Origin of the sequence: Rubrivirga marina (assembly GCF_002283365.1) — a bacterium.
In the GTDB taxonomy this organism is placed as follows: Bacteria; Bacteroidota; Rhodothermia; order Rhodothermales; family Rubricoccaceae; genus Rubrivirga; species Rubrivirga marina.
On sequence record NZ_MQWD01000001.1, the window covers coordinates 1,216,595 to 1,274,148 of the forward strand.

General features: G+C 72.2%; 49 protein-coding genes and 1 tRNA gene (2 of these 50 running past the window's edge). 31 read left to right on the top strand and 19 right to left on the bottom strand.

The features are described from left to right. Both BSZ37_RS05045 and BSZ37_RS05050 read right to left on the bottom strand, forming a co-directional pair. On the bottom strand, positions 1–1,249 hold the 5' portion of the coding sequence (locus tag BSZ37_RS05045; RefSeq protein ID WP_095509497.1) for a hypothetical protein. The gene continues 515 nt to the left of window position 1, outside the view; 1,249 of the gene's 1,764 nt are visible here — the first part of the coding sequence; the start codon lies at positions 1,247–1,249; its stop codon lies beyond the left edge, outside the window. Positions 1,250–1,322: 73 nt separating this feature from the next. Beyond that, entirely contained in the window at positions 1,323–2,231 is a 909-nt protein-coding gene (locus BSZ37_RS05050) for a hypothetical protein (protein WP_095509498.1), read from the bottom strand. A gap of 178 nt (positions 2,232–2,409) precedes the next feature. Between BSZ37_RS05050 and BSZ37_RS05055 the strand changes: the two genes are divergently transcribed. The 4 genes from BSZ37_RS05055 to BSZ37_RS05070 all read left to right on the top strand — a co-directional run bounded on the left by BSZ37_RS05055 (position 2,410) and on the right by BSZ37_RS05070 (position 6,455). Next, the gene (locus BSZ37_RS05055; protein WP_095509499.1) at positions 2,410–2,664 is read left to right on the top strand and encodes a PID-CTERM protein-sorting domain-containing protein; all 255 of its coding nucleotides are present in this window, start codon (positions 2,410–2,412) and stop codon (positions 2,662–2,664) included. Positions 2,665–3,175: 511 nt separating this feature from the next. Then, the gene (locus BSZ37_RS05060) at positions 3,176–4,702 is read left to right on the top strand and encodes a T9SS type A sorting domain-containing protein (protein ID WP_143537560.1); all 1,527 of its coding nucleotides are present in this window, start codon (positions 3,176–3,178) and stop codon (positions 4,700–4,702) included. 220 nt (positions 4,703–4,922) lie between these two features. Next, a complete protein-coding gene (locus tag BSZ37_RS05065; RefSeq protein ID WP_095509501.1) occupies positions 4,923–5,117 on the top strand; it encodes a hypothetical protein in 195 nt (64 codons plus the stop codon). 99 nt (positions 5,118–5,216) lie between these two features. Further along, positions 5,217–6,455 carry a nucleotidyltransferase family protein gene (locus BSZ37_RS05070; RefSeq protein ID WP_095509502.1) on the top strand — a complete coding sequence of 413 codons (1,239 nt, stop codon included), beginning with the start codon at positions 5,217–5,219 and terminating at the stop codon, positions 6,453–6,455. A 6-nt stretch (positions 6,456–6,461) separates the two neighbouring features. Here the strand turns inward: BSZ37_RS05070 and BSZ37_RS21855 are convergent, their stop codons facing one another. The 6 genes from BSZ37_RS21855 to BSZ37_RS05095 form a co-directional block, all read right to left on the bottom strand. Then, entirely contained in the window at positions 6,462–6,626 is a 165-nt protein-coding gene (locus BSZ37_RS21855; RefSeq protein WP_179299479.1) for a hypothetical protein, read from the bottom strand. A 150-nt stretch (positions 6,627–6,776) separates the two neighbouring features. After that, complete coding sequence (locus tag BSZ37_RS05075; protein WP_179299480.1) at positions 6,777–8,507, bottom strand: asparagine synthase-related protein; 1,731 nt, start codon at positions 8,505–8,507, stop codon at positions 6,777–6,779. Continuing rightward, entirely contained in the window at positions 8,507–11,710 is a 3,204-nt protein-coding gene (locus BSZ37_RS05080) for an FG-GAP-like repeat-containing protein (protein ID WP_095509504.1), read from the bottom strand. The genes BSZ37_RS05075 and BSZ37_RS05080 overlap by 1 nt, the downstream gene beginning before the upstream one ends. Before the next feature lie 130 nt (positions 11,711–11,840). Next, positions 11,841–12,713, bottom strand: a complete 873-nt coding sequence (locus BSZ37_RS05085) for a sulfotransferase domain-containing protein (protein WP_179299481.1) — start codon at positions 12,711–12,713, stop codon at positions 11,841–11,843. A gap of 1 nt (position 12,714) precedes the next feature. Continuing rightward, positions 12,715–13,662, bottom strand: coding sequence for a phosphoenolpyruvate carboxykinase (ATP) (locus BSZ37_RS05090; protein WP_095509506.1), 948 nt, complete (start codon positions 13,660–13,662; stop codon positions 12,715–12,717). Beyond that, complete coding sequence (locus tag BSZ37_RS05095) at positions 13,659–13,943, bottom strand: PqqD family protein (protein ID WP_095509507.1); 285 nt, start codon at positions 13,941–13,943, stop codon at positions 13,659–13,661. Before BSZ37_RS05095 ends, BSZ37_RS05090 begins: the two co-directional genes overlap by 4 nt. A 182-nt stretch (positions 13,944–14,125) precedes the next feature. Between BSZ37_RS05095 and BSZ37_RS05100 the strand changes: the two genes are divergently transcribed. After that, positions 14,126–14,590, top strand: a complete 465-nt coding sequence (locus BSZ37_RS05100; protein ID WP_179299482.1) for a lasso peptide biosynthesis B2 protein — start codon at positions 14,126–14,128, stop codon at positions 14,588–14,590. On the opposite strand, the gene BSZ37_RS05105 is transcribed toward BSZ37_RS05100, so the two are convergent. Then, a complete protein-coding gene (locus BSZ37_RS05105) occupies positions 14,587–15,915 on the bottom strand; it encodes an MFS transporter (protein ID WP_179299483.1) in 1,329 nt (442 codons plus the stop codon). The two genes, BSZ37_RS05100 and BSZ37_RS05105, sit on opposite strands and share 4 nt — an antisense overlap. A 127-nt stretch (positions 15,916–16,042) precedes the next feature. On the opposite strand from BSZ37_RS05105, the gene BSZ37_RS05110 reads away from it, so the two are divergent. From BSZ37_RS05110 to BSZ37_RS05120, 3 genes are all read left to right on the top strand, one after another. Continuing rightward, the gene (locus tag BSZ37_RS05110; protein ID WP_095509509.1) at positions 16,043–17,275 is read left to right on the top strand and encodes a cysteine desulfurase; all 1,233 of its coding nucleotides are present in this window, start codon (positions 16,043–16,045) and stop codon (positions 17,273–17,275) included. A gap of 85 nt (positions 17,276–17,360) precedes the next feature. Then, positions 17,361–17,774, top strand: coding sequence for a SufE family protein (locus tag BSZ37_RS05115; protein WP_095509510.1), 414 nt, complete (start codon positions 17,361–17,363; stop codon positions 17,772–17,774). Between the two features lie 74 nt (positions 17,775–17,848). Beyond that, a complete protein-coding gene (locus BSZ37_RS05120) occupies positions 17,849–18,205 on the top strand; it encodes a thermonuclease family protein (RefSeq protein ID WP_095509511.1) in 357 nt (118 codons plus the stop codon). A gap of 3 nt (positions 18,206–18,208) precedes the next feature. Here the strand turns inward: BSZ37_RS05120 and BSZ37_RS22760 are convergent, their stop codons facing one another. From BSZ37_RS22760 to BSZ37_RS05135, 4 genes are all read right to left on the bottom strand, one after another. Further along, on the bottom strand, positions 18,209–18,382 hold the full coding sequence (locus tag BSZ37_RS22760; RefSeq protein WP_342761179.1) for a methylated-DNA--[protein]-cysteine S-methyltransferase: 174 nt from the start codon (positions 18,380–18,382) through the stop codon (positions 18,209–18,211). Then, positions 18,325–18,690 carry an MGMT family protein gene (locus BSZ37_RS22620; RefSeq protein WP_281253012.1) on the bottom strand — a complete coding sequence of 122 codons (366 nt, stop codon included), beginning with the start codon at positions 18,688–18,690 and terminating at the stop codon, positions 18,325–18,327. Before BSZ37_RS22620 ends, BSZ37_RS22760 begins: the two co-directional genes overlap by 58 nt. 159 nt (positions 18,691–18,849) lie before the next feature. Continuing rightward, complete coding sequence (locus tag BSZ37_RS05130) at positions 18,850–21,006, bottom strand: glutamine synthetase III family protein (protein WP_095509512.1); 2,157 nt, start codon at positions 21,004–21,006, stop codon at positions 18,850–18,852. Positions 21,007–21,074: 68 nt separating this feature from the next. Next, positions 21,075–21,557, bottom strand: a complete 483-nt coding sequence (locus BSZ37_RS05135; RefSeq protein WP_218830402.1) for an Lrp/AsnC family transcriptional regulator — start codon at positions 21,555–21,557, stop codon at positions 21,075–21,077. A gap of 190 nt (positions 21,558–21,747) precedes the next feature. Here BSZ37_RS05135 and BSZ37_RS05140 point away from each other — a divergent pair, with 190 nt between their 5' ends. The 10 genes from BSZ37_RS05140 (at position 21,748) to BSZ37_RS05185 (ending at position 35,281) form a co-directional block, all read left to right on the top strand. Beyond that, the gene (locus BSZ37_RS05140; protein ID WP_095509514.1) at positions 21,748–21,957 is read left to right on the top strand and encodes a DUF5683 domain-containing protein; all 210 of its coding nucleotides are present in this window, start codon (positions 21,748–21,750) and stop codon (positions 21,955–21,957) included. 61 nt (positions 21,958–22,018) lie between these two features. Continuing rightward, a tRNA-Ile gene (locus BSZ37_RS05145) sits at positions 22,019–22,091 on the top strand. A gap of 527 nt (positions 22,092–22,618) precedes the next feature. Next, positions 22,619–25,492 carry a TonB-dependent receptor gene (locus tag BSZ37_RS05150; RefSeq protein ID WP_179299484.1) on the top strand — a complete coding sequence of 958 codons (2,874 nt, stop codon included), beginning with the start codon at positions 22,619–22,621 and terminating at the stop codon, positions 25,490–25,492. A gap of 1 nt (position 25,493) precedes the next feature. Further along, positions 25,494–27,854 carry a T9SS type A sorting domain-containing protein gene (locus tag BSZ37_RS05155; RefSeq protein ID WP_095509516.1) on the top strand — a complete coding sequence of 787 codons (2,361 nt, stop codon included), beginning with the start codon at positions 25,494–25,496 and terminating at the stop codon, positions 27,852–27,854. Between the two features lie 4 nt (positions 27,855–27,858). Beyond that, positions 27,859–28,872 carry a PorV/PorQ family protein gene (locus BSZ37_RS05160; protein WP_095509517.1) on the top strand — a complete coding sequence of 338 codons (1,014 nt, stop codon included), beginning with the start codon at positions 27,859–27,861 and terminating at the stop codon, positions 28,870–28,872. An 18-nt stretch (positions 28,873–28,890) separates the two neighbouring features. After that, positions 28,891–30,303, top strand: coding sequence for a hypothetical protein (locus BSZ37_RS05165; RefSeq protein WP_095509518.1), 1,413 nt, complete (start codon positions 28,891–28,893; stop codon positions 30,301–30,303). Further along, on the top strand, positions 30,304–32,031 hold the full coding sequence (locus BSZ37_RS05170; RefSeq protein ID WP_095509519.1) for a chondroitinase-B domain-containing protein: 1,728 nt from the start codon (positions 30,304–30,306) through the stop codon (positions 32,029–32,031). It begins immediately after the preceding gene. Next, positions 32,028–33,611 (top strand): hypothetical protein, encoded by a 1,584-nt coding sequence (locus tag BSZ37_RS05175; RefSeq protein WP_095509520.1) that lies wholly within the window; start codon positions 32,028–32,030, stop codon positions 33,609–33,611. Before BSZ37_RS05170 ends, BSZ37_RS05175 begins: the two co-directional genes overlap by 4 nt. Before the next feature lie 3 nt (positions 33,612–33,614). Further along, positions 33,615–34,388, top strand: coding sequence for a 2-dehydro-3-deoxy-D-gluconate 5-dehydrogenase KduD (gene kduD / locus BSZ37_RS05180; protein ID WP_245838601.1), 774 nt, complete (start codon positions 33,615–33,617; stop codon positions 34,386–34,388). 20 nt (positions 34,389–34,408) lie between these two features. Next, entirely contained in the window at positions 34,409–35,281 is an 873-nt protein-coding gene (locus BSZ37_RS05185) for a 5-deoxy-glucuronate isomerase (RefSeq protein ID WP_095509521.1), read from the top strand. A gap of 110 nt (positions 35,282–35,391) precedes the next feature. Here BSZ37_RS05185 and BSZ37_RS05190 read toward each other — a convergent pair whose 3' ends face one another. From BSZ37_RS05190 to BSZ37_RS05205, 4 genes are read right to left on the bottom strand one after another with little or no spacing between them, the layout of a single operon-like run. Continuing rightward, positions 35,392–36,192: a metallophosphoesterase family protein gene (locus tag BSZ37_RS05190; RefSeq protein ID WP_095509522.1), complete on the bottom strand. Its 801-nt coding sequence runs from the start codon at positions 36,190–36,192 to the stop codon at positions 35,392–35,394. A gap of 7 nt (positions 36,193–36,199) precedes the next feature. After that, positions 36,200–37,336: an ArsO family NAD(P)H-dependent flavin-containing monooxygenase gene (locus BSZ37_RS05195; RefSeq protein ID WP_095509523.1), complete on the bottom strand. Its 1,137-nt coding sequence runs from the start codon at positions 37,334–37,336 to the stop codon at positions 36,200–36,202. Continuing rightward, a complete protein-coding gene (locus BSZ37_RS05200) occupies positions 37,333–38,073 on the bottom strand; it encodes an MIP/aquaporin family protein (RefSeq protein ID WP_218830403.1) in 741 nt (246 codons plus the stop codon). Before BSZ37_RS05200 ends, BSZ37_RS05195 begins: the two co-directional genes overlap by 4 nt. After that, on the bottom strand, positions 38,030–38,377 hold the full coding sequence (locus tag BSZ37_RS05205) for an ArsR/SmtB family transcription factor (protein WP_095509525.1): 348 nt from the start codon (positions 38,375–38,377) through the stop codon (positions 38,030–38,032). Before BSZ37_RS05205 ends, BSZ37_RS05200 begins: the two co-directional genes overlap by 44 nt. Before the next feature lie 165 nt (positions 38,378–38,542). On the opposite strand from BSZ37_RS05205, the gene BSZ37_RS05210 reads away from it, so the two are divergent. Next, positions 38,543–40,297, top strand: a complete 1,755-nt coding sequence (locus tag BSZ37_RS05210; RefSeq protein WP_218830404.1) for a potassium/proton antiporter — start codon at positions 38,543–38,545, stop codon at positions 40,295–40,297. An 80-nt stretch (positions 40,298–40,377) separates the two neighbouring features. Here BSZ37_RS05210 and BSZ37_RS05215 read toward each other — a convergent pair whose 3' ends face one another. Beyond that, entirely contained in the window at positions 40,378–42,699 is a 2,322-nt protein-coding gene (locus BSZ37_RS05215; protein ID WP_095509527.1) for a chondroitinase-B domain-containing protein, read from the bottom strand. Between the two features lie 168 nt (positions 42,700–42,867). Here BSZ37_RS05215 and BSZ37_RS05220 point away from each other — a divergent pair, with 168 nt between their 5' ends. The 12 genes from BSZ37_RS05220 (at position 42,868) to BSZ37_RS05275 (ending at position 57,270) form a co-directional block, all read left to right on the top strand. Further along, entirely contained in the window at positions 42,868–45,087 is a 2,220-nt protein-coding gene (locus BSZ37_RS05220; protein WP_179299485.1) for a heparinase II/III domain-containing protein, read from the top strand. A gap of 57 nt (positions 45,088–45,144) precedes the next feature. Continuing rightward, positions 45,145–45,900 carry an SDR family NAD(P)-dependent oxidoreductase gene (locus tag BSZ37_RS05225; RefSeq protein WP_218830405.1) on the top strand — a complete coding sequence of 252 codons (756 nt, stop codon included), beginning with the start codon at positions 45,145–45,147 and terminating at the stop codon, positions 45,898–45,900. Positions 45,901–45,904: 4 nt separating this feature from the next. Continuing rightward, the gene (locus BSZ37_RS05230; protein ID WP_095509529.1) at positions 45,905–46,264 is read left to right on the top strand and encodes a cupin domain-containing protein; all 360 of its coding nucleotides are present in this window, start codon (positions 45,905–45,907) and stop codon (positions 46,262–46,264) included. A gap of 75 nt (positions 46,265–46,339) precedes the next feature. After that, a complete protein-coding gene (locus BSZ37_RS05235; RefSeq protein ID WP_095509530.1) occupies positions 46,340–48,940 on the top strand; it encodes a heparinase II/III domain-containing protein in 2,601 nt (866 codons plus the stop codon). Next, the gene (locus BSZ37_RS05240) at positions 48,940–49,959 is read left to right on the top strand and encodes a TRAP transporter substrate-binding protein (RefSeq protein WP_095509531.1); all 1,020 of its coding nucleotides are present in this window, start codon (positions 48,940–48,942) and stop codon (positions 49,957–49,959) included. The genes BSZ37_RS05235 and BSZ37_RS05240 overlap by 1 nt, the downstream gene beginning before the upstream one ends. Further along, positions 49,956–50,504 carry a TRAP transporter small permease gene (locus BSZ37_RS05245; protein WP_095509532.1) on the top strand — a complete coding sequence of 183 codons (549 nt, stop codon included), beginning with the start codon at positions 49,956–49,958 and terminating at the stop codon, positions 50,502–50,504. Before BSZ37_RS05240 ends, BSZ37_RS05245 begins: the two co-directional genes overlap by 4 nt. Before the next feature lie 13 nt (positions 50,505–50,517). Then, on the top strand, positions 50,518–51,813 hold the full coding sequence (locus BSZ37_RS05250) for a TRAP transporter large permease (RefSeq protein WP_095509533.1): 1,296 nt from the start codon (positions 50,518–50,520) through the stop codon (positions 51,811–51,813). A gap of 44 nt (positions 51,814–51,857) precedes the next feature. Beyond that, positions 51,858–52,592 carry a FadR/GntR family transcriptional regulator gene (locus BSZ37_RS05255; protein ID WP_095509534.1) on the top strand — a complete coding sequence of 245 codons (735 nt, stop codon included), beginning with the start codon at positions 51,858–51,860 and terminating at the stop codon, positions 52,590–52,592. 144 nt (positions 52,593–52,736) lie between these two features. Further along, positions 52,737–54,290, top strand: a complete 1,554-nt coding sequence (locus BSZ37_RS22330) for a T9SS type A sorting domain-containing protein (RefSeq protein ID WP_095509535.1) — start codon at positions 52,737–52,739, stop codon at positions 54,288–54,290. Positions 54,291–54,368: 78 nt separating this feature from the next. Continuing rightward, on the top strand, positions 54,369–55,040 hold the full coding sequence (locus BSZ37_RS05265; protein ID WP_095509536.1) for a bifunctional 4-hydroxy-2-oxoglutarate aldolase/2-dehydro-3-deoxy-phosphogluconate aldolase: 672 nt from the start codon (positions 54,369–54,371) through the stop codon (positions 55,038–55,040). Positions 55,041–55,399: 359 nt separating this feature from the next. Beyond that, a complete protein-coding gene (locus BSZ37_RS05270; RefSeq protein WP_095509537.1) occupies positions 55,400–56,464 on the top strand; it encodes a sugar kinase in 1,065 nt (354 codons plus the stop codon). A gap of 212 nt (positions 56,465–56,676) precedes the next feature. Beyond that, complete coding sequence (locus BSZ37_RS05275) at positions 56,677–57,270, top strand: Y-family DNA polymerase (protein ID WP_095509538.1); 594 nt, start codon at positions 56,677–56,679, stop codon at positions 57,268–57,270. A gap of 233 nt (positions 57,271–57,503) precedes the next feature. Here the strand turns inward: BSZ37_RS05275 and BSZ37_RS05280 are convergent, their stop codons facing one another. Continuing rightward, positions 57,504–57,554 carry the 3' portion of a CHRD domain-containing protein gene (locus BSZ37_RS05280; RefSeq protein WP_179299486.1) on the bottom strand. Its footprint extends 3,315 nt past the window's final position, so only the last 51 of its 3,366 coding nucleotides appear in the window; the start codon falls outside the window, past its right edge; the stop codon is at positions 57,504–57,506.

Sequence of the window (57,554 nt, forward strand, 5' to 3'; positions counted from 1 at the left end):
CGCCCGTGCCGTCCTGCGACACCCGGAGAGGGACGGCGTCGCTGCCGCTCGCAGCGTGCGCCCACGTCCCGACGGCGAGCGTGCCCGATCCGCTCGTCGTCCCGTGGAGGGCCACGCCGGGGCCGATCGTCCGTGCGTAGAGGCCCGTCCCGATCCCCGCCGTGCTCGTGATCTCGAACCGGCCGGCCGTCCCGCGGCCCCCGTGCTCGACGAGGAGCGCCGGCACGGCCGTCGTCTGCGTCTCAGCGGTGATGACCACGGCCGCCTCGGCGTTGTCGTCGGTTGGGTCGACGAACTCGGCGACGTGTCCGCTCCCGGAGGTCGTGGCCCGCTGCGCGACGAGCCCGGTGCCGCCCTCGTTCGCGAAGGCCCCGACGGCGGGCCCGTCGCCGCCCGAGACGGCGAGGACCGAGGCGCTCTCGGCGTTGCTCTGCGCGTAGAGCGGGGACCCGACGAAGTCTGGGTCGTCGATGATGAACGCGCCCGCGAACCCGGCCTCGCCGTCGTGGCGGGCCTCGAACCCGATCGCCCCGTTCCCGGCCGTGCGGACCGTGAGGGCTGGCTCGACCGTGCCGGTGTTCGTGGTCGCGACAGACAGGGCGGGACCGGTCCCCTCGGTCGACGCGACGAGCGCGGCTTCGTCGCTTGACGCGCCGCTCACGCGGAACACGCCGGCCGGCCCGTTGCCCATGTTGACGGCCGAGACCGCCGCGCCCGTCCCAGCCGCCGTCGCCAGCAGGCCGATCGACTCGGCGCCGGCGCCCGCCGCCGTCACCGCGCCGACGCCGTCGCCGGATACGGCGATTCCGAAGCCGGACCCTGTGTTGCTGATCTGGAGGGCCGGCGCGTTCGTCGCGTTCGTCCCGGCCACGGGGAACCGGAGGCCGAGCGCCGTCCCGGCCGCGCCGAGCGGGATGCGCGGCAGCTCGTCGCCCCCGTCGACCGAGACGCCGAGGTAGAGGGGGCGGTCGAACTCGTCGGGGTCGAACGAGTCCTCCGCGCCGAGCTGGACCGAAAACACGCCGTCGTCGAGCGTCACGGTCTGCGTCTCGCCCCACGTCGGCGTGCCGCCGGTGGGCGCGTCCCAGAGCATGAACGTCAGCTCGACGGAGCCCGTGAGGGGCGCGCCGTCGGTGTCGGTGAGGACGCCCTGGTAGGGGATCGCGGACTGTGCGGAGACGGTCGCTCCGAGCAGGCTGGCGGCCAGGACCAGGAGGCAGGGCGCGAGGGGGCGAGGGAGTCGGGTCATGGGATCCTCTTGGGGGATGAGCGGATAGGGGCGGGTGTCAGGGGGGAGGGGCATGGGGCCGGAGTCCGGGTGGTCACTGGCAGCGCGGGCCGACGGAGAGGGAGGCGTCGCACGTGCGCAGCCAGCGCTGGCCGTCGAGGAACGTCTTCCCGTCGTCGTAGCCGAGCGTGAGCGTCCGCGAGCGGCCGTCGTGGAAGCGGAGCTGGAGAACCGAGTCGCCGCCCCGCCGCCCGACGCTCCAGGCGCCGGCCCCGCGCGCGTCGCGGTGCACCGAGGGCGAGTCGCCGCTGACGGGGTCCATCTCGCCGAACACCGTCGTGCTCTGGTCCGAGAGGGTGAAGTAGCCGGGGCAGAGGTCGATCGTGGCCTCGTCGATGTAGCCCGAGCCGTCGCCGCTGTCGTAGCTCGACGAGCGGAACAGGCGGCAGCCGTGGAGGAACTGGCGCCACTCCTCTTCTTCAGATCCAGCGGGCAGCGCCCCGGCCGACCGCGCCGCCGAGGCGGGCGGAGCCGAGAACACGATGCTCCGGGCGACGGCCTCGGCTCTGTCCGCGAGAGCGGTCTCGTCCGCCTCGAGGCCGCCGGCGGCCAGGACGGTCGCGCCGCCTCCGCTGGGAGCGACGCGCCCGACGACGCGGGCCCGGGCGGGCGAGCCCTCGATCCACCCCGCGAAGTCGGCCGCGAGACCGTCGGTGCCGAACGGCTCGAGCGGTCCCGCCAGCGTCAGCTGCGTGCCGAGGCCGTCGGCGAGACCGCGTTGGGCCTCGGTGCGGAGGGCGTCGAGGGTCGGCGCGTCGTGGGGGAGGACGAGGAGGACCGCGTCTTGCCCCGGGGCGACGAAGAGGTAGCCCTCGGCCGTCGGCTGCGGCGCCCACCCGGCGGGCGGTTCGAAGCGGATGCCCCAGTCGGCGTCGGAAACCGTCTGGGCCGTGCCGGTCGTCGCGGCGAACAGCAGGAGGACGGCGAGGAGCGGGTGGGGCATGGCGCAGCCGGCGGGGTCGAGACCACGCTAGGCCTCGCGCCCAACCGTCCGCACGGCGCGAACACGTCGTTCTCCATTCGCGCCTCTTAACCACCACGGACAGCTGTGTTCGTTGACCCATTGTCAGAAACGTCGAGTCTGCTATACTCGGGATTCGTAGTCACTTGCTACTGACTCTATGCGGCTCATTACGATCGCGCTTGCGCTTGCATTCGCTGTCGACTTCGCCTCGGCCCAGAGCGTCCCCGACTGGGCCGCCCCCATCCCACCGGACGAGCGGACGACCGACCCGGGCGGGTCCAGCTCCGCCGGTACGCCGCCTGCCAACCCGTTCACGCCGGCGCCTGTGCCCCTCGACGGCGGTCTCGCTCTGCTAGCGCTCGCCGGCGCCGGCCTCGCCGCCCGCATGCTCCACCAGCGCCACGAGGATTGAACTCATGACCCGATCGCTACAGCTTGCGACCGTTACGTTTCTCCTGGTGGCGGGCGCCTCCGCGCAGACCACAGCGTGGATCAATGAGATTCACTACGATAATGCCGGTACAGACGCCGACGAGTTTGTCGAGGTGGCTCTGCCCGCCTCGGCCTCTCCGGCTGACTACACACTCACACTGTACAACGGTAACGGCGGGGCTCCCTACGACAACACGACGATCAGCGCGTGCACGCCAGGCGCGTCGGTTGATAGTGACGGCGACAGTGATGTGGACTTCGTGCTGTACAACTGCTCGGTTTCCGGAATCCAAAATGGAGGCTTCGGCGCACCGTCTGATGGTGTCGCCCTGACGGGACCAATGGACCCGCTGAACCCATCGTACCCGCTGATCCACTTCCTCTCATATGAAGGGGACTTCGTAGCGGATGGGGGTCCTGCCGACGACCAGGCGAGTCTTGACATCGGCGTCGACGAAGACCCCGCGCCCGCGGCTGGCTTCTCCCTACAGTTGACGGGAACCGGAGTCGCGTACGAGAGCTTCGCATGGCAGGAGCCTGCCGTCAGCACGCCGGGCCTGCCCAACGCCACGCTGACGACCACCCAGACGTTCGCCACGCCGAGCGGGACCTCGACGGCCTACTCGTTCGGTTCCGGCGACGACGACGTGGCCGGCTTCCGCCAGCTCGGCGCCGCGCTGGCCGGGATTCGCGTCGACGACCTTGCCAGCAGGAACCTCGTCCAGGGCATCCCGGGCGCCAACGGCTACCCCGCCCAGTACCCCGACGCCGACGGGACGACCGAGGGCTCGCAGGGTCCTAACCTCTACACGGCCTACGACGGGGGCGGCTACACGGTCGCGCCGACCACGGCGTCGGTCCTCCAACTCGGCCGCGGGCTCCTGTGGTACCTCTTCGACCAGCGGATCGACCCCGACGATGGCTTGTTCGGCGGCGGGACGAGCGAGAGCTTCCCGTTGCCGCAATCGCAGACCTACGTGGGCTATGGGCTCACCAGTGGGACCTATGTCCTCGCTTTCGATCGTGTCAACGGGCAGACGTTCTACCTCTTAGCCAACCCGAGGGCCTCGGATTACGACCTGTCGGGCATCGCGATGCGGACCGCGGGCGCGACGATCTCGACCACCTTCCAAGTCTACGACCCGGGAACGAACGGCTACGCCGCGCTCACACAGGGGGCCGACGCGCTCGCCAAGGGTCAGGGCGTGTGGGCCGAGGTCACGGGCGTGACGGCCGACGCGGTCACGTTCGGCTTCGACCTCGACGCGACCACGACCGGCGGCGTGTTCCAGGGCCGGCGGGCGCTCGGGGCGGCCCTCGACCTCCGCCTCGACGGCGTCACGGCCGGAGGCACCACGACCGTCGACGGCGCGGCGCGGATCTCGCTCCTCGACGACGCCACCGACGGCTGGGACCGGCACGACGCCTCGAAGCTGACGCCGCTGGTGGCTCCGTACGCGCTCGTCGCGCCGGTGGGGACCCGCGACGGTGAGCCCCGCCGCCAGGCCGTCCGCTCAGCGCCTGTCGGCCCCGTCACGACCGACCTCGCCTTTACGGCCACCGAGGCCGGCACCTACACGCTCTCGGCCGATGTCCCGACAGGGTGGGCCGCGGACCTCCTCGACCGGGCGACCGGCGCGACGACGGACCTCGCCACGGCGTCCTACACGTTCGACGCCGGGGCGACCGAGTGGACCGACCGCTTCGAACTAGCGGTATCGCCCGCGACGACGGCCGCCGAGCAGGCGGACGCGCCCATCGCCGAGGTGGGCCGGCCCTTCCCGAACCCGGCGGCCGCTGGGGCCCAGCTCCGCGTCCGGGTCGGCACGACGGAGCGGGTGCGGGTGGTCGTCTGTGACGCGCTGGGCCGCGAGGCGGCGGTCGCGTTCGACGGCCCGCTCTCGGGCGGCGCGGACGCGGTCGTGTCGCTGCCGGCCGGGCTGCGGCCCGGCGTCTACGTCGTCCGCGTGACGGGTGAGACGTTCGCGCAGAGCCGCCCGCTGGTGGTCGTTCGCTAGTGCGCCGAGCGTCCCCGGCTGGGCCGTGTCGCTCGCCTCGGGGCGGTCCAGTCTCGGGCGCGGGCCCCATCCTGGGTGGGTGAGGCGAACCCGTCGAACCGCCGTCGATCTAAAGGGAGAAGGCGGGGTCGGCCGCTTTCTCTGCAACAATTGGTGGCGATAGCCGTTATATTTGTCTACGCAGGCCCTACAACGACGGCGCTGGAGAGCGCACCCACCGATGGCGACCCCGAAGATGAACCGCGACTGGCGACGGATTCGAGACCGCATCAAGGCGATGTGGTCGGACGTCGAGTTCGACGACAAGCGGATGAAGAAGACCCGCGGCAGCCTCCGCCAGATGGTCACCCTCGTGCAGCAACGGACGGACGAGCCGCGCGCCGAGGTCCGGAAGAAGATCGTCGCCGTCATGTAGCGGTCCGTCTTGGATCCCGCCGACGCGCCCCGTGCTGGACCGCCAGCACGGGGCGCCGTCGTTTCGAGGCCCGCCGCGCTCTATTCTGGCGCCCGCCCCATGGACAGCCCCACGTTCGAAACCGCCGTGCGTCTCGGCCCGCCGTCGGCGGTCGAGCGGGACCTGATGGAGCGTTTGGAGACGCGGCTGCTCCTGCTGGCGGCCCGGCCCGCTCCGCCGGCCGACCTCGGTGAGCGCGTCGCCCGGTTGGCGCCGGCTGTGGACGCGGAGGCGTTCGTCGGGCTCGCCGCCGCGCACCGCGTCGTCCCGCACGCGGCGCGGTCGCTCGTCGGCCTCGACGCGGTGCCGGGCGACCTCCGAGATCGGCTCCGGCGGCGCGCGGCGGAGAACGCCCGCCGCCAGCTCGCGATGGCCGCCGCGCTCGGCCGCGTGCTCGGCGCGCTGGGCCGGGCCGGCGTCCCCGCGCTCCCCCTCAAGGGGCCGGCCCTCGCCGCAGCCCTCTTCGGCGACCCGGGCCAGCGGACGAGCATCGACCTCGACGTCCTGGTCGACCCCGGTTCGCTGTTCGAGTCGTTCGCCGCGGTCGAGGGCGAGGGGTTCGTGGCGAGCGGGAAGGTCCGGGAGCTCACGGCGGCCCAGGCCGCGGTCGTCGCCGCCGAGTTCCGCGTCCACGACGCGGCGTTCTGGCACCCGGGTCTCCGTGTCAGCCTCGAACTCCACTGGCGCCCGTTCCGCGACCGACGGCTGACGACGTTGGCGGATGCCCTGACGATGGAGCTCGCCCTCAACCCGACTGGGCTCGCGTGGCGCGACCGCGCGCTCTCCGCCGCCGAAGCGGCCTACGTCCTCGTCCACGGCGCCGCCCACGGGTACCGCCGCCTCGGATGGCTCGTCGACGCGGCCGGGCTGGCGGAGCGGCTCAACGAGGCGGCGTGGCGGGAGGTCCACGCGCTCGCCGCGGCCGACGGGGTCGAAGCCGCCGTGCTCCTCGGGCCGGCGCTCGCACACCGATGGCTGGGCGCGCCGCTGCCGGATGCCCTCCGCCCCCGCGTCGATTCCGAGGCCGACCGCCTCGGTCGCCTCGCGGGGTGGTGCCTCACGCGCACGCCGGACCGCCCGCGCACGCTGCACCCCGCCACGGTCGCCCTCGGGGCCGCCCTCTACGACCGGTCCGCCGACCGGCTCCGCCACGTGTGGCGCCTCCTCACGAGCCCCGCCAGCGGCGAGCTGGCCGAGGTCGACCTCCGGCCCGGCGCCGTGGGCCGCGCGCGGCGTTTGGCCGCCCGCCCCGCCCGGCTCGTCCGAAACGGCGCGCGGTGGTTCACCGGGAGCCGCTAGCGCTGGCTAAGACGCGTAGGACTCTGAGGACGGGAAGGTCGTCTCGTCGGCGAAGGGGAGCCCGCCCGCCTTCGTCTGGTCGAGCTCGATGACGGTGACGGCCGGCGGCGTCCAGGGACGGCGCTCGTCGGTCGGATGCGCGTCGGCGGGAGGAGTCGTGAGGTCGGTCATGGAATCCGGGATGACGTTCGGTGTCCGCCAGGAGGACGGTCAGCGAGAGCGAAGGATACGGCGCGGTGGGGAGAGATTCAGCGTTAGGGTCGACAAACTCTCGGTTTTGTGGAGTCCCACGAGCCGCAGGCGAGGGGTTCAGTTGATCCCCTAGGACATGGGAGCGGGTGAGAATCCGTCCTCGAGCGGCAGATAGGCGAGGGCGTGGAAGCCCCTCGGTTCGATCGGCCCCGGCGCGTTCAGCCAGTCTCGGAGAGCCGTCCGGAGGGCGTCGAGCTCGACCCACTCGGCGCGGTCGCCGACGACCTCGGGGACGAGGCGGGGCACGAGCGCGGCGAGGGCGGGGGTCCGCTCGCGGCGGCTATCGGCGAGCCAGTGGGGCTCGGCCTTGCTCGCGTGGAGGCGGACGGCGTCGGGGACGAGGTCGGCGCCGGCCGCGCGGAGCGGCCAGCGGCGGAGCCCGTCGCGGGTGAGCCACGCCTCCGCCGGGAGCCCGCCGACGAGGTCGAGGACGCGGCGGTCGAGGAGCGGGTACCGGTACCGCACGCCGAACGGGAGACCGGCCAGGGCCCATGCCCCCGTGCGGTCGCCGAGGTGGCCGCGTCGCATCAGCCAGCCGAGGAGCGCGTGCGGGTCGGCGGGCATCGGCTCGACCTCCGGGAGCGTGGCCCGGCGGAGGAGGTCCGGGCGGGCGAACGTCGCGTGCTCGCCTCGGAGCGCGGCGTCGCGGAGGTCGTCGAGCGTCGGGGCGAGTCCGAGGCGGGCGCGCTTCGTGCGCTGGGCGCGGAGGCGGCGGAGCGCGCGGACCGGGTCGCGGGCGATCATCGCGACGACCGCTCGCCATTGTCCCTGGCGGAGGAGCGCTCCAGGAATCGTGCCTCGGCCGGAGAAGCTGGCGGCCTCGTCGCCGCCCCACCCGGAGAGAAGCAGGCGGACGCCCCGTCGTCGGGCCTCGCGCCGCACCGGCGCCTCCGGCGCCCACATCACGTGGGGCTCCCGCGTCGCGTCGAGTGCGAGGCCGGCCGCGAAGTCGGCCTCCGCTGCCGGGCACCACGACACGTCGAGGCCCCAGCACTCGGCGACGGCGGCGATCCGGTCGTGCTCGGGCGAGCCGTCGGCCCCAGGCGCCGGCTGCCACGAGAACGCCGCGGGCGCCCTGCCCGCCTCGGCGAGCGCGTGGGCAGCGAACGCCGCGACCGTGCTCGAGTCGAGCCCCGCGGAAAGATGGACGCCGACGGTGCCCGGGTCCGCGACGGCCTCGGCCGTGACCTCGCGAAGGACGGCCGCCAGCGCCTCGCCGATCTCCTCCACGCGGCGGAGCCCGAGCCGCGGCGCGTCCTCGATCCGCCAATACGCGGAGACCTGAGTCCCTCGCTCACTCGCCGTCAAGCGGTGTCCGCCCGGCAGGAGGTCGATGGCGCGGACGCACGTCCGCCCGACGGACGACGGCCGGAACTGGCTCGTGAGGAAGACGGCCGCCATCACGTCCTCGTCGAGGGCGTCCGGGACGCCGGCCGCGAGCACCTCGCGGACGTCGCCGCCGACAACGAGGCGGTCGCCGCGATCCGCGTAGACGAGCGGGCAGATCCCAGCCGGGTCGCGCGCGGCGACGACCGCCTGGCGGTCTCCGAGCCACGCCGCGAACGCGAACGCGCCGCCGAGGTGGGCCGGCGCGTCGGCGCCCCACTGGCGGAGCGCGGCGACGAGGAGCGCGGCGTCGGGCTCAGTCGCGGGGAGGCCGAGCGCGTGACCGAGGCGAGCGCGGTCGGCGAGGTCGAGGTCGGCGTAAAGGACGTGGACGCCGGCCACGCCCCGCCAGTCGCCGAGGCGGACGTCGGCGTCGGCGGCCGGGCCGACGACGGGTGCGTCGCCAGGGCGCACTAGCGCTCTCGCCGGATGGTGTGGCGCGCGCCGGCCGCCAGGTTTTCTACCCGCGTCGTCCTGCCCGTCGGCCAGCGGACCTCGACCTCGGCGGCCTCGGCCTCCGCGCCCAGCCCGAAGTGCGCGATCGGCTCGTCGAACGAGAGGAACCCGCCGCTCGCCTGGACCTCGCGCATCATCGTCCGCCCCGACGGCGTGCGGACCGTCACGACCGCGCCGACGCCGAACGGGTTCTGGCCGGTCTCGTCGCGGAGCGCGATCTGGAGCGCGTGCCCGCGCGCCTCGTTGCGGTACACGTCGACCGGGCCGAGCGCGGTCGGGACCACGAGGTCGAGGTCGCCGTCGCGGTCGAGGTCGACGCGGCTGGCGGCGAAGGTTGGGAGCCACGAGCCGAGGCCAACCGCCTCGGTCACGTCCTCGAACCGGCCGTCGCCGAGGTTGCGGAAGAGGCTGTTGCGGTGGCTCCGGCGGCTTAGCGGCGAGCCGGCGACCGAGAACAGGTCGAGCCAGCCGTCCTGGTCGAAGTCGTTGAAGCGGGCGTCCCATGTCCAGGCGGTCCGGTCGAGCCCGACCGTCTCGGCGATGTCGGCGTAGCCGTCGCCGTCACGCCGGAGGAGGACGTTGTGGAGGCCGCGCTTGTCGGGGATGGCCTCGGCCGCCTCGGCGTCGGTCACGGGCGCGACGGGCTCGTCGTAGGCCGCGCAGAGGCGCCGGTGGAGCGGCCACCGCGGGCCGACCTCGCGGCACGCGCTCGCGTCGTCGCGGGCCGAGCGGCGCTTGAACACGAGGTACGTCGCCACGCAGCCCTGCCGCGCGACGGCGTCCGCCAGCTCGAGGCACATCGCCGGGTTCTTGTCCACCTGCGCGTCGAACGTCGTCGTCGCGGTCCGGTGTGCGGCCTCGCAGGCGGCCCGCTGCAAATCGGGCCGGTCGGCGCAGGCGTCGGCCGGCGAGAGGATCGGCGAGAGCGTCTGCGACGGCGAGATCTGGGCGACGAACACCTCGGGCACGAGGTCGTTGTCGAGGTCTGCCGAGGCGAGGCTCATCGTCGTGATCGTCGAGTGCGGGACGACGCCCTCGGAGTGGAGGAGCTGGCGGAAGCCGCCCCGGCCGTCGCCCTCGTACAGCACGTCCGGCGCGTTGAAGTCGTTGCCGACGAACAGGTCGAGGTCGCCGTCGCCGTCGAGGTCGGAGAGGAGCGTCGAGAGCGTCTCGCCGGGCGTGGCCGGGAGCGGGCGGAGCGCGAAGGCCCCGCGCCCGCCCTCGTTCGTGAGGATCGCGTCCCGCGCGCTCTCGAACGACGACCGGACCTCCGGGTGGCCGGGCCGGCGGGCGTTGAGCGCGGCCGTGTTGCCGAGGACCACGTCGAGGTCGCCGTCGCGGTCTAGGTCGCCGAAGGCGAGCGACGTCGTCCAGTAGGCGCCCTCGACGTTGAGGAGCACCGCATGGCCCGCCTCGGTGAACGCGCCGCCGTCGTTGTAGACGACGTGGTTGCCGCCGCCGATGGTCGCAACGACGAGGTCGAGCGCGCCGTCGCCGTCGAGGTCCACGAGCGCGGCGTTGCCCACGCGCGCCGAGTCGAGCGCCGGCACGGCCACATCTTGCCGCACGTACCGCTCGCCGCCGACGTTGGCGTAGAGCCCGACGCCGGCCTCCGACGTGAACACGAGGTCCGCCCACCCGTCGCCGTGGACGTCGCCCGAGGCCGCGGCGCGGTTCATCATTACGCCCGTGAGGTAGCGGTTCGGGCTCTCGTTGCTCGGCTCGTCGATCCCGAGGTCCGGCCCGAACAGGTGGGTGAACGCGGGGGCGACGGCCTCGCCGCCGACGGCCGCCAACGCAAGCGTCTCGACCGATCCGCCCTCGGCCGACCGTCGCTCGCCGGGCCCGGTGGCGAAGGGCGCGATCAGCGCCGCGACGCGGTCGGCGGAGAGCGCCTCCGTGGGGAATGCCGGGCGCGCGACCGGCTGGTCGCCGGCGTCCGCGAAGGCCTCGACCACGGCCGCCTCGGTGCGGGCGTCGAGGCGGGGCTGGACGAGCGCCGTCGTCCACCCGGCCGCGAGCCCCAGCGCGGCCACGCCGAGGTAGAGGCCGATGGCGGTCGGCCGCGACATCGTCCGCCAGATCTGGAGGAGCGGGTACGCGCTGAACAGCCCGAGCGTCACGAACATCACGGCCACGTAGGGCAGCGGGACGCCGGCCGCGCCGAGGATCGCGCAGATGATGACGTCGAAGGCAATGGGGCACGGGAGGAACGCGCCGAGGAGCGCCACGCCGCCCAGCGCGAGGAGCGCCCGCGTCGTCGCCCGGCCGACGTCGAGCGCCGGCAGGCCCTCCGACAGCGACTCCCACGGGACGAGCGTCACGGCGATCGCGCCGAGCAGGCCCGCCAGCGCCATCAGCGGGACCGTGGTCTTGACGATGTACCACAGGTTGCGGGCGAGCGCGCGGACGGTCCAGCCCGCGGCGTCGAGCCACGAGGCGGGCTCCGGGTCGGGGCCGGTCGCCTCGGCGAGGGCGGGTGCCGCGGGGAGCTCGGGGCCGAGCGTCGGGCCGGCCGGCGCCAGCTCCGCGGCGGTCGGTGCGAGGGCGTCGGAGGGCCACAGCACGCGGACGAGCAGCGGGACGGCGAACACGATGAACGCGAGCGTCATCCCCAGCTTCAGCCCGGCCAGCCACACGGGGAAGAGGGCGAACGTCATCGACAGGACGACGACGTTGAGCGTGGGCGACGACAGCATCGCCGCGAGCGTCGTCTCGCCGCGCGCGCCGCCCTTGTGCAATCCCTCCGCGATGGGCACGGCGCAATTGACGCACACGCCGAGCGGGGCGCCCATCGCCACGCCGAGGAGCGTCCCCGTCATCCGCCCGCGCGGCCGGATCCGCGTCACGAGCGGCAGGATGGTGAGGACGATCCCCGCGAACAGGACGCCGAACGTCATGCCCTGGCGGTTCGTCGCGGCCCAGTTGAGGGCGTTCGCCCCGATCCGCTCCAGCGCCGAGCCCGCCGGGTCCACCTCGACGACGCGCGTGAACGCGAGGCCCTCCACGTCGGCGTCGCCGCCCATCATCGCCTTCTCGTTGAGCGACGGGTACCGCGAGCCGGTCCAGAACGCGAACGCCGTGACGAGGAGCAGGAGCGCCGTCAGTACCAGCCGCTTGTCGATGCGCCGGGGCTGTGGGAGGGCGAGGACGGAGGACATACGCGGAGCCGAGCGTTCCGGGCGAGATCACGCCCCGACGGACCACGGGGCGGCCGAAGATAGGCCGGTCTTTCTGCACCTTTGTTATCGTGGGGATGCAGGGTTTCGGGCGCCCGCCCGCGCCCGCGATCTACCGTGCGAGTCCGTCCACCTCGGCGACGAGGCGGGCGTAGCCGAGGCGCTCCATCGCCGCGCGGTGGTCGGCCACGACGCGGCGGGCCTGGGCCGGCGTGAGCTCGTCGCGCCACGAGCCCGACGTGCCGCGGCGGAAGAACGGGGCCTCCGCGAAGTCCGGCCGCTCGCGGAAGCCCTCCTCGGCCTCGCGCTTCCGGAGCCGCTCGAACCGCGCCGCCTCGACCGACCGGCGGACGCGGTCGGGGTCCGGCTCGACGCCGCAGAAGCGGAGGGCCTCGGCGAACGTCCCGGCCGTGTCGACGAGGAGGTCCTCGTAGCGGACGACGTGGGCCGGCACGCCGGGCGCGTCGAGCCACGACCGGACGTGCCCGCTCCACGAGCGGAGCGGCTCGGGCAGGACGCCTAGGAACCGGCCGCGCAGGCGGTTCAGCACGTACGCCTCGTCGGCCAGCACCTCGATGGCCCGGTCCACGGTCCACCCGAAGAACGGGGCCGTCGAGGCCGCCACGTCGAGCGGGTTGCGGACGACGTAGAGCGCGCGGCCGGCGCCGGCCGGGAAGACTCGGTCGCCCCCGGCGGTCTCGACGTTCGCGCTGTGGACCTTCCCGAAGGTCGGGAGGTCGCGGGGGGCCACGTCGCGGGCGAGGAGCCGTGAGGCGGCCGGCCGGAAGGCCAGGATCTCGTCCTTGAGGAGCAGCGACGTGTCGACGCCGAGGAGGTCGTCGAGCGAGCGGAGGCCGGTGATCTGGACGCTCTTCCCGAGGTTGTTGAGGTCGAAGACGCCCTCGCCGAAGTAGCCCGCCAGGAGCGCCCGCGTCCACGTGTTGCCGGACTTCGGGTACGACGCGAGCCAGACGACCTCGGCCACGTCAGCCCTCGGCCACGGCCGCCAGCTGGCGCTCGATGGCGTCGGCGACGGCCTCGACCGTCTCGCCGGGCGTCGGCCGGTCGAGCTGAACGATCGGGACAGCCCCCGCCAGCCGCGCGGTCCACGCGAAGTGCTCGGCCTGGAGCCCGGCCCCGTTCACCATCCGGCGGCGGTACGTCTGGAGGAGGAGGGCCTGCACGGCGTCGTGCGCCCCCAGCCGCTCGGCCCGAATGGCCGGGGCGTCGCCGCTAGAGGCCGTTGATCGGTAGGCGTTCAGGACCACGACGAGCCGGAGGGGCGCGGGCTCCGACCGGAACGCGGGCGCGCGGTAGAGATACTTCCGCCGGCCCTCCCGGAGCGGCGCGAGGTCGTCCGGCGCTTCGCCGAGGCGGACGACGGCGTCCTCCCACAGCCGGAGCGTGGGGTAGCCCGAGAGGACCTCCGGCCCGGCGTCGCCGAAGTGGACGACCGTCTTGTCGTCGCTGAGGACGGGGTGCCCGCGGTGGGCCAGCTCGGCGAGCGTCGTGCTCTTGCCGGCGCCCGAGACGCCGGCCACGGCCACGGCCCCGTGCTCGGTCGCCACGGCGCACCCGTGGAGCACGAACATCTGCCGCTGGTGGAGCACGGCGCCCAGCGTCGAGCCGAACAGGAAGGCCCGCACGTCGGCGTCGGTCCCGCCGGTCGGCTCGACGACCACCTCGCGGCCGTCGTCGTGGACGAGGTAGCGGGCCACGCCGGGGATCTCGTGGCGCCACGCGCCCGGCCGGGCCGCCCACGTCACGCGCTGCTCCCGTGGCTCGCCGATGCGGTCGGGCACGGCGCCGCGCACGACGCGGAGGTCGGGCGCGGTCGCGGCCACCTCGGGCGGCGCCTCGCCCAACTCGGGGAGCGGCCAGTCCGACGCGACGTGGAGCCCGTAGGCGACGTAGTGATGCGGGGCGTCGCTCACGCCGGCTCGATCATGCCGCGGTCGAGGAGGTCGGCGAGGAAGGCCCAGGTGGCCGCCTCTGCCTCGGCGGGCTCGACGGCGAAGTGGCGCGGGAGGTCGGCGGCGATCTCGGCCGGCGTCGCCGGCGCGTCGAGGAGGCCCCATATGTGCGTGCCGACCTCGTTGAGCCCGTAGTACTGGCCGCCCTCGACGTCGAGCATCACGGCCGTCCCGTTGACGTCGGCGTGCATGGCGCGGTCGGACCGGCGGAGTGGGGTGTCGGGTGGGAGAGTGGTGGGCATCGCGAAGAGGGACGGAGGACGAACCTAGCTCGAACTGGCTGCCCATAGGAACGGGGCGCGGCGTTTCGTGGGATCATGCGACCGGCTTCAGTCGGTCGAAACAAGGCCGTGGTCTGCGACTGGCAGAGCGTGGGGAGGCGCCGCGGTGCCGGGCGTACCATGCCGCGTCCGCCCGCTCTCCCGTGCTGCTGCCCCGGTTTCGAGGCGCCCTCCGCCTGTCCCCGTCCGAGCTCGCCCGCGTGGTCGAGGCGGTCGTGCTGTTCCACGGGTTCAGGGTCGCGCTCCGCGTCGTGTCGGGCGCGCGGCTCGTGCGGTGGCTCGGCGCACGTGGGCCGCAGGACACGCCGCCCGAGGCGCTGCCGTCGGGCGTCGTCGAGGTCCGGCGGGCGCTGCGGCGGGCGAGCCGGCGGCACGCCAACACGTGTCTCGCGCAGGCGCTCGCCGGGCGCGTGATGCTCCGCCGCCGCGGCCTCCCGTCCACGCTCTCACTCGGCGCGCGGAAGGAGGGCGAGCGGCTGGCCTTCCACGCGTGGCTCCGGGCGGGCGGGCTGCTCCTCAACCCCGGCGGTGGCCCGCGCGACTACGCCGTACTCGCCACGTTCCACGACGCGCCCCGCCTCGACGACCGCGCGACCGAGGCGGGCTAGGCCGGGGCGGGCCGAGCGTCCGGCGGTTCCAGGTCTTCGAGGCTGCCGAGGCGCCGGAGGGGCGGCCAGATCGCCGCCGCCGCCGCGACCGTCACGAGCGTCAGCACGCCGCCCAGCGCGACGGTCGCCACGCTCCCGATGAGGCTTGCGACGACGCCCGACTCGAGCTCGCCGATCTCGTTGCTCGTCCCGATAAAGACGGCGTTGACGGCCGCCACGCGCCCCCGCATCGCGTCCGGTGTGAGGAGCTGGAGGACCGTCGACCGGATGACGACCGAGACGTTGTCGGCCGCGCCGATGCAGAACAGGGCCGCCAGCGAGAGCGGGTAGCTCGTCGAGAGGCCAAACACAATCGTTGCCAGCCCGAACGCCGCGACGGCGACGAGGAGGGCGCGCCCGGCCTTCCGCATCGGCGGGAGAAGCGCAAGAGCGAGGCCCATCGTGATCGCCCCGAGCGACGGCATCGCGCGCATCCACCCGAACCCCGTCGCGCCGACGCCGAGCACGTCAGTCGCGTAGACCGGCAGCAGCGCCACGGCCCCGCCGAACAAGACGGCCACCATGTCGAGCGTGATCGTCGAGAGGATCACCGGCTGGCGGCGGACGAATCGCGCGCCCTCGATGAGGCTCGCCCATGACCGCTTCTCGGTGCTCCGTGCCTGCGGTGTCGGCACGACGAAGAGGAGGCAGCCGAACAGGACGAGGCTGGAGGCCGCGTCGAGGAGGTAGACCACGCCTGGGCTGTAGACCGCGAGGAGCACGCCGCCTGCGAGGGGGCCGAGCGTGGCCGAGAGCTGGAACGCCACGCTCCGCCACATCGCCGCGTTCGCGAAGACGGGCGCCGGCACGAGCCCGGTCACGATGGCCTGCGCCGCCGGCCAGCCGACAGCCCGGAAGGTGCCGGTCCCGAGCAGGAACGCGTACGTCAGAGCGATCGGGCCGTCCGTGAACGAGACCCACGCGAGTCCGACGCCGGACAGCGCGAGGCCGACCTGTGCGATCTGGATGAGCCCCTTCCGCGGGTACCGGTCGGCGGCGGCGCCGGCCGGCAGCGCCAGCAGCAAGACGGGGAGTGCGAGGACGAGCCCGATGAGGCCGAGGCTCAGCGGGGTCTGGGTCCGTTGGTAGACCTCCCAGCCGACGGCGACCGTCCGCATCTGGTTGCCGGCGTTCGAGACCAGGCTGCCGGCGAGGTAGAGGAGAAAGCCGGGCCGGCGGAGCGACGCCAGCGGGTCCGGCTTGCCCAGTGCGCGGCCCGACTGGTGGAGCGCCTCGGCGGGCGCCTCGGGAGCCGAGGGGCGTCGGTGTTCGTCGGGGGTCTCCACGTGCGGCCGCCAACGCCGGCCGGGGTGCCGCGTTCGGGCCCCGCCGTGCGCGCTCGGTGAATGCGCGGATCTCGGGCACATGGCTCGCCAGGAGGCCGTTCCTTGGGAGAAACGCCCGAACTGCCCCATGTCCGAAGCCGTCGCCTTCGACGTCGAGCGCCTCCGCGCCGACTTCCCCATCCTCCAGCGGACCGTCTACGACGGCACGCCGCTGGTCTACCTCGACAACGCCGCGACGACGCAGAAGCCGCGCGCCGTGCTCGACCGGCTCGCGGCGTACTACGCCAACGAGAACGCCAACGTCCACCGCGGCGTCCACTTCTTGAGCGCGGAGGGGACCGAGAACTACGAGACGGCGCGGCGGAGCGTCCAGCGGTTCCTCGGCGCCGCGCACGCCCACGAGGTCGTGTTCACGCGGGGGACGACCGAGGCCATCAACCTCGTCGCGCACGGGTTCGCGAGCCGGCTCCGTGAGGGCGACGAGGTCGTCGTCTCGGCCCTCGAGCACCACGCCAACATCGTCCCGTGGCAGATGGCGTGCGAGCGGTCGGGCGCGACGCTCCGCGTGATCCCGGCGCTCGACTCGGGCGACCTCGACCTCCACCGCCTCGGCGACGTGATCTCGACGCGGACGAGGCTGGTCGCCGTGACGCACACGTCGAACGCGCTCGGGACCGTCAACGACCTCCGCCCGATCGTCGAGGCGGCGCGGGCCGTCGACGCCGCCGTCCTCATAGACGGGGCGCAGGCCGCGCCGCACGCGCCGGTCGACGTCCAGGCACTCGGGGCCGACTTCTTCGTGTTCTCGGGCCACAAGACGTTCGGCCCGACCGGCATCGGCGCGCTGTGGGGTCGCGAGGCGTGGCTCGAGGCCCTCCCGCCGTACCAGGGCGGCGGCGACATGATCGACCGCGTCACGTTCGAGCGGACGACCTATGCCGGCCTGCCGGCCAAGTTCGAGGCCGGCACGCCGCACGTGGCCGGGGGCATCGGCCTCGGGACGGCGCTCGACTACCTGATGGAGATCGGGATGGACGCCGTCGCCGCCTACGAAGACGGGCTGATCGCCTATGCCGAGGAGCGGTTGGCGGAGGTCGACGGCCTCCGCTTTATCGGGACGCCCCAGCGGCGGGCCGGCGCGATCTCATTCCTCCTCGACGGCATCCACCCGTACGACGCGGGGACGGTCCTCGACCGGCTCGGAATCGCCGTCCGCACCGGCCAGCACTGCGCGCAGCCGGTCATGGACCGGTTCGGCATCGACGGGACCATCCGCGCCTCGTTCGCCTTCTACAACACCCGCGCCGACGTCGACGCGCTCGTCGACGGGCTCGCTAAGGTCCAGGCGCTCTTCGGGTGACGCGTGGGGGGGCGAGCCCGTCGCATCGGACCGGGTGCCCGCCTCGCCGCGTCTGTTTGCTCCATCCCCGGTACTCTCGACCCCCATGTCCGAAGCCGACCGCCGCCAGCAGGCCCTCGTCGACGAGTTCGCGTTCCTCGACGACTGGATGCTCCGGTTCCAGCAGGTCATCGAGCACGGGGAGGCGATGGAACCACTGGACGGCGCGCTCAAGACCGACGACCGGCTCGTCCGCGGCTGCCAGTCGCGCGTGTGGCTCGACGCGGGCTCCGAGGCGGGCACCTTCCATGTCCGCGCCGACTCCGACAGCCAGCTCGTCCGCGGCCTGGCATCGCTCCTCGTCCGCGTCTACGACGGCCTGCCGGCAGAGGAAGCCGCGTCGGCGGAGCTGTGGTTCCCGTCGGAGATCGGGCTCGACGAGCACCTCTCACCGAACCGGGCCAACGGGCTCGACGCCATGCGTCGCGCCATCCAGTCGGCTGCTGGGGGCGCGGTTTAGGGGCGCGATCGGGTCGGCGTCGGTCGAGGGTCCGGGGCGGCGCCCTATCCTCAGGCGGCCCCGCCCTCGCTCGCATGCAGCCCGCCTATCGCTACCACGCCGTCGTCGCGTCCGTGTACGACGGGGACACCTTCCGCGCCAATGTCGACCTCGGCTTCATGACGTGGATCAAAAACGTCAACTTCCGGATGTTCGGGATCGACACGCCCGAGCTCCGCGGCGTCCCGGCCGCTGAGAAGGAGGCGGGCTACGCCGCCCGCGACCGGGTCCTCGAGCTGATGCCGGTCGGCGCCGAGGTCCTCATCGAGTCGACGAAGGTCGGCAAGTACGGCCGGTACCTCGCCGACGTGTACCGCGAGATCGACGGCGTGGAGGTCCACGTCAACCAGACACTGATTGACGAGGGCCACGCCGTCCCGTACCTCGTCTAGCCTCTAGAAGAGACTCCGTTGGCGGCTTTCGAGGGCGAGGAGCGATCGCTTCCGCTCGAGCCCGCCGGCGTAGCCCACGAGCGACCCGTCGGACCCGATCACACGGTGGCACGGGACGATCACGGCCACCGGGTTCTGCCCGTTCGCCGCGCCGACGGCCTGCGCGGCTCGGGGCATCCCGATCTGCGCCGGCCGTCGGCGCCGTAGCTCAGCGTCGCGCCATGCGGGATCTCGCGGAGCGCGGCCCAGACGCGCTCCTGGAACGGCGTCCCGCCCGGCCGGACCGGCACGTCGAACGCGACCGGCTCGCCGTCGAAGTAGGCCGCAAGCTGGCGGCGGGCCGCGTCGAGGATGGCGTCGGCGCCCTCGGGTCCGTCCGCCTCGGCGTCGAGGCGGACGGGGTCGAACGAAGCGGCCGTGAGCGCCTCGCCGTCGGAGACGAGGCGGAGCGGGCCGAGCGGCGTGTCGAGTGTGGCGTGGGGCACGGGCCGAAGCTAGCGCGCGGGCGGCGACGCCCCCTTGTCGTACCCCTGCAACAACGCGCCCCGCCGACGGCGATCGCCAGCGGGGCGCGAGTCGGGCCGCCTCGGTGCCGAGGCGGGCGGGGCAGGAGGAACCGGGCCGGGCGTCCCCCCGCCTCAGTCCTACTTCCCGGTGAACAGCATGTCGCGGTACGTCGGCAGCGGCCAGAGGTCGGCCGGGACCTCCTGCTCGAGCGCGTCGCAGGCCTCGCGGACCTTCGTCATCGCCGGGATCACCTTGTCCTTCATCGCGACGGACTCGTCCTTGGCCTTGTGCGCGGCCGTGCGGGCCTTCACGAGCGTGCCGAGCGCCTTGCGGAGCGCGTTGACCTGGGTGATGACGACCTCGGCCGTCTCCTTCGTGCCCGAGCCGTCGAGGCCGAGGTCCTCGGCCACCTCGGCCGCCTCGCCGATCTCGGCGAGGTAGCGGAGGGCCGCCGGGAGGACCATCGTCTTGGCGAGCGACTCGGTCGTGGCCGCCTCGACGTTGAGCGTGAGGGCGTACTGCTCCGAGAGGATCTCCTTGCGGCTCTCGAGCTCGGGCGCCGTCAGGACGTCGTAGGCGTCGAAGACCGCGATGTTCTTCTCGTCCGTGAGCGTGGCGAGCGCGTCGGGCGTCGTCGTGAGGTTGAGGAGCCCGCGCTCCTCGACGGCCTCCTTGTGCCAGGCCTCGGAGTAGCCGTCGCCGTTGAAGATGATCTTGGTGTGCTCGCGGATCGAGTCCGTGATGACCTCCTCGACGGCGGACTCGACGGCCTTCTTCGAGCGCTTCTTGCCCAACTTGTCCTCGAGCTTCGAGGCGAGGTCGTCGATGGCCTCGGCCACGATCGTGTTGAGGACCGTGAGCGGGAAGCTGACCGACTGGCTGGAGCCGACGGCCCGGAACTCGAACTTGTTGCCGGTGAAGGCGAACGGCGAGGTCCGGTTCCGGTCGCCGGCGTGGCGCGGGAGCGTCGGGAGGACGGGCGTGCCGAGGCCGAGGAAGCCGGACTGCTTGCTCTCCGTCGCCTTGCCCGACGCCGTGATCTGCTCGTAGACGTCGGAGAGCTGGTCGCCGAGGAAGATCGAGATGATGGCCGGCGGGGCCTCGTTGGCGCCGAGGCGGTGGTCGTTGGCCGCCGTCGCGATGGCCGCCCGGAGGAGGTCCTGGTGCGTGTGGACGGCCTGGACCACGGCCGTGCAGAAGAACAGGAAGCGGAGGTTCGAGTGCGGCGTGTCGCCCGGCTCGAGGAGGTTGAGCCCGGTGTCGGTCGACATCGACCAGTTCACGTGCTTGCCCGAGCCGTTGATGCCGGCGAACGGCTTCTCGTGGAGGAGGCAGGCGAGGCCGTACCGCTTGGCCACCCGCTGCAGCGTCATCATCATGACCTGCTGGTGGTCGGCGGCGACGTTGGCGTTCTCGAACAGCGGGGCGATCTCGTACTGGCCGGGGGCCACCTCGTTGTGCCGCGTCATGACCGGCACGCCGAGCCTGTAGAGCTCGGTCTCGACCGCGTTCATGTAGGCCATGATCCGCTCGGGGATCGAGCCGAAGTAGTGGTCGTCGAACTCCTGCCCGCGCGGGGGCGCCGCGCCGATGAGCGTCCGGCCGGCCACGAGGAGGTCGGGGCGGTCCTCGAAGTAGGCCTCGTCCACGAGGAAGTACTCCTGCTCCGAGCCGCACGTCGCGTAGACCCGCCCGACGCTGTCGCCGAGGATCGAGAGCGCGCGCGTGGCCTGGACGTTGAGGGCCTCCATGCTCCGGAGGAGCGGGATCTTGTGGTCGAGGGCCTCGCCGGTCCACGACGCGAAGGCCGTCGGGATGACGAGCGTGGCCGTCCCGTTGTGCTCGACGATGAAGGCCGGGCTCGTCGGGTCGTAGGCCGTGTAGCCTCGGGCCTCGAACGTGGCGCGGAGCCCGCCGCCCGGGAACGACGAGGCGTCGGGCTCGCCCTGGACGAGGCTCTTGCCCGAGAACTCGGCGACGGCGCCGCCGCCGGCGTTCGGCGTGATGAACGAGTCGTGCTTCTCGGCCGTCCGCCCGGTGAGCGGCTGGAACCAGTGCGTGTAGTGGGTCGCGCCGCGCTCGACGGCCCACTCCTTCATGGCGAGGGCGACGGCGTCGGCGACGGTCTCGTCGAAGGGCTCGCCCTTCTCGATGGTCGCCGTGATCTTCTTGTAGACCGACTTCGGGAGCCGGCTCTTCATCTCGGCGAGGCCGAACGTGTTCTGGCCGAAGATCTCTTCGACGTCCTGAGGCATTGCGTGTCCGTTGGAGGCGCTGCGGGTGAGGGTGGGCATCGCGGTGGGGCGGGGAGGGGGCGAGAGGGTCGGCCTCGGGGCCGAGGCGGGCGGGGCGGAGGCGCCGGCTAGTCGTCGAGGGGCGGGAGCGTCATGGGCTCGGCGCGGAGGTAGGCCGTCTCCTTGTGGGTCGTCAGGACGAGGCTCGTCCGCGTGCCGCGGACGCCGGGGACGGCCTGGATCGTGGCGAGGAGCCGCTCGAGCGCCGTCGTCGTCCGGACACGAACCTTCAGGACGTGCGAGCCGTCGCCGGTGACCGAGTGGAGCTCCTGGACCTCGTCGAGCGCCGTGACGGTCTTGACGAACTCGCCGTAGTGCTCGCTCCCGGTCGACTGGACGAACACGAAGGCCATGACGTCGTGGCCGAGCCGCTTGGCATCGACGGTCCCGTGGAAGCCAGTGAGGACGCCGCGGGCCTCGAGCTTCCGCATCCGGTCGGAGACGGACGGGATCGAGAGGCCGACGGCCTCGGCGATGTCCTTCCGTTTGATCCGGCCCTCGCGCTGGAGGAGGTCGAGGATTTGGGCGTCGATGGCGTCGATCTTGTCCACGAGTGGGGTCCGTAGGAATTGGGGGCGCTGGAGGAACCTACCCCAAGGCTTCGGCCGCTTTCCAGATCGTAGCCTCATTTTTTTACGTCAGGCTGAGACTTCATGCTCGGAAGCGCTTTCTCTCCGTCAGCGCCGACGTAACCCGTTTGGGGACGCGGCACGTACGGCGCTACCCCCACCCTCCAGACCCATGAAGAACCCCGGCACGGCCGCCGTCCTCAGCTTCCTCCTTCCCGGCCTCGGCCAGCTCTACAACGGCACCTTCTGGCGCGGCGTCTTCTGGTTCGTCGTCACGCCCGGCCTGTGGATCGGCACCGGCGGGTTCTTCGGCTGGGTGGCCCACGTGATCTCGGCGTGGACGGCCTTCCGGTTCGCCCAGCGCCACCCGACGGGCGCTTGATCCGACAGCCCTGCCCGCCTCGGCGCCGAGGGGGACCCCGGCGGGGCTAGCTTTGGAGGCCGGGCTCGTAGCACAACGGTTAGTGCAGCCGGCTCATAACCGGACGGTTGCAGGTTCAAATCCTGCCGGGCCCACCGCCCCTGTCTCCATCTTGTTGGGAGACAGGGGTTTTCTGCTCATGGGTCCAACATAGGTCCAGCAATCGCTATGCATCGCGACCCCAGCTAGACATCAGCGCTGCGGCCCGCCGATTCCGAGGAGTTGGACACAGCCTCGTCGTTTAGAGCCCACGGTCGATAACGGTGCTTCAGAGGCTCCAGGCGAAACGATCACCCTTGCTCGCCGGGCCGACTTAATCCACCGACGGCCGGGGGGCGAAACGCTGGATCCCAGCGTGTATGGCAGACTGCGTACACCGTCAGTGTGAAGGCAAGTACCCCGGAGTGATCACGATAGTCGCTGTCACGAGCTCAGTGCCACTAGAAGAGATCACGGAGGCGGTTTCTGGGGGCCGGGAAGGCTAGGCGCTCCGCAATGCCGGACTCACAGCACCGCCAACGCAGCGTCGGCGGAGTCTCCGAGAGGGGCATAATGCGGCGGCCGGCTTGACTTGTATGACATGTTACAGGTACGTTGTCATCCCGGAAGCGCTTCCCCCCTCATGCTACGATTCTGGACCGGCGTCCTCGCCCTCGTTCTCGCTAGCGGAGTCCATGCCCAGACGGGCAAGATCGGCGGCACGATCGCCGACTCCGACGGCGTGCCTATCCCCGGCGTCAACGTGCTCGTCGTGGGGAGCACGCTGGGGGCGTCGAGCGATTTGGACGGGACCTACGTCATCCTCAACGTCCCGCCCGGGACCTACGACCTCCGCGCCTCATTCATCGGGTACCAGACCGTCCTGCAGGAGGGCGTCGTCGTGAACAACGACCGGACGACGGAGGTCGACTTCGTCTTGGCCGAGGAGGATCTCACGGTCGGGGGCGAGCTGGTGGTGACCGCTGAGCGGCCCGAGATCGAACCGGAGCGGACGGCTTCGAGTGAGATCATCCGCCCGCGCGAGGTGAGTGAGGCGCCGGGCGTGTACTCGCTGACCGACGTCATCGGGCTGACGGTCGAGGCGACCGACGGCCACTTCCGAGGGGGACGAACGGGCGAGGAGCTCTACCTCCTCAACGGGATCAACATCGTCAACCCGTTCACGGGCGAGCGGTCGTTCGACCCCATCGCGAACGCGCTTGAGGAGGTCGAGGTCATCACCGGCGGGTTCCCCTCGCAGTACGGGAACGCCCAGAGCGGCGTGGTCAACATGGCCCTCCGGTCCGGCGGGTTCGAGCGGTGGGACGGATCGGGGAACCTCCGCGTGCGGGCCCCGGGCTACAAGCACTTCGGGGGGAGCGTGTTCAGCCTGGAGAACAACCCGTACCTCCTGGCCTTCGACACGGTCGAGGAGTGGGGCGGCGACAGCGGCGAGGGGCTCTACTCGTGCTCGATCGGTCTCAGCTTCTGCAGCGCGTACGGCCTGGAGACGGCCGCGGACAGCCTCCGGGCGGCTCAGATCGCCCAGGCCGTTTGGTCGCAGGCCCGCGAGGACCTCGGCATGGAGTACAACGACCGGTGGGACACCCAGCTGGACCTTTCTGTCGGGGGCCCGGTGTCCGACCGCGTCCGGGCCTTTGTTGGGGCCCGGTTCGCCGACGAGTGGTACGAGCTGCCGACGAACGAGCCCGAGCGGACGCGCCAGCTCCTCGGGAGCGCTCGCGTCGCGCTCGGCGGCGGCTCGTCGCTCCAGCTCGCCGGGGCGTTCAACCGCGTCCGCGGGTTCGACTACACGAGCAGCTTCTGGCAGTACCTCTGGGACCGCGAGCGCGGCTTCGCCGCGTTCGACCAGGTCACGCTCGGCGGCTCGGCCCGCCTCGCCGTCGTCCCGGACGAGCGGCGGTTCGCCGACCTCACGCTCAGCGTCCTCCAGAACGACTACGAGTCGGGGGCCGCCGTCCTCGACCCGAGCCGGTTCCGCGAGGACGCCTCGGACCTCGGCGTCTGGCGCTTCTTCAACACGCCCGACCAGTTCCGCGTCGGGTACATGGAGAACGACTTCCGCAACGAGCGCTCGACGACGTACTCCCTCGAGGCGACCTACAACGAACAGGTCACGAGCAACCACCTCCTCAAGGGCGGTATCCAGGGCCGGCTCTACCACCTCGACGTCGACAACCGGCTCAACCTCTCGAGCCCGTCCGACGCCCAGGACGAGACGTTCAGCGTGACGCCGTTCGAGATCGGGGCGTTCGTCGAGGACAAGGTCGAGTACGAGGGGCTCATCGCCCGGCTCGGCCTCCGGTTCGACGCCTACAACCTCAACACGGAGTACTTCTCGGACCGGTACAACCCGTACGCGAACCCCAACTTCGACCCGACGCAGCCGGCCGTCGGCGACAACGCCGAGCGCGACCCGGACCTCGCAGCGACCGAGCGGTCGTCGTGGATCGCCCGGCTCCAGCCTCGGCTCGGCGCGTCGTTCCCGATCTCGGTCAACACGGTCTTCCACCTCAACTACGGGGCGTTCCTCCAGCGGCCGCCGTTCGAGCGGTCGCTCGTGAGCCGGATCCAGCGGTCGAACGAGCTCGCCGTCATCCAGCTCGGCAATCCCGAGCTCGAGCCGGAGGAGACCAAGATGTACGAGGTCGGCGTGGCCCAGGGGCTCCCGGGAGGGTTCGCGCTCGACGTCTCGGGCTACTACAAGGATGTCCGCAACCTCGTCCAGCTCGCGTTCTTCAGCGAGAGCGTCGACATCCCGTACCAGACGTACGTCAACCGGGACTACGCCGACATCCGCGGCTTCCGCGTCTCGCTCCAGCGGCGGCGCGGGGCCGTCCGTGGGTCGGTCCGCTACCGGTACGAGGTGGCCACGGGCAAGACGTCGAGTGCCGAGGACGCCCCGCCGCAGTTTATCCGCGACCTCGACGGGGAGGTGGACGAGGAGCGAGCCGGGATCGGGCTCAACGACATCCTCCTCGACTTCGACCGGACGCACAACCTGATCGTCCAGCTCACGGCCACGACGCCGCGCGACCTCGGGCCGCAGGTCGCCGGGGTCCGCCCGCTCGGGCGGTGGACCGGGTCGGTCCGCACGCGCGCCCGCTCCGGCCGGCCGTACACGTCGTTCGCGGCCGGGCAGGACGTGCTCGTCGCCGACGCCCGCGCGCCGATGGAGTACGAGACGAGCCTGAAGGTGACGCGACCGTTCCGGCTCGCCTCCGGCGCCGAGGGCTCCCTTTTCGTCGAGGTGGCCAACCTGTTCAACCAGCGGACCTACGACTACAACCGCGTCTTCCGGGACGTCCGGAACCTCCGGGCCTACGACTTCGCCGTGAACCCCTCCGACCTCACGCCGGACGGGTTTACCGACGACCCCGACGAGGCCCTCGCGCTCTACCTCGGCGACAGCTTCCCCTACGAGGCGAACCAGGTGTTCCGGATCTACAGCAACGCGCCCCGCTCGCTCTTCCTCGGCCTCTCCGTCGACCTCTAAGATGACCGCCCTCCGACCCCACGCGCGCCTGGCCCTCCTGGCCCTCGTCGGGCTGGCCGCCGCGCTCCCCGCCGAGGCCCAGCGCCGGTTCGAGATCCACTCGCGGGGCATGCTCCACGAGACCGTCTTCAACACCGGCGAGATCGGCCGGGCCTACCACCAGGGCGGCGGCGGCAATGCGACCGACGTGCCCATGATGGAGTGGCCCGGCAACTCGGCCGTGACCGTCGACGACATCAACTACGACGGGAAGCACTACACGAACGGCGGCGGCGTCTACATCTCGGCCCAACTCCCCGATTCGACCGAGCGCGTCCACGCGCTCAGCGGGGGCGTCGGGGCCTCGCAGCCGGACGTGACGGTCGGGCGGTGGTCGTACCCGCTCACGATCACGCGGACAGAGAACTACCCGGTGCTCGACGACGGGTCGCTCAACCCGAGCTACGACCCGAACGAGGCCGAGGAGATCATCACCTCCTCGTGGGCGACGCCGGTCGGGATCACAGTCACGCGGACGAGCCGGGCCTGGAGCTACCCCGACTACGACGACCTCATCGTCTACGAGTACGAGTTCGAGTACACCGGCGACCGCGACGGAGACACGATCCCGGACACGGACCAGCCCATCACCGACGTCACGATCGCGTTCGCGTACGGGCTCGCGCCGAACCTCTTCGGCAACCTCCGCACCTACGGCGCCTGGACCGACGACGAGTACCAGGACAACGACCAGCGCGGCCGGTTCGACCCGCTCCGGTTCCTCAACTACACGTACCACCAGACGGGCCTCCCGGACCCGGTCTACTACGACGAGTGGGGACGGACGGGCCAGAACGGCGGCGGCCTCAACGCGCCAGGGACGCCGGGCTACATAATGCTCCACTTCGACACGGAGCACCTCGCGACGCAGGACAGCGGGACGCTCGCCGACGTCGCCCAGGGCGACTCGGCCATCGTGTGGACGCAGGAGTACGGGGGCGGCGTCAAGATCAAGCAGCCGTGGTTCATCCGGCAGGAGACGAGCAACATGCGCGCCTCGAAGCTCGAGGCCTACCTCCGCGTCGACACGCGGAAGAACGCGCCGCTCCGAGAGGGCTCGGTCATCCCACCGGAACAGGGTGAGGAGAGCGACATCTACCAGCACTTCCTAGACTACTGGGTCGGCGCGGGCCGCTACAACTTCCGCCAGACGCGGTGGGCGACCGGTCGGATCACGGTCTTCGGGCCGTACCGCTTCGAGATCGGCGAGACGGCGCGGTTTGCCCTCGCGGAGGTCATCGGGTTCGGGGCCGTCCGGCAGGAGCAGGCCTACCTCCCGCCCGGCGAGCGGACGAGCCCCGAGCAGGACGACTACCTCGTCGACTGGGGCGGCTCGTGCGGCGAGGACTGCGGTGAGGACGGCAGCCGGGGGTTCTTCCCGATCGCGAGCTACGCCGACACCGTCCGCTACGGGGGCAACCCGGTCTTCCCGAGCATCTTCCCCTACGGGCCGGGCACCGACGAGGGGACCGTCATCAAACGCCACGGGAGCCCGTACCTCTCGGAGTACGCGCTCCCGGACTACGTCAACTCGGACGTGGTGACGATCCGCGAGGTCGCGGACAAGGCGTACGAGGCCTACACCGGCGAGGCGTTCTCGGCGCCCGAGTACAACCGGCCCGAGCTCAACCCCGAGGCGGGCGTCTACGAGCTCCCGATCCCCGTCCCGGCCCCCGCGCTCAACGTGGCGAGCGACGAGCGGGCCCAGAACGTGCTCTACTGGTCGAACGCGGTCGAGAGCTTCAGCGCGCCCCGGCTCCAGGGCCAGTTCGACCACTACCGGGTCTCGCGGAGCACGCACCCGGCCGGCCCCTGGGAGACGATCGCCGAGGTCCGGCCCGACGACGCCTCGTTCGTCCACAATGGCGAGTACAGCTTCGTCCCGGACGGCGACTACGTCGTGCTCGACCCCGAGCCGACGGTGGGGGAGACGTTCTACTACTCCATCGTCTCGGTCGACGAGAACGGCCGGACGAGCGGGCGGACGAACGTGACCGAGTTCGAGACCCAGCTCGGCGCCGTCGCCCAGCTCGGCGACGTCCACGTGGTCCCGAACCCGTTCGTCGTGAGCTCCGGGTTCGGAGGCGCCAGCGACTCGTCGCTGCGGATCGGGTTCTACGGCCTCCCGGCCCGGGCCACGATCCGGATCTACTCGTTCGCCGGCCAGCTCGTCGAGACCATCGAGCACGACAGCCCGACGTACTCCGTGGCCTACCTCCAGGAGACGCGCAACAACCAGCGCCTCGCCTCGGGGGTCTACTTCTACGTCGTGACGACGCCAGAGGGCGAGTCGACGCAGGGCAAGTTCGTCATCATCCGCTAGTCCCATGACCGCCCCACGAAGCCTCCTCCGGCTCGTCGCCCTCGCCGCGCTCGTCGCGGCGTCAGGCCCGGCCCACGCCCAGAAGGTTGGCACGACGTCGTTCCAGTTCCTCAAGGTCATGCCGACGGCTCGCGCGACGGCCATGGGCGACGCCTACGGGAGCCTCGCGCAGGGCGCCGAGGCCCTGTTCTGGAACCCGGCCGGCGTCGCCCACACGACGGGCCACGCGCTCACGGCGACGCACATCCCCTACCTCGTCGACACGCGGATCTCGTCGGCCGGCTACGCCACGTCGCTGGGCGGCTTCGGGCAGGTCGGAATCCAGCTCCAAGCCGTCGACTACGGCGACATCGCGGAGACGCGGACCGACCAGCTCGGGTTCAACGCGGACGGGACCTACAACCCCGGGCTGACGGGCTCGTCGTACAGCCCGTCGGCCTTCGCCGCGGGCGTCACGTACGCCCGAAGCCTGACCGACCGGTTCTCGACCGGGATCACGGCCAAGTACGTCCGCGAGTCGCTCTACGACGGCGCCTTCGCCGGCGGCGTGAACACGGCGGCCGGGGCGGTCCTGTTCGACTTCGGGATCCAGTACCAGACCGGGTTCCGGTCGCTCGACATCGCGATGGCGGTCCAGAACTTCGGGCCGGAGGTGGCCTTCGTCGAGGAGCGGTTCGCGGCCCCGCTGACCTTCCGCCTAGGGGCGACCGGCGACCTCGTCGGGCCGAACGGGATGGTCCGTCAGGACCCGCAGAACCGGCTGACGGTCGCCTACGACCTCCACCAGCCCAACGACTACGACCAGCAGATGCACGTCGGGCTGGAATACTCGTTCGCCGAGGTGGTCTCGCTCCGGTCGGGCTACAAGATGAACTACGACACCGAGGGGCTCACGTTCGGGGCCGGGCTCAACGCCGACCTCAGCGGCGCCCGCCTCGGCGTCGACTACAGCTACGGGAGCATGGGCGACTTCCTCGGCTCGGTCCACCGGCTCACCGTGGGCGCGACGATCCGCTAGCCCGTGTCTCTGCCTCCTATGCTGCTCCGCACGACCCTCGCCCTCCTCGCCCTCGCCGCGCTGACGCTCGTCCCCGGCGCCGCCTCGGCTCAGGACGCCGCCGCGCCGCTGACCGTCCAGGGCCTCGACCACCAGGCGGCCGTGGGCGCCCGCGCCCGCGCGATGGGCGGCGTCCGCGCCAGCGGGCTCTCGACGTCGGCCGCGTTGTTCTCGAACCCCGCCGCCCTCCACCGCCTCACCGAGGCGGAGGTCCGCCTCGGCGGCGGCGCCGTCGCCCAGTCCCTGAGCCAGGACCAGACGTGGGTGCCCAACCGGCTCTACCTCGAGCTGAGCCTCATCTTCGAGAACGACCCGACGTCGCCGAACCCCACGCGGGCCTTCGACGACATCACGCCTGACTGGGAGACCGACCTCTCGTCCGCCCGCCCGACGCTGGGCTCGGCGGCGGTCCCCCTCCCGTTCGCGCCCGGCGGCGTCGCCGTGACGGCCGGCCTCGGGGCGGCGCAGGTCGCCGACCTCGACCACTACTTCCAGAACAACAACGCGCTCGACCCCAACATCGGGGACATCCGCCCGGCGCCGATCCCGCGCGTCCAGGACGGCGACTCGCTCATGGTGGGGTGGGCCCAGTTCAGCCGCCAGCGGGAGGGGGCGGTCTACGGGATCACGCCGGCCTTGGCCCTCGCGCGCGGCCCGTTCTCGCTCGGCCTCTCGGCGACGGTCCTCACGGGCTCCTCCGACGACACCGAGCGGACGCGCGACCGGGGCGAGTTCACGCTCCGCTACCAGAACCGCTTCAGCCTCGCCGCGCCGACCGGCGGCGAGACGACGACCACCGGTACCTCGGACTACTCGGGGACGCGGATCGCTGTCGCGGGAGGGTACGAGACGGGGGCGCTGTCGGTCGACGCCGTCTGGCAGCCGGGCTACACGCTCTCGCGAGACTGGTCGCACAGTGACGGGACGGCCGGAACCGACGAGGTCCGGTTCGCGCCGGCGTTCACCGTCGGCGCGGCCGTGCGGCCGAGCGACCGCGTGACCCTCGCCGCCGACGTCGACCTCCGGGCGCTCGGGAGCGCCGAGGTCCTCTACGCCGACTCCACGGAAGCGGACCAGCCGTGGGTGAGCGGGAGCACGGTCCACCTCGGGGCCGAGTACCGAGCGCTGGACTGGCTGGCGCTGCGGGGCGGTTACCGCGAGCAGGCCCAGGCCTTCGCGCCCGCCGGCGCCGCGCTCCTCGACGAGCCCGCCCGCGCCGACGTGTTCGGGGCCGGCCTTGGGCTCTCGTTCGGGCCCCTCGCGCTCGACGTGACCTACGAGCTCTCCAGCCTTCGCTACGAGGACCTCTGGCTCTCGAACGGCAACGACAACTCGCTCACGACCCATGCCGTCCTGTTCGAGGCGGCCTACGCCCTCCCCTTCGCCCGCTAAATGCGCCGTCTCGTCCTCTTGGCCTCAGCGGCCCTCGCGGTCACCGCGCACGCGCAGGCCGACCGCTACGTCACGACGGCCGCCGAGCTCGGCGCGGCGGTCCGGGCCGCCCAGCCCGGCGACACCATCACGATGGCGAACGGGACGTGGACCGACACGCCCATCAACTTCGACGCCGACGGGGTACCGGGCGACTCGATCACGCTCCGGGCCGAGACGCCGGGCGGGGTGGTCCTCACCGGGTCCTCCAACCTGTCGATCGGCGGGGACTACCTCAAGGTGGACGGCCTCCGCTTCGAGGGCGGCGCGCTGCCCGACGGGACGCCCGTGATCCAGTTCCGGCGCTCCTCCAGCGACCTCGCCAACCACAGCCGGCTCACCAACTGCACGATCGTCGACTACAACCCGGCGAACGTGCGGACGGAGTACAAGTGGGTCTCGGTCTACGGCCGGTTCAACCGCGTCGACCACTGCGCCTTCACGGGCAAGACGAACGAGGGCGCGCTCCTGGTGGTGTGGCTCCGCGACCCGCCCAACGACGCCCCGCCGGCGCACCGGATCGATCACAACCACTTCGGGCCGCGCCCGGAGTTCGGTGACAACGGGGCCGAGACGATCCGGATCGGGACGAGCAGCCGGTCGATGCAGGACGCGAACGTGGTCGTCGAGCGGAACCTGTTCACGGAGACGAACGGCGAGATCGAGGTGATCTCGAACAAGTCGGGCGGGAACGTTTTCCGGAGCAACACCTTCCGGCGCGTCCGTGCCACGCTCACGCTCCGTCACGGCAACCGAGCCACGGTCGAGGGCAACTTCTTCCTCGGCGAGGGGGTGTCCGGGACGGGCGGCGTCCGGATCATCGGCGAGGACCACCGCGTGGTGAACAACTACTTCATGGGGCTACGGGGGACCGGCTACTCGGCCGCGCTCTCGATGGTGCAGGGCGTCCCGAACTCGCCGCTCAACCGCTACTTCCAGGTCAAGCGCCCCGTCGTGGCCCACAACACGTTCGTCGACACGGACCGGACGTTCGTGATCGGCGTCGGCAACAGCAGCGACCAGTCGCTCCCGCCCGAGGACATCACCGTCGTCGACAACGCGGTCCAGACGCGGCTGAGCGCGCCGATCCTCGAGGTCGACCTCGAGCCTGTCGGGACGTCGAACTGGTCGGGCAACGTGTTTTTCGGACGCCCGGACGACTTCCCCGAGGGGGTGACCTTCGTCGACCCCGAACTCGAGGAGGGCGACGGCGGCCTCTTCCGGCCGTCGGCCACGAGCCCGCTCCTCGACGCCGCCGTGGCCGCCTTCGCGCCCGACGCCGACATGGACGGCCAGGCCCGAGCGGTGCCCGACGTCGGCGCCGACGAGGTTTCGGCCGACCCCCGGACGCGCGGCCCGCTCTCGGCGGCGGACGTGGGGCCGAGCTACCCCGTCCAGACCGCCACCGAGGAGCGTCCGGAGCGCCCCGAGTCGCGGCTCGCGCCCAACTTCCCCAACCCGTTCGACAGCACGACCGTCCTCGCGTTTACGCTGGACCGGCCTGGCCCTGCGCGGGTCCGTCTGTTCGACATCGCCGGACGGGAGGTTCAGCGCGTGCTCGATGGGACGTTCCCCGCGGGGATGACGGAGTTCATCCTCGACGGTACCGCGCTCCCGACCGGGACTTACCTCGTCGTGCTCGAAGCCGAGGGGCGGCTGGACTACCGCCTCGTGACCCTGGCCCGGTGATTCGAGCGGTCCTGTTCGTCGCGTTGGCGCTCGTGGTGGGCGCCCCCGCCGTCGCACAGGACGTGGAGTGGACGCCGGCGGCCCTCGCCTCGGGCGTCCTCCCGGACTACTCGTTCGCGGGCTACCGGTGGGGCGAGGAGCCGGTCCCGACGCCCGGGGCTACCGTCGTCCGCGCGACCGACCACGGCGTCGTCCCGGACGACGGGCGCGACGACACGGCCGCCCTCCGCGCCGCCGTCGCCGAGGCGGGCAGGGTCGAGGGCTGGGCCGTGGTGGAGCTGCCCGCGGGCAAGGTCGAGCTCCGGAACCTCCTCTTCATCGAGCGCGACTCGCTCGTGCTGCGCGGGGCGGGGAGCGGGGACGGGGGGACCGTCCTGTCCATCCCCGTTCCCATGCGCGAGATGGACCAGCCGCCCGTGCTGGCCGACTTGGACGCCTACCTCGTCGCCAACGACAAGACGGTGCCGACGGGCGAGTTCTTTAGCCCATACTCTTGGACCGGCGGTGTGATCTGGACGCGGGCGCCCAAAGCGGCCCCCGTCCCCGAGCCACTGGCGGCCGTCGTCGGCGGGGTGCGGGGAGCGCACACGGTCACCGTCGACGACGCCTCGGCGATCCGTGCGGGCGACGTGCTCCGGTTCGCATGGGTCAACCGCGCGGGGCCAGACAGCCCGCTCCTCCAGCACCTCTACGGCATGGCGACGGGCCTGGACGGCGATCGCCTCTGGGAGTCCCCGGATGCGCCGCTCGTCACGCAGGAGGTGACCGTCGCGTCCGTCGACGGCGACGCCGTGACCGTCCGCGAGCCCCTCCTCCACGACCTCCGCCCCGAGTGGAGCGCCGTCCTCGCGCCCGAGCCCCGGTTGCGGGACGTCGGGATCGAAGGGATCCGGATCGTTTTCCCGGATGTCCCCTACCCTGGCCACCACCAGGAGGCCGGCTACAACGCGATCTACCTCACCGACCTCCGGCACGGCTGGGTCCGCGACGTGGCGTTCGTGAACGCCGACAGCGGGATCCTGAGCGACCGCGTCGCCAACGTGACCCTCGCCGGGATCACCGTCGAGGGCCGGGACGCCCACTACGGCGTCCACCTCGGCGACGTCGAGCGCGTCCTCCTCACCGACTTCGAGACGACGACGTGGGCGCACCACCCGGTCTCGTTCAACACGGGCGCGCGGCAGAGCGTGATCACCGGCGGCCGCGTGGTGAGCCCGCAACTCGACCGGCACCGCGGGGCCAACCACACGAACCTCTACGACGACCTCGACGCCGTCGAGCCCAGCGACGAGCTCCGCTTGTTCACGCACGGCGGCGCGGGCTACTGGGGACCGGCGCACGGCGTCGGCGTCACGTTCTGGAACGTCCGCCTGACGGTCGAGCGGCCCGAGGCCTTCGCCGCGCCCGTCCACCTCGGCGGCGTGCGGGACTCCAGCCGCGCGCACGTCGTCGGGCTCACGGCCAACGTGCCGGTCGAGATCGACTACCCCGGCGCCGTCGTCGAGGGGACGAACCGGCCGGGCCTCGGGGTCCGGTCCCTCTACGCCCACCAACTTCACCGGCGCCTCGCGCGCCGCTAGCCCATGTCGCCGGACGCCCTCTCGATGTTCTCGCTCGCTGGTACGACGGCCATGGTGACCGGCGCGAGCCGCGGGATCGGCCGGGCCCTCGCCGTCGCCCTCGCCGGGGCCGGCGCCGACGTCGTCTGCGCGAGCACGCGCCGGAGCGGGACCGACGAGACCGCCGAGGCGGTCCGCCAGGAGGGCCGGCGGGCCTGGCAGGTCGAGGCCGATCTCTCGTCGCCTGACGGCCCCGACCGCCTCGCCGACGCCGCGTTCGAGCTCGCGGGCGAGGTCGACGTCCTGGTCAACAACGCGGGCACGATCCGCCGCCACCCCGCCGAGTCGTTCCCGCTCGGCGACTGGGAGCACGTCGTGCAGACGAACCTCACGGCCGTGTTCCGGCTGTCGCAGCGGGTCGCCGAGCCGATGCTGGCGCGGGGCCGCGGCAAGATCCTCAACGTCGCGTCGCTGCTCAGCTTCCAGGGCGGCGTGACGGTCCCGGCCTACACCGCCTCCAAGCACGGCGTGGCCGGGCTCACGAAGGCGCTCGCCAACGAGTGGGCGCCGAGCGGCGTGACGGTCAACGCCATCGCGCCGGGCTACATCGCCACCGACAACACCCAGGCGCTCCAGGACGACGAGACCCGGAGCCGCCAGATCCTCGAGCGGATCCCCGCCGGCCGCTGGGGCGACCCGGCCGACCTCGGCGGGGCCGCCGTCTTCCTCGCCTCGCCCGCCTCCGACTACGTCAACGGCCACGTCCTCGTGGTCGACGGCGGCTGGATGGCCCGTTAACCCCTCCGATCCTCCGACCCATGTCCGACACCGACCGCCGCCTGACCGGCCGCGCCGTCCTCCCCCAGACCGGCGAGATCCGCGAGGTCGAGCTCTTCGACGCGAGCCCAGAGGCGGGCGCCCGCGTCGAGGTCTGCACCGCCGACAACTCGTCGCTCGACTTTCTCCGCTTCGCCCGCATCTCCCTCGATGGCGCCTCCCAGACCGTCACGCTCGCTGACGACGAGGAGGCCTGCTTCTTCGTCAACGACGGGACGGCCGAGCTCACCGTCGGCGGCGAGACGCACCGCGTCGAGAAAGACGGGATGCTCTACGTTGGGCTCGGCGAGACCGTCACGCTCTCCGGGACGGCGGACGTCAGCGAGTTCCGCGCGCCGCAGTGCTCGACGAAGTACCCGGCCCAGCGCGTCCAACTCGCCGACATCGAAGGGACGGACCTCGCCTTCCACACCGGCAACCCCGACAACAAGACGACGCGGACGGTCTACAAGCTGATCGACCAGAACGTCGACGCCTGCCGGCTCCTCTTCGGGGTGACGTACCTCGAGAAACCGGGGAGCGTCGGCAGCTACCCGCCCCACTTCCACGGTCCCGACGGTCCGGGCGGGCTCGGCGACGACGCCAAGGAGGAGATCTACGTTTTTCGCGTGTCGTCGCGGGTCCCCGAGGAGCGGGCGTTCGTGCTCCAGAACGTGTCGCGACCGGGCGAGGACGTCAACACCTACGTCCATGTCTTCGACGACCAGGCCATCAACGTGACGCCGTCGTTCCACGACACGATCGCGCCGCCGACCGTCGACTTCTCGTTCACGTGGTGCCTGGCGTCTGTCAAGGAAGGGGCGCGCGACTGGGCGGCCATCCTCAAGCGGCCGGGCTACGAGGACGAGTCGTAGCGTCGTCGTCCGCCTCGGCGCGGCCACGGAGGCCCCGAGGCGGGGGACGACCGGGCCCTCGGGCCCGTCTACGCCGCGGGTGCGCAGCCGTCGCGCCCGCGTGGATCGGCTCAGGCGTCGCGGAGCATCCGCGCGAACGCGTCCGGGAGCGGGCTCGCCTCGACGGCCTGCGCGGCCCGCTCCACGTCGTAGGCCACCCGGACGAACTCGACGGCGCAGTAGCCCGGGTCCGACGTCGGCCGCTCGGGGTCGAGCGTGAGGAGTACGTAGCCCGCCCGCGGGTCGCCGTCCTTTGGCTTGCCGACCGAGCCCGTGTTGACGGCGTGGCGGTAGACGGTCTCGCCGTCCGCCTCGACCTCGAGCACCTTGTGGTAGGGCTTGTGCGTGTGGCCGAACAGCATCACGTCGGCGCCGGCCGCTCCCATCATCCGGACGACGCTCCGGTCCGGGCGGTCCTCGAACAAGTACTCGTTGGTCCGGCGCGGGCTGCCGTGGACCATGAGCACCTCGACGGGCGCGGCGTCGGGCCGGCGGGGCGCGGCGAGCGTGAGGCGGAGGTGGCGCGGGAGGCCCCGGAGGTACCGCCGCGTCGCCTCGGTCACGACGCCGTTCGTGTAGGCGATCGACTCGTCGCCGCGCGCCCTCTCCTCGTCGGTGGGGTAGGCGCAGCCGCAGTCGTCGCTCGCCAGTCCGACGCCCTCGTCGTAGTTGCCGGCGATCGTCGGGATGCCGCGCTGGCGGACGGCCGCGACCACCTCGTTCGGCCACGTCGCGTAGCCGACGAGGTCGCCGAGGCAGTAGACGGCGTCGACCTCGCCGCGGCCGAGCCGGATGTCGAGGTCGGCGAGGACGGCCTCGAGGGCCGGCAGGTTGGCGTGGACGTCGGAGAAGACGGCGAGCGTTGTCGGCATGGCGATGTCAGGAGGTGGGGAAAGAGAGGGACTGAATGACCTCGCGGGCTGTCACCCGCGCCGAGCGGCCGACGCCGACGAGCGTAGCCGAGGCGAACCCGGTCCACGACCCGTAACCGACGAGCCACAGCCGCGGCTCGGCCACCGACCGCGTGGCCTCGACGGTGACTCGGCCCGCGTCATCAATCACGCCGAGCGGGGCGAGGAACTCGAGTGCGGGGCGGAAGCCGGTGCACCAGATCACGACGTCGACGGACTCCTCGGTGCCGTCGGGCCAGACGACGCCCGCGGCGGTGAGCCGGGCGATGGGCGGGCGGAGGTCGTCGAGCCGGCCGGCCTCCTTGGCTGCGCGCACCGAGGGCACCTGCACGACGTCGCCGAGCCCGTACGGCCGACCGGGGTCCTCGCCGCTCTTCAGGGCGTGGTACCGCGCCGTCGCCGCGTCGAACAGGACGCGGCCGTCGACGTCGGCCGGGAGGAAGCGGGGCGTCGTTTCGACGGCCCACGACGCGTCCGCCACGGCGGAGACCTCGGCCAGGATCTGCGCGCCCGAGTTGCCGCCGCCGACGACGAGCACCCGCTGTCCCGCGAACGGCTCTGCCGAGCGGTACGCGCCCGAATGGATCTGGACGCCGCCGAACGCCTCGCGCCCCGGCACGTCGGGGACGACCGGGCGGGACGCCGTCCCCGTCGCGGCGACGACGGCGCGGGCCCGCACGTCGCCCCGGTCGGTCTCGACGCGGAGACGGTCGCCGTCGCGTCGGACCGCCGTTACGCGGACGGGCCGCCAGACGGGGAGCTCGTAGCGGGCCTCGTACGCGGCGAAGTAGCCGAGGACGTCGTCGCGGTGCGGGGCCTCGGCCGCCTCGGGATCGGCGTCGCCGAGGTGGCGGGGGAGGAGGTAGCCCGGCAGCGACGACCACTCGGCGGGCGAGAAGAGCCGGAGCGAGTCCCACGTCCCGCGCCACGCGCCGCCCGGGCCCGCCCGGTCGTCGAAGAAGGCGACCGTCGCGTCCGTTTTTCGGAGCTCGCGGGCGAGGTGGTAGCCGACGGCGAGCGCGGCCTGCCCCCCGCCGACCACGGCGACGTCGCGCTCGGCGAACGGGAGCCCTTCGCCGGGGGCGAGCGAGTGGGCGGGCGTCATCGGACGAGCGGACGGGTGAGCGGATGCGGCGCGCGGTCACCGTAGACGGCGCGGTAGGCGGGGACGGCCACGAGCGCCCCGAGCGTCGGGCCGACGAGGTAGACCCAGAGCGCCCCCAAGTCGCCCGACACGAGCGCGGGCCCGAGCGATCGAGCCGGGTTCATGGAGGCCCCCGAGACGGGCCCGCCCATCAGCGCCTCGAACGCGACGCTCCCCCCGATGGCGACCCCCGCCAGTAGCCCGACCTCCTTCGCCCCGACGGCGACGCCGAGGATGACGAACATCAGGAGGAACGTGAGGACGGCCTCGAGCCCGAGGCTCTGGAGCGCGGTCCCGGCCGGGACCGTCTGCCCGAGCGTCGCGGCCTCGGGGAAGAGCGCCCGCAAGAGCCCGGCCGCGACGAGCGCCCCACCGATCTGCGCGAGCGCGTACGGAACGACGCGCCCACCGGGGAACCGGCCCGACGCCCAGAAGGCGACGGTCACGGCCGGGTTGATGTGGGCGCCCGAGACCTCGCCGACGGCGTAGATCGCTGCCATCACGACGAGCCCGAACGTGAGCGCGACGCCGACGTGCCCGAGCGCGCCGGTCTGCGCCTCGACGACGACGGCCCCGCACCCGGCGAACACGAGGGCGAACGTGCCCAGCGCCTCGGCGAGCGCGGCCCGCCAGACGGCCGGGGAGGACGGGACCTCAACAGCAGTCGGCGCCATCGTCGTCGGGAGGAAGGGCGGCAAGGACGGGGTCGAGGAAAGCGCCCAGGCCGTCGGCGAGCGTGCGGAGGGCGTCCGCGTCGACGCAGTAGCACGACCGCGGGCCATCGACCTCGCCGCGGACGAGACCGGCCGCCTTCAGGGCCTTGAGGTGCTGCGAGACGGTTGCCTGCGCGAGCGGGAGCTCGCTCACGAGCTCGCCGCAGACGCACGTCCCGCGGGCCGCGAGCGTCTGGAGGATGGCGAGGCGCGCCGGGTGACCGAGCGCCTTCGCGGCGGCCGCGAGGCGGGCGAGGTCGGGGGGGAAGAGGTCGGTCTTGGCCTGCATGGGAGTCGATTATCGTATATGTACGATACGGATCGTCCGTGCGGTCGGCAACCGCGGTCCCGGCCCCGAGCCTCCCCGCCGCTGGCGACGGTCCCGAAGCGGCCGGCCCGGCACCCGAGGGGCCGGTCGCGCGTTCGCCTGCGCCCCGCGCCCCGTCCCGCCGCCGTGCCCGCCGTCAACGCCGCCCTCTTCCTGACGGGGCTCCTGCTCGTCTTCGGGATCGCGTCGAGCAAGCTTTCGGCTCGGCTCGGGATGCCGGTGCTCGTGCTGTTCCTCGGGGTCGGGATGCTGGCCGGGTCGGAGGGCGTCGGCGGCGTGGCCTTCGAGGACTACGGGCTCGCGAACGCGCTCGGGAGCGTGGCCCTCGCGTTCATCCTGTTCGACGGTGGGCTCCGGACGTCGACGAGCGCGCTCCGGAGCGCGTGGCGGCCGGCGCTCTCGCTCGCCACCGTCGGCGTGTTCGTGACGGCGGCCGTGACCGGGCTCGCGGCCGCCTGGATCCTCGGGCTGCCCGTCCTCCACGGGCTCCTGCTGGGGGCCATCGTCGGGTCGACCGACGCCGCGGCAGTGTTCTCGGTCCTGCGCTCGAGCGGGCTCGCCCTCCCGGAGCGACTCGGGGCGACGCTCGAAGTCGAGAGCGGGTCGAACGACCCGATGGCCATCTTCCTCACGCTCGGGCTCGTCGGCGTCCTCGCCGGGACCGGCGCCGACGCCGGGTCGCTGGCGCTCCTGTTCGGGCTCCAGTTCGGGGTCGGCGGGGCCGTCGGCGTGGGCGTGGGGCTGGCGGCGGCGTGGGCCGTCGGCCGGGCGAACCTCGACGCGCCCGGGCTCTACCCCGTGCTCGTGACCGCGTTCGGGCTCCTCGCGTTCGGGCTCGCGGCGGTCATGGGCGGGAGCGGGTTCCTGGCCGTCTACCTCGCCGGGATCGTGCTCGGCAACAGCGCCCTCGTCTTCCGGCGAGGCATCTTCATGTTCCACGACGCGGTCGCCTGGCTGGCCCAGATCGCCCTGTTCGTGCTCCTCGGGCTCTTGAGCTTCCCGAGCCGGCTGCTCGCGGTCGCCGGCCCCGCTCTCGCCGTAGCCGCCGTGTTGATCCTCGTCGCCCGTCCGCTCGGCGTGGCGCTGTCGCTGGCGCCGTTCCGGTTCACGGCGCGCGAGGGGGCGTTCGTGTCGTGGGTCGGGCTGAAGGGGGCCGTCCCGATCACGCTCGCGACGTTCCCGCTCCTGGCGGGCGTCGAGGGTGCCGAGGCCCTGTTCGACGTCGTGTTCTTCGTGGTCTTGGTGTCGGCGGTGAGCCAGGGCTGGTCGCTCCCGCTCGCGGCGCGGTGGCTGCGGATCGGCCGCCCGGCCGACCCGGCGCCGCCCGTCACCGTCGACCTCCACGCGCTCCGCCACGTCGACGGCGACGTCGTCGACTACACCGTCGCGCCGTCGGCCCGGGTGGCGGGGCAGCTCCTCCGCGACCTCGCGTTCCCGGACGGCGTGGCCGTCACGCTCGTCGTCCGTGACGGGGCCGTGGTCGTGCCGCGGGGCGGGACGGCCCTCCGGCCCGGCGACCACGTGTTCGTCGCGATGCGGACCCGGCTGAAGCCGCTCGTCGACCGCCTCTTCGACCCCGAGGCGCGGACGCCACCGCTCGCCGACGGCCTCGCGCTCGCGTTCCCGGCCGCGAGCACGCTCGGCCAGCTCCACCGCTTTTTCGGGCTCCCCGGCCCGACGTGGTCGGCGGACCCGGTCGGCGGACTCGTCGCCGACGGCGGCCCGTCCCGCCTCGGCCCGTTCCTCGTCGAGCCGTCGGACGACCCCGAGTTCGTCCGCCTCACGCACGCCCCTGAGCCAGAGGTCCCGGAGGGCGCGTCCGAGGAGGGGAGGCCGGAGGCCGGTCCCCCCGAGCCCGCGGTGGCCCCGCAGGGCGCGTGAGCGGGACCCGTCCCGTTAGCACCGACGGGCAGCTCGAACCGGCACCCGACGCCGAGCGCGGGCAGGGGACGCCGGGCCGGTCAGTAGACCAGCCGCTGGGGCAGGTTCTGCTCCACGACGATCTCGCCCGAGCGCTCGACGGTGTTGTCGGCGTGGGTGTTGTTCTTGGCACCCCACAGGACGGCCACCCGCTCGACCTCGTTGTCGCGGAACGTGTTGCCCGAGAGGTCGACGTTGATGATCCCGTACGTCCCGAGGAGGACGTCGTCGGCGTCGTCGGCCCCGCTCCCCGTGACCGTCGTGCCGCGGACGACGAGCGTCCCGCCGACCGTCGACTCGTCGTACCCGCCGCGGTAGTAGTCGATGACGTTCGAGCCGACGGTCTCGAACCGGCTGTCGAGGACGACCACCCGCTCGGCGTTGTAGTCGCCCCGGTCGTCGTCCTCGGCCGCCAGCTCCAGCCCGTTCGCGACGTCCCGGACCCGGACGCGCTCGAGGCGGACGAGGTCGGCGAACGAATGCTTGTAGGCCCGGAGCACGGCGTCGAATCCGGAAATCTCCGCGTCCTCGACCTCGAGGGTGTACAGGCTCGACATCCCGCTCCGCAACGGCGCGAACGCAAGCGTCTCAGCGCCGCCGTGCAGGACGACGTTCGCGAGTCGGAGGTGACCGCCCGGGTTCATCTCGAACGCGGGCGTGCCGGCTCCGCCAGCGTAGCGGATCACGGGCCGGTCGCCGGGGTCGGCGGCGCGGACGGTGACCTCCTGGTCGATGGCGAGGGGCGTCACGATCTCGTAGGCGCCCCCTGCGAGTTCGATCACGTCGCCCTCGCCCGCCTCCGCGACGGCGCGGGCCAACTCGTCCGGCGTGCGCACCGCGTGGGTCTGGCCGGGTCCGTCCGCCTCGGCGCCGGGGCGGAACCAGGCGGGGCCGTAGCGGGACGGGTCGAACAGGTCGACGGCCTCGGGCGCCGTCCCGTTCGTCGCGCCGACCGCGTTCTGCTCGCCGCGCGGCTGGCCGAAGAGGTCGCGGTCGATCTGGTCGAACTCGAACCCGTGGTGCACGGGCACCGCGGCGACCCCGTCCATGGCGACCCAGACGTCGTCGACCACCTCGGTCATCGTCAGGTCCCGCTCCACGAGCCCCTCGACGCCCTCGAACGGGACACCCTGGTTGTCGATCACGTTGCTCCGAAACTCGATCCCGTCGATCGAGTCGACGCGCAGGATCGGGGTGCCGTCACCCTCCGAGTTGTAGAGGACGTTGTTGGCGAAGAGCGTCCGGACGGGCGGCTGGTCCCGGATCTCCGACGGCGGCAGAACCTCGGCTTGGTCCACGTTCGAGCCGACGCCGATCTGCCACGGGGACTCCGTGTCGACCCACGTGTTGTGGGCGACCGTCACGTCGGTGACCTGGAAGTACCGGTTGATCGAGGACCGGTAGATCCCGTTCATCAGCGCGAGCGGCGCCCGGAATTCCTCCCCCCGCAGACCGAAAAAGTAGTTGTTCGTGACCCGGTGCCCGGTGCCGATCAGGCGGACGCCGCCGAAGTACGGGTTCGCGCCGTCGCCGATGAACACGTTGCCGTCGACGGTGACGTAGGCCCCGTGCCGGGTGACGAGCGAGCCCTCGCTGTGGTAGAAGACGTTGCCCCGGAACTCGTTGAAGTTGGACTTGCTCGAGATCACCTCGACCTCGCCGTCGCACCGGTCGAACAGGTTGTCCTCGACGAGCGTGTGGCTCGGGGACATCGACGTGCTGCTGTCGCCGATCTGCAAGGTCTCGGCGCTCGGCCCGCCCTTGGGCGGCCGCGGCCCGAAGTGGTTGTTCGTAATCCGGTGGTAGTTGAACGCGCTCGGGGTCCCCTCGAGGTCGACCCGGATGGTCGGGCCGCGGTTCGACTTGCCGGCGAGGTAGCAGCGGTCGAGCTGGTTGTGGCGGCCCCGGAACCGGACCCAGAGGTCGGTCTGGTCCCGCTGCGGCTGGTTGTACCCCTCGATCACACAGTTCGTCACCCGGCTGTGGTTCGCGAGCGAGTCGTCGCTGACGGCGAACTGGATGACGGCGTCGCCGGGCGCGGCCCCGTCGCGGAAGTGGAGCCCGTCGACGACGAGGTGCTCGCCGGCCAACCAGAGGTCCGACGCGCCCCGGACGACGACGCCCCCCGGCGTCTCGGCGCGGAGCGTGATCGGGGCTTCGGCCGTCCCCGTCCCGACGAGCCGGATGCGGACGTCGCTCCACTCACCGTCGGCCATGACGATCTCGGTCCCGGGCCCGGCGCCCGCGATGGCCGCGTCGAGCTCGGCCGCAGTGGCGACGCGGACGGTCGTCTGGGCGCCCGCGGCCGGCAGGAGAGCGGCCAGCGTGGCCAGGGCGGCGAGGAGCGGCAGGGATCGCGTCATGGGAGCGGAGCGGTGGCGAGCGCGGCGGCCCGTTCGAGTGACGAGGGGTGCGGAAGGGGCAAAGTACGCCAATCGGCTTGACTTGTATGACATGTTACAGGTAGAATACGCCCGAACCGGAAGCGCTCCCACTTCGACGGACGCGACCTGCCCCCGTCCTCGATGCCCGTGCTCCGCCTCCTTTCGCTCGCCGCGCTCCTCTTCGGCGGTACCGCCTGCGCACAGGGGACGGCCACGAGCGCGCCCGCCTCGGGCGTTGAGGCGGTGCACCCGAACGTCTTCGTCTCCGCCGACGAGATCGCGGCGATCCGCGCCGCCCGCGGGCAGTACGCCCTGCTCGACGCCACCATCGAGGCCGATGTCGTCATGATGGAGGCGGCGTTGGGGGAGCCGATCGAGACGCCACCGCCGGGCGAGGCCGGCGGCTACGCCCACGAGCGGCACAAGCAGAACTACCGCGAGATGATGGCGGCCGGGCTGCTCTACCAGATCACCGGAGAGCGCCGCTACGCCGACTTCGTCCGCGACATGCTGCTGCAGTACGCGGAGATGTACCCGGCCCTCGGCCCCCACCCGATGAGCGAGCGCCAGGTGCCGGGCAAGCTGTTCCACCAGCTCCTCAACGAGAACGTCTGGCTCGTCCACACCATCGTCGGCTACGACAACGTCTACGACGCGCTGACCGAGGCGGAGCGGGCGACGATCGAAGCGAACGTGTTCCGGCCCATGCTCGAGTGGTTCACGGGCGAGGGCGCGTTCTCGCTCGACCGGATCCACAACCACGGGACGTGGGCGGCCGCCAGCGTGGGGATGGCCGGCTACGTCCTCGGCGACCGCGACCTCGTGGAGCAGGCGCTCTACGGGACCGACAAGTCCGGCGAGGCGGGCTTCCTCCGCCAACTCGACGAGCTGTTCTCGCCCGACGGCTACTACATGGAGGGGCCGTACTACGCCCGCTACGCCATCTGGCCGTTCTTCTACTTCGCCGAGGCGATCGCGCGGAACGAGCCCGCGCTCGACATCTACGCCTACCGCGACGGGATCCTCGAGAAGGCGCTCTACGCGACGGTCCAGACGGCCTGGCCCGACGGGACGCTTCCGGCGCTCAACGACGGCAGCCTGTACATGTCCGTGGCCGCGCCGGGCGTCGTGCTCGGGACCGACCTCGTCTACGACCGCTACGGCAACGACCCGACGCTCCTGGGCGTGGCCCGCTTCCAAGGCCAGGTGATCCTCAACGGCTCCGGGCTGGCGGTCGCCCGGGCCTACGCCGCCGCCGAGACGATCCCCGAGATGACGTGGGAGAGCGTCGAGTTCCGCGACGGCGCCGACGGCGAAGGCGGCGGCCTCGGCATCCTCCGCGCCGGGACGGGCGAGGGCCAGACGGTCGCGCTCATGAAGTACGGCGTCCACGGCCTCGGCCACGGCCACTTCGACAAGCTGGGGCTCATCCTCTGGGACCAGGGCCGCGACGTCCTCGACGACTACGGCTTCGCCCGCTTCGTCAACGTCGAGCCGAAGTACGGCGGGCGCTACCTCCCGGAGAACGACACGTGGGCCAAGCAGACGCTCGCCCACAACACGGTCGTGGTCGACGGCCGGAGCCAGAACGACGGCGACCGGCGCGAGGCGGACGCCATGCACGCCGATCGCCACTTTTTCGACGGCGACGCGAGCGATGGCGTCCAGGCCGTGAGCGCGTATGCGCGCGGCTACTACCCCGGCGTCGACATGCAGCGGACCGTGCTCCTCGTCGAGGACGACGCCTTCGACCACCCGATCCTGATCGACCTCTTCCGCCTCGCCGCCGACGCCGAGCACCAGTACGACTACCCGCTCCACTACGACGGCGTCCCGATCACGGCCAGCTTCGACCTCGCGGGCCACGCCGACGCGCTCCGACCGCTCGGCGACGACGCCGGCTACCAGCACGTCTGGGAGACCGGCCGCGCGAGCGCGACCGGCGACGTCCAGTTTACCTGGCTCGACGGCAACCGCTACTACTCGGTGACGACGGCCGGGACGGCGCCGACCGAGATCTTGATGGGCCGGACGGGCGCGAACGACCCCGACTTCAACCTGACGAGCGAGCCGCTCCTCGTCTTGCGCCGCCGGGCCGCCGACCACCTGTTCGCGAGCGTGATCGAGCCCCACGGCTACTACAGCGGGGCGACCGAGAGCTCGGTCCAGGCCCGCCCCCGCGTCGCCGCCGTCCGCGTGCTCGGCTCCGACGACGCCGCGAGCGTGGTCGAGATCGAGGACCACGCTGGCGCGCGGTGGCACGTCTTCGTCAACAACGGCGCGCCCTCCGACGGCCCGCATACGGCCACGGTCGGCGGGCAGGCCGTCACCTGGACCGGCAACGTCGCCGTCCGCCCCGTCCCCTAGCTCCCCCCGTTCCCGACTGGCGGCCTTCCGCCGGCACCCATTCACCCCCTCGAACACGTGATCGACCTCTCTGGAAAGACCGCCCTCGTCACCGGTGGCGGCCGCGACATCGGCAAAGCCATCTGCCACCGCCTGGCCCAGGCCGGCGCCGCCGTCGCCATCAACTACCGCTCCAGCAAGGACGAGGCCGAGGCCGCCGCCAAGGAGATCACCGACGCCGGCGGCACCGCCGTCGCCGTCCAGGCCGACGTGACCCAGCCGGACCAGGTCGAGCGGCTCGTCGCCGAGACGTGCGACCAACTCGGCAGCAGCCTCGACATCCTGGTCAACAACGCCGGCGGGCTCCTCGAGCGCTGCCCGATCACGGAGATGAGCGAGGACCTCTGGGACCGGGTGATGGACGTCAACTTCAAGAGCGTCTTTCTCGTGACCAAGGCCGCCGCGGCCAAGATGAACGACGGCGGCGCGATCGTGAACCTCTCGTCGCTGGCGGCCCGCAACGGCGGCGGCGGCGGGGCCGTGGCCTACGCGGCCTCGAAGGGCGGCGTGCTCACGCTCACCCGCGGGCTCGCCAAGGAGCTCTCGGGCCGGAAGATCCGCTGCAACGCCGTCTCGCCGGGCCTCATCGCCACGACCTTCCACGACACGTTCACCCCCGACGAGGCCCGCCAGCGGACGGCCGCCACGACCGCCGCCGGCCGCGAGGGCGAGGCCGACGACGTGGCCCAGGCCGTCGTCTTCCTCGCCTCCGACGCGTCCTCCTACATCAACGGCGAGTCGCTCGAGATCAACGGCGGCCTCTACTTCACCTGATCCCATGGAGCCGATCATCCAGGGCTCCGGCCCGTTCATCAAGACCGACAACGTCGAGTGGGAGGTGCCCGACCCGGGCATCACCCGCCAGGTGCTGGGGTACGACGGCGAGCTCATGCTCGTTCGGGTCGTGTTCGAGCAGGGCGCTGTCGGGACGCCGCACCGGCACCCGCACCGCCAGGTGAGCTACGTCTGCAAGGGGGCCTTCGACGTGACCATCGACGGCAAGACGACGACGCTCCGCGAGGGCGACAGCTTCTTCGTCGAGCCCGACCTCCTCCACGGCGCCGTCTGCACCGAGGCCGGCGAGCTCCTCGACGTGTTCGCCCCCGCCCGCGAGACGTTCGTCCCCGAGGGCGGCTGAGCTTCCTGCCTCGTCCGCCTCGGTGCGCCGGTCAGCGCACCGAGGCGAGCCGTCCCACCACCCCCTCCGTCCGTCATGCGCTCCGCGCTCCTCGCGTTTCTGTTCTCGCTGGCGACCGCCGTCAACGCGCAGGGCCAGTACGAGACGTACACCGGCTGGGCCGTCCCCACCGATCCGGTCCTGCCCGTCGAGGAGAGCCACCCCCAGCTGTGGTTCGGGACCGACGACCTCGACGCGCTCCGCGCGAAGTGGCACGACCCGACCTACGCCGACGTCCGCGGGCGTGTCCAGGCGGACATCAACCGGTACCGGAGTCGGAGCCCCGAGGCGACCGACCCCGGCGACCGCTCCCAGATGGCGAAGGCACTCGCGTTCGCCTGGATCGTGGACGACGACATCGTGGCGCGCGTCAAGGGCTACCAGGCCCTCCTCCTCGCCTACGAAAACGTCCCGCGAGAGGCGACATCGGACGCCTTCAGCGGCGAGTACGACGAGATCTACCGCGCGACGTGGCTCCAGAACTTCTGCGCCGCCTACGACTGGCTCCACGGCGTGCTCTCGCCCGAGGACGACGCGACGATCCGCGCCGCGCTCGCCGAAGAGACGGCGCTCCTCGCCGACAACATGGTGAGCGGCGTCCGCTACGCGCCCCGCCCCCACAACCACCGCTCGAAGCCGGCCTACGCCGTCGGCACGGCGGCCCTCACGCTGTCGGACCACCCCGACGCGGCCGAGTGGCTGACCCTCGCGCTCAAGCAGCTCAACACGACGACGCGGTACCAGTTCTCGGCGGACGGCGTCTACCGGGAGGGCTCCCACTACTGGCTCTACAACTTCGTCAACGGGATCCCCTTCCTGTGGCAGTACCGCGAGGCGGGCCAGGACCTGTTTCCGGCCTATCAGCCCACGTTCGAGTGGCCCGTCCAGGTCCGCACCGGGCGCGGGTGGATGCCGGCCCTCGAGGACGGCTTCCCCAAGCCGGCCCCCACGCACATGGTCGCGGCGGCCTACGCCGACGCTCCGACCGCGCTCCACTCGGCGGCCCCGCTCGGCGAGATCCTCCAGTGGAACTGGGCCACGACGGAGTTCTTTACCGACAACTACACCGGGGCAACCAACGACGTGGTCTGGAGCGTCGACGAGTTCCTGACGATGGACCTCTCGATCCCGGCGACGGCCCCAGACGCCTCGCCGACGCAGCGACTCGAGAGCGGGCAGGTCGTCTTCCGAAGCGACTGGGACGCGGGCGACCCGGGGACGCGGCGGCTCCTGTTCCACGGCGTCGCCAGCGCCGACAACCACGACCACCCCGACCTCCTCTCGTACACGCTCGACGCCGAGAACACGCCGCTCGCCGTCGACGCCGGTTACGGCCCGGACGGGTTCTCCGACGACCGCCGCGACTGGTACCTCTCGGCCCAGGCCCACAACGTCGTCACGGTCAACGGCTTCCCCGTCCGCGACGTCAGCACGGGGCAGAACGAGGGGCCGGAGCAGACGGCGTTCCTCGACGGGGCCGCCTTCGACGTGGCCGAGATGTGGGCGCCGAACAACGGCGTGCGGGGGGGGGCGACCGTCCGCCGCGGCATCGCGTTCCTGGACGACGAACGGTTCGCCGTCTACGACCACGTCGAGGCAGGCGAGGCAGCGAGCCTCCAGGTCCACGTCCACGGCCGGGGCGTGCCCGCCCGGGATGGCCAGACGTTTACGTGGACGGCCCCGGCCGACGCGGTGGGGGAGGGGGGGCGCCTCCACGCCTCGTTCGTCGCCGACGGCCCGCTCCTGTTCGACGCGACCGACGGATGGACGAGCTTCTACTTCGACCGCGAGGAGGCCCAGCAGAGCGTCGTCGCGCGCCGGAACGCCGACGCCGCCACGGTCCTCCACACGCTCTCGGCCACGCCCGCCTCGGGCGCCGCGCCGGCCGTGACGGACCGGACGGACGGCGACCTCGTGAGCGCCGAGCTGGCGACCGGCACGGGCGCGTGGCACCTCGCGACGCAGCGCGACCCGGCGCTCCGCACCGCCGACCGCGTGACCACCGACGCCCCGTTCGCCGCCGTCGGCCGCGACGGCGACGCCGTGACGCGGTGGGGCACGGTCCGTGCCACCGACCTCCGGTGGGACGGCACCCCGCTCGTCGAGGCGAGCCGACCGCTCACCCTCTCCGCCGACCTTCGCGACCCGAGCCGCCAGATGCTGGCGGTCGCCCCCTTCGAGGGCGAGGCGACGGTCACGCTCCAACTCCTCCCCGCCACCGCGATCGCCGAGTCGGTCACGCTCGACGGCGCCGCCCTCGACGTCGAAACGCTGGGCGACGGGCGCGTCCGGTTCACGCTGCCCGAGGCCGGCACGGTCGTCGTCGACACGGACCTGGAGGTCTCGGACGAGGCGTCACCCGAGACCGGGGGGCTCCGCCTCGGCGCCGCGCCGAACCCGTCCGCCGGCGCCGTCCGGCTCTCGCTCGACCTCCCCGCCGCCGGGCCCGTTCACGTGGCCGTCTACGACGTGCTCGGCCGCCGCCTCGCCACGCTCGCCGACGGCCCGCTCGCCGCGGGCCGCCACGCGCTCGTCTGGGACGGCCGCGCCGCGTCCGGCCCTGTCGCGCCCGGCCTCTACGTCGCCGTCGCCGAGGCGGGCGATCTCCGGTCGGTCACCCGCCTCGTCCGCCTCTGATGCGCCGTCGACTCTCGTTTGCGGTTCTCGCGCTCCTCCTCGCGCCGCTCCTCCTCGCCGGGTGCGGTGACGAGGGCGACGTGACCGTCCTCCGCGTCGCGAACTCGCTCGATGCCGAGTCGCCGGTCCAGAAGGGGCTCCTCCGGTTCGACGAGCGGCTCCGGGAGCTCTCGGGCGGGACGATGCGGATGGAGATCTACCCGAGCGGCCAGCTCGGCACGGAGCGGGCGACGATCGAGCTCCTCCAGCTCGGGACGCTCGACATGACGAAGGTGTCGTCGGGCGTGATGGAGAGCTTCGTGCCCGAGATGGGCGTGTTCAGCATCCCCTACCTGTTCCGGGACCGGGACCACCTGTGGCAGACGCTGGGTGGCGAGATCGGCGAGGAGATCCTCACGACGGCCGAGCCCTACCGGATGCTCGGCGTGGCCTACTACGACGCCGGTTTCCGGAGCTTCTACGTCAACGGCCGCGAGGTCCGCGAGCCCGACGACCTCGCCGGCCTCAAGATCCGCGTCATCCCGAGCCCGCTCTTTATCCAGACCATCAACCTGCTCGGCGGCAACGCGACGCCGCTCGCGTTCTCGGAGGTCTACGGCGCGCTCCAGCAGGGGATCGTCGACGGCGCCGAGAACAGCCCGATGAGCCTCTACGGCATGGGCCACTACCAGCAGGTGACGCACTACGTCCTCGACGAGCACTCGGCCCCGCCCGACATCCTGCTCATCTCGACCCACCGCTGGAACAAGATGAGCGCGCAGCAGCGGGCGTGGTTCCGCCAGGCCGCCGCCGAGTCCGTCGCGCTCCAGCGCGAGCTGTGGCTGGAGGAGGAGGGCGCCGCGCTCGACTCGGTCCGCGCGGCGGGCGTCGAGGTGGTCGAGGTGGACAAGGGCCCGTTCCGCGAGGCGGTCGCCCCGATCTACGCCGAGCTGGCGGGGACGCCTGTCGGCGCCCTCGCCGACCGGATCCGCGCGCTCCCCGAGGCGGGCGCCCCCGCCGACACGACCGACGCCCCATGACCGACGCCCCCGCGCGCAGCTTCACCTCGGCCCTCGACCGCCTGCTCGGGGCCGCCCTCATCGCGCTGACCGTCGTGATGGTCGTGACCGTGACGTGGCAGGTCGCGACGCGCTACCTCCTCAACAGCCCGAGCTCGTACACGGAGGAGCTCGCGACGTACCTCCTCCTGTGGATCTCGCTCCTGGGGGCGGCCTACGCGCTCCGCCAGCGGGCGCACCTCGGCATCGACGTGGTGACGGCGCGGCTGGGGCTGGAGGGGCGCCGCCGGGCCCGCGTGGCGAGCTACGCCGTGATCGCCGCGTTCGCGCTCGTCGTGTTCGTCGTGGGCGGGGGGATCCTGGTGTCGGTCACGTTCGAGCTGGGCCAGCGGTCGGCCGCCTTCCAGGTGCCGGTCGGGTACGTCTACCTCGTGCTCCCGCTCTCGGGCCTGCTGATGGCGTACTACGCGGTGGTGGGGGCGGTCGAGACGCTCCGTCGCACGGCCCCGCCCGACGACGCCTCGGGCGCCTCGGAGCCGCCCGAGACCGTCCGCTTCGTCGACTAAGCCCACCGCCCGCATGGCCCTCGCCGTCACCGTCCTCCTCCTCGTCTTCCTGGTACTCCTCGCGCTCGACGTCCCGGTCGCGTTCTGCATCGGGGCGGCCACGCTCGCGTCGCTCCTGACCGTCGCCGACCCCGGCCCGGCCGTGAGCACGGTCGCGCAGCAGCTCGCCGGCGGGCTCAACAGCTTCACGCTGCTGGCGATCCCGTTCTTCATCCTGGCCGGCAACCTGATGGCCCACGGCGGCATCGCCCAGCGGCTCATCGCGTTCGCGCGGTCGCTCGTGGGGGCGCTGCCCGGCGGGCTCGCGTTCGTCAACATCATCTCGTCGATGCTGTTCGGGGCGATCTCGGGCTCGGCGATCGCGGCGGCGGCCGCCATCGGCGGCGTGATGCACCCAAAGATGACCGAGGCCGGCTACGACGAGGGGTTCAGCGCGGCCGTCAACGTGTCGGCCGCGACGACCGGGCTCATCATCCCGCCCTCGAACGTGCTCATCGTGTACTCGCTCGCCTCGGGCGGGGTGAGCGTGGCGGCCCTGTTCGTGGCCGGTTACGTCCCGGGCCTCCTGCTCGGGGGCGCGCTCATGCTCGTGGCCGGCATCGTCGCCAAGCGGAACGGCTACGGGACCGACGAGCGCGTCCCGCTGGCGGAGGTCGGCCGGCGCTTTGTCGACGCGCTCCCCAGCCTCGGGCTGATCGTCGTCGTGATCGGGGGGATCGTGGCCGGGATCTTCACCGCGACCGAGGCCGCGGCGATCGCCGTGATCTACGCGCTCGTGCTCTCGGTCGGGGTCTACCGGGCCGTCTCAGTGCGCGACCTCGGCGACGTCATCCTCCGCGCGGTCGTGACGACGTCGGTCGTGATGCTCCTCGTGGCCACGTCGATGGCCCTCTCGTGGGTCCTCTCGTTCGACCGGATCCCGCAGGGCGTGGCCGAGGGGCTCGTCGGGCTGTCCGAGAACCCCATCGTGCTCCTGCTGCTCATCAACCTCGTGCTGCTGGCGGTCGGGACGTTTATGGACATGACGCCGGCCATCCTCATCTTCACGCCCATCTTCCTACCCGTGGCCGTCGGGCTCGGCATCGACCCGCTCCACTTCGGGATCATCATGGTGCTGAACCTGTGCATCGGGCTATGCACCCCGCCGGTCGGGACGGTCCTGTTCGCGGGGTGCGGGGTGGCCGGCGTCCCGGTCTCGCGGATCGTCCGGCCGCTCCTCCCGCTCTACGTCGCGATGTTGGTCGCGCTCGCCGTCGTGGTCCTCGTCCCGGAGCTGACCCTCGCTCTTCCCCGAGCGTTCGGGCTCTAGAACGGCTGGGGGTGTATGTTGTCTGACACCTTCGCCGTCAGGACATGTCTGGGACACGATTCAAGTCAGTAGGGAAGCCGGAACTGCTGAGCCAGACCGTCGAGACCGCCATCGAGGAGGCGATCCGGTCGGGCGATCTCGCGGAGGGCGAGAAGCTGCCGTCGGAGATGGAGCTGTGCTCGCAGTTCGGTGTGAGCCGGACGGCCATGCGTGAGGCGCTCCGGATGCTCTCGGCGCGGGGCCTCCTCCGCATCGAGAAGGGGCGGGGGACGTTCGTCCGCCGGCTCTCGGCCGACTCAGTGGTCACGCCGATGGAGCTCTACCTCCACATGCACAGCGGGACCGACCACGCGCTCCACGTCGTCGGGGCCCGCCAGCTGATCGAGCCGCCCATCGCGGCGGCCGCCGCCCTCCACCACACGGAGGAGGACGCGGAGAAGCTCCGCGCGAACATGGCCGAGCTCGCCGGCGCGACGGACGACCGCGAGGCCCTCACCCGCCTCGACATGGCGTTCCACCTCCTGATCGCGGAGGCGGCACACAACCCCGTGCTCCCCTTGTTCGTCCGGCCGATCCAGATGCTCATGCCGGCGATCAAGGCGGACGTGTACGAGGTTGTCGGCGACGCCCACTCCGCCGCCGTCCACTGGCACACGAAGGTCCTCGACGCGATCCTCGGCCGGGACGCTGAGGCGGCAGAAACGGCAATGAAGCAACACCTCGAGATCGCCCGGGAGCACGTGGAGTCGGCGTTGGGGCGGCGCGTACAGGCCGCCTGAGAGCTCCCCCCGGGGTTCGCGCGGCCTCGTAGCCGCGAAGTTCCGGAAGCGCTTGCACGTGAAGTGACGGTGACCTATACTGGATTCAACCTGTATGACATGTTACATGCTACAGGTCGAGTCCTCTTCCACCCCCGCACTCACATGCGCCACTTCTACACCATCGTCGCCCTCGCCGGCCTCGCTCTCGGGGCGGGCGGCGCCTCTGCACAGATCACGGTCGCCAGTTCGGGCGACTGGAGCGACCCCACCACGTGGTCGACCGGCGCGGTCCCGACGGCCGGCGACGATGTGGTCATCGCCGACTCCACCGTCACCATCGACATCGCCGACGCCGAGGCTAACAACGTCACCGTCAGCGGCGAGGGCTGGCTCCGGACCGGCCGGGGCGTCCCGGGCACGGACGAGAAGGGCCTGACCGTCTACGGCGACCTCACCATCGACGGCCCCGACGCCGAGCTCCGCCCGCTCTCCAACGTGGACGAGAGCGACGTCGGCCTCGGCGAGATCTACCACCGCCTGACCGTCCACGGCGACATCGACAACTCCACGGGCGGCACGTTCGACATGCGCCGTGGCTCGACCTCGTCGACGCCCGCCGACGCCTCGTTCATCGACCTCATCTTCGACGGCAGCGAGGACGCCACGCTCCACCTGGGCGACTACGACAACGACGACAACCAGCTCTTCCGCGTCACGATCGCCAAGGACGACGGGGCGACAGTCACGATGCTCAACGACGCGACCGTCGACAACAACAGCCGGGCCACCTTCACGCTCGAGAGCGGCTACCTCGACACCGGGGACTTCCGGTTCACGCTCATCTCGAACAACAGCTCCGTCGTGGTCGGCGGCTCGCCGGCCTCGTACGTCCTCGGCGAGTTCGCGCGCGGGCTCCCGAAGGGGACCGCCGACAGCCAGACCAGCCGGGAGTTCCCGCTTGGCGACGAGACCGGGTACCGGCCCGCGACGGTCTACGTCACCGACCGCCCCTCTGACGACCAGTTCATGGGTGTCCGCCTTGTGAGCGAGGCGCCCGACGGCGCGCTGGAGGGCGGGCTCATGGAGCTCTCGCCGAACCGGTACTACGCCTTCGAGTGGTACTTCTTCGACTCGGCCGACCCGATCTCCCTCGACCGCGTCGAGGTCAGCTACGGCACCGGCGACGGCGTGCCGGAAGGGAGCGAGAGCTTCGTCGTGGCGAGCTCCACCGACGGGGGCGCGACGTGGACGAACGCGGGCGGCTTCGACGCGGACGGGACGACCCCGCACGTCACGACGCTGGCCGCGCCGCCGACGCCGATCGGCTCGGGCGAGCTGACGGGCTGGGACTTCGACTTCGAGGTCGTCGGGACGGACGTCGTCGGCGACGTGCACTACGCGGCGGTGGGGACGACCGACTCGTTCGGGACCGCCATCACCCGGGGCCCCGAGGCGGACGCCCTCCAGTTCGCGGCCTCCCCGAACCCGACCTCGGGCTTGGCGGCGCTCTCGTTCACGCTCGGGACCGCGGCCGACGTCGCCGTTGAGGTGTTCGACGTGCTCGGCCGCCGCGTTGCGACGCTCGCCGACGGTCCCCGTCCGGCGGGCGCGCACGAGGTGGCGTGGGACGCCCGCGCCCTCGCGTCGGGGGTCTACCACGTGCGGCTCCGGGCCGGTGACGTCGTCGTCGCCCGGACCGTGACGCTCGCACGCTGACGTACCGATCGCGGCCAACGGCGCCCTTCCCCCGGTGTGTAGCAGGCCAGGGGAGGGGCGCCGTGCCGTTCGAGACCCATGTCTACCCACCCCGTCCGAACCCCCTCCGCTGGCACCCGCGCCGACGTCGTCCGCTGGATCGAGCGCGACCGGGCCGTCGCCGTCGTCCGCACGGACGCGCCCGAGAAGCTGGTCCGCATCGCCGACGCGCTCCGCGAGGGCGGCGTCGTCTGCGTCGAGGTCACGATGACCGTGCCGAACGCAATCGACGGCATCCGCGCGGTGTGCGACGCATTGGGCGACGGCGTCCTCGTCGGGGCCGGGTCCGTGACCGACGCCGAGACGGCCCGCGCCGCCGTCGAAGCCGGCGCCCGCTACGTCGTCAGTCCCGTGTTCAAGCGCGAGGTGATCGAGGCCGCGCACGCCCTCGACGCCGCCGCGATGCCCGGCTGCTTTACGCCGACCGAGATCCTCACGGCCCACGAGGCCGGCGCCGACGTGGCCAAGGTGTTCCCGGCCGGGAGCCTCGGGCCCGGCTTCATCCAGGGCGTCCTGGCCCCGATGCCCCACCTCAAGCTGATGCCGACCGGCGGCGTCTCGCTCGACAACGCGGCCCAGTGGCTCCGCGCGGGCGCCGTCGCCGTCGGCGCCGGCTCGGCCCTCGTCGACCCGGCCGCCATCGCCGCCGGCGACTGGGCCCAGCTCACGGCCAACGCCCGCCGCCTCCGCGCCGCCGTCGACGCTGCATAAGCCGCCGAGGCCTGCCTCTGCGCCCATCGACGCGGCCTGTTTTCCATGGGACCTAACCCTCGACCTCAATGGGACTCCCTTCGAATCCGCTCGCCCCCTTCCTAGCAGAGGGCACGTTCCTCCGTGCCAACGACCTTCCCGAGGCTGCCCGCGCCGTCCGTGAAGCGGCCGGGCTCTCCTCAGCCGAGGCCGGTCAAGAAGTGGGAGTCGAGCCTGTCGACGTGGAGAGGGCAGAGCGGCGGTCGTTCACGGGGGTGAGCCTCCGGAAGCGGCTGGTCGAATCTCTCGGCGGTTGCACCCTCGATGGCCCCTACTACCGAATCCGAGAGTCGATCTAACTCATCCCCCGCACACCCACCATGTCTACCGTCGTCACCTTCGGCGAGATCATGCTCCGGCTCTCGACGCCGGGGTTCACCCGCTTCGCCCAGGCCCAGAGCTTCGACGCCACGTTCGGCGGCGGCGAGGCCAACGTCGCCGTGTCGCTGGCCCACTTCGGCCACGACGCCCGGTTCGTCTGCAAGCTGCCAGCCCACGAGATCGGGCAGGCCGCCGTCAACCGGCTCCGCCAGTACGGCGTCGACACGCGGTTCGTGGTGCGGGGCGGCGAGCGCGTGGGGATCTACTTCCTCGAGACGGGCGCCAGCCAGCGTCCGTCGAAAGTGATCTACGACCGGGCCCACTCGGCCGTGAGCGAGATGGACCCCGACGAGGTCGACTGGGACGCCGCGTTCGCCACCGAGTCCGGCGGCGCCGACTGGTTCCACTGGACCGGGATCACGCCCGCGCTCGGGCCGAAGCCGAAGGCCGCCGTCGAGCGCGCCTGCCGCGCCGCGAAGGCCGCCGGGGCGACCGTCTCGTGCGACCTCAACTTCCGCTCGAAGCTGTGGACGACCGAGGAGGCCCAGGCGACGATGCGCCCGCTCATGGAGTTCGTCGACGTCTGCATCGCGAACGAGGAGGACGCCGACCGCTCGCTCGGCGTGACGACCGAGGGGTCGGGCGCCGAGGCCGCGGCCGCAGCCGAGCTCGACGAGGCCGGCTACGCCCGGCTGGCCGAGCGCCTCCGCGACGACTTCGGGTTCGACGCCGTCGCCATCACGCTCCGCGAGTCGCACTCGGCCAGCGACAACGGGTGGAGCGCGATGCTCCTCGGCGGGGCCGGCTCGGCTCGGCCCGTCGCCGAGGCGGTCCGGAGCCGGGTCTACGACGTCCGCCTCGTGGACCGCGTGGGGGGGGGCGACAGCTTCGCCGCCGGCCTCATCCACGGGCTCCTGACCAAGGACAGCGCGGAGGACGCGCTCGGCTTCGCCGTGGCCGCGAGCGCGCTGAAGCAGACAATCCCCGGCGACCTCAACCTGACCTCGGCCCGCGAGGTCGAGGCCCTGGCCCACGGCTCCGGCTCCGGCCGCGTCGAGCGATAAACGGCCGTTTCCTGGCCGGCGTAGCAGGTCGTCAGCGATCGGCCTCGCCGACGCCATCGCCCGTTCGAAAACCCGTCCAGGAATCTGCGTCTGGGTTTGCCCCGACCGGGGTGTCCGGACACCTCGGCCGGAGACGGAGGCCGCGTGAGAGCCCTCTGACACCACGGGTGGCGTAGGGCACGTCCGTCTATGGCCGCCGCCTCTCCTCCGCCGTGTCCGTCCCCCGCCGCCTCGTCGCCCTCGTCGACTGCTCCGCGTTCTACGTCTCGTGCGAGCGGGTCTTCAACCCGTCCTTGGAAGGCGTCTCCGTCGCCGTGCTCAGCAACAACGACGGGTGCGTCATCGCCCGGAGCCAGGAGGTGAAGGACGCCGGGGTCCGGATGGGCGAGCCGTTCTTCAATTGCCGCCGCGAGCTCCGGGAGATGGGCGCCCGGGTCTACAGCTCGAACTATACCCTGTACGGGGGCATGAGCCGGCGGGTCATGGACACGCTCCTCTCCGTCTCGCCCCAGTCGTCCCGTACTCGATCGACGAGGCGTTCGTCCACCTCCCCACCGGCGGCCGGACCGGCGACGCGTCGCGAGCACGCTGAGGCCACGGCCCGCGAGATCCGCCGACGCGTGCTCCGGTGGACCGGGATCCCCGTCCGTGTGAGCGTGGCCGAGACGAAGACGCTCGCGAAGGCGGCTTCGAAGTACGCCCGGACCCTTCTGAAAGCGAGGCGGCGAGAGGGGCCACGAGGGCGGCGCGGTGGGGGGAGAAAGAGCGGTTCACGGGGTTGCGCTTGTGGAGATCGAGGCCGGTGAAGGAGGCGGGCGTCATTGCGGCAGCGCCGAGTGGGATCGTCAGGATCTGATCCCAGTTGGAGCGATCCCGCCATTGTTTCTAGCCGGAAGTCAAGGGGTCGACGGCGGCTCCAGTCCACAAGTGGTCGGCTCGAGGAAGAGGGCGGCGGGGCCGCGGCGGATCCGCCCCGACAGACGGCGGCCCGGCTCCTGCAGTAGGAGCCAGGCCCCGAGTCGGTCCGCGAGCGAGGGCGCTAGCGGAGGACCGTGAACCGGGCCGAGGTCTCGCCGCCCTCCGTCCGGAT

Bases quoted from the DNA above. Each gene is read 5' to 3' on its own strand.
- BSZ37_RS05050 (WP_095509498.1), bottom strand. From the start codon at position 2,231: ATGCCCCACCCGCTCCTCGCCGTCCTCCTGCTGTTCGCCGCGACGACC.
- BSZ37_RS05055 (WP_095509499.1), top strand. From the start codon at position 2,410: ATGCGGCTCATTACGATCGCGCTTGCGCTTGCATTCGCTGTCGACTTC.
- BSZ37_RS05065 (WP_095509501.1), top strand. From the start codon at position 4,923: ATGGCGACCCCGAAGATGAACCGCGACTGGCGACGGATTCGAGACCGC.
- BSZ37_RS05070 (WP_095509502.1), top strand. From the start codon at position 5,217: ATGGACAGCCCCACGTTCGAAACCGCCGTGCGTCTCGGCCCGCCGTCG.
- BSZ37_RS21855 (WP_179299479.1), bottom strand. From the start codon at position 6,626: ATGACCGACCTCACGACTCCTCCCGCCGACGCGCATCCGACCGACGAG.
- BSZ37_RS05080 (WP_095509504.1), bottom strand. From the start codon at position 11,710: ATGTCCTCCGTCCTCGCCCTCCCACAGCCCCGGCGCATCGACAAGCGG.
- BSZ37_RS05095 (WP_095509507.1), bottom strand. From the start codon at position 13,943: ATGCCCACCACTCTCCCACCCGACACCCCACTCCGCCGGTCCGACCGC.
- BSZ37_RS05110 (WP_095509509.1), top strand. From the start codon at position 16,043: ATGTCCGAAGCCGTCGCCTTCGACGTCGAGCGCCTCCGCGCCGACTTC.
- BSZ37_RS05115 (WP_095509510.1), top strand. From the start codon at position 17,361: ATGTCCGAAGCCGACCGCCGCCAGCAGGCCCTCGTCGACGAGTTCGCG.
- BSZ37_RS05120 (WP_095509511.1), top strand. From the start codon at position 17,849: ATGCAGCCCGCCTATCGCTACCACGCCGTCGTCGCGTCCGTGTACGAC.
- BSZ37_RS22760 (WP_342761179.1), bottom strand. From the start codon at position 18,382: ATGCCCCGAGCCGCGCAGGCCGTCGGCGCGGCGAACGGGCAGAACCCG.
- BSZ37_RS05130 (WP_095509512.1), bottom strand. From the start codon at position 21,006: ATGCCCACCCTCACCCGCAGCGCCTCCAACGGACACGCAATGCCTCAG.
- BSZ37_RS05140 (WP_095509514.1), top strand. From the start codon at position 21,748: ATGAAGAACCCCGGCACGGCCGCCGTCCTCAGCTTCCTCCTTCCCGGC.
- BSZ37_RS05150 (WP_179299484.1), top strand. From the start codon at position 22,619: ATGCTACGATTCTGGACCGGCGTCCTCGCCCTCGTTCTCGCTAGCGGA.
- BSZ37_RS05155 (WP_095509516.1), top strand. From the start codon at position 25,494: ATGACCGCCCTCCGACCCCACGCGCGCCTGGCCCTCCTGGCCCTCGTC.
- BSZ37_RS05160 (WP_095509517.1), top strand. From the start codon at position 27,859: ATGACCGCCCCACGAAGCCTCCTCCGGCTCGTCGCCCTCGCCGCGCTC.
- BSZ37_RS05165 (WP_095509518.1), top strand. From the start codon at position 28,891: ATGCTGCTCCGCACGACCCTCGCCCTCCTCGCCCTCGCCGCGCTGACG.
- BSZ37_RS05170 (WP_095509519.1), top strand. From the start codon at position 30,304: ATGCGCCGTCTCGTCCTCTTGGCCTCAGCGGCCCTCGCGGTCACCGCG.
- kduD (WP_245838601.1), top strand. From the start codon at position 33,615: ATGTCGCCGGACGCCCTCTCGATGTTCTCGCTCGCTGGTACGACGGCC.
- BSZ37_RS05185 (WP_095509521.1), top strand. From the start codon at position 34,409: ATGTCCGACACCGACCGCCGCCTGACCGGCCGCGCCGTCCTCCCCCAG.
- BSZ37_RS05190 (WP_095509522.1), bottom strand. From the start codon at position 36,192: ATGCCGACAACGCTCGCCGTCTTCTCCGACGTCCACGCCAACCTGCCG.
- BSZ37_RS05195 (WP_095509523.1), bottom strand. From the start codon at position 37,336: ATGACGCCCGCCCACTCGCTCGCCCCCGGCGAAGGGCTCCCGTTCGCC.
- BSZ37_RS05205 (WP_095509525.1), bottom strand. From the start codon at position 38,377: ATGCAGGCCAAGACCGACCTCTTCCCCCCCGACCTCGCCCGCCTCGCG.
- BSZ37_RS05215 (WP_095509527.1), bottom strand. From the start codon at position 42,699: ATGACGCGATCCCTGCCGCTCCTCGCCGCCCTGGCCACGCTGGCCGCT.
- BSZ37_RS05230 (WP_095509529.1), top strand. From the start codon at position 45,905: ATGGAGCCGATCATCCAGGGCTCCGGCCCGTTCATCAAGACCGACAAC.
- BSZ37_RS05235 (WP_095509530.1), top strand. From the start codon at position 46,340: ATGCGCTCCGCGCTCCTCGCGTTTCTGTTCTCGCTGGCGACCGCCGTC.
- BSZ37_RS05240 (WP_095509531.1), top strand. From the start codon at position 48,940: ATGCGCCGTCGACTCTCGTTTGCGGTTCTCGCGCTCCTCCTCGCGCCG.
- BSZ37_RS05245 (WP_095509532.1), top strand. From the start codon at position 49,956: ATGACCGACGCCCCCGCGCGCAGCTTCACCTCGGCCCTCGACCGCCTG.
- BSZ37_RS05250 (WP_095509533.1), top strand. From the start codon at position 50,518: ATGGCCCTCGCCGTCACCGTCCTCCTCCTCGTCTTCCTGGTACTCCTC.
- BSZ37_RS05255 (WP_095509534.1), top strand. From the start codon at position 51,858: ATGTCTGGGACACGATTCAAGTCAGTAGGGAAGCCGGAACTGCTGAGC.
- BSZ37_RS22330 (WP_095509535.1), top strand. From the start codon at position 52,737: ATGCGCCACTTCTACACCATCGTCGCCCTCGCCGGCCTCGCTCTCGGG.
- BSZ37_RS05265 (WP_095509536.1), top strand. From the start codon at position 54,369: ATGTCTACCCACCCCGTCCGAACCCCCTCCGCTGGCACCCGCGCCGAC.
- BSZ37_RS05270 (WP_095509537.1), top strand. From the start codon at position 55,400: ATGTCTACCGTCGTCACCTTCGGCGAGATCATGCTCCGGCTCTCGACG.